This is a genomic window from Mucilaginibacter sp. L196, from assembly GCF_009765905.1.
In the GTDB taxonomy this organism is placed as follows: Bacteria; Bacteroidota; Bacteroidia; order Sphingobacteriales; family Sphingobacteriaceae; genus Mucilaginibacter.
The window spans coordinates 32,764-88,038 of the sequence record NZ_LMUO01000012.1 but is presented as its reverse complement, the minus strand read 5'-3'; the positions used below and the strand labels follow the sequence as shown (position 1 = coordinate 88,038).

The following is a 55,275-nucleotide window of genomic DNA, read 5'->3' as shown; positions in this document are numbered from 1 at the left end:
TATATAGTCGCAGCACTCCAGGTGCCACTTCATGATCAATTGGGGCGATAATTAATCCCAAATGCCATTCTGCGCTGTAAATATCACCGGCTCACCGCCAGTTACCATAATGGTATGCTCGTGCTGCGCAACAAAACCACCTTTATTGCCGCTTAGCGTCCAGCCATCGGCTTGTGTTTCGGCAATGGTGGAGCGTGTTGAAATAAATGTCTCTATCGCCACCACCGAGTTTTTTTTGAAACGCGAAGTGTTATTCCTGTCGCAGTAGTTGGCTATTTCGTGGGGTTCTTCATGCAAGCTGCGGCCAACACCATGTCCGGTCAGGTTTTTTATTACCGTGTAACCGGCTTTTTTGGCTTCAGTCTCGATCAACCTGCCTATCTCCGATATTCTAACACCACCTTTAATGTTGCTGATCGCCTTCCTCAATATCTCTTTAGATGCTTCTACCAGTTTGCCATGGCCGTGGATGTCTTCGCCCAATACAAACGAGCCCCCATTGTCAGCCCAATAGCCATTTAATTCTGCCGATACATCAATATTTACCAGATCACCTTCTTTTAAGATTTTATCCACCGATGGTATTCCGTGCGCTGTTTCCTCATTAATACTAATACATGTATACCCCGGAAAATCATAGGTTAACTTAGGTGCAGAATGTGCGCCCATCTGTGCCAGCAATTCGCCGCCGTACTCGTCAAGTTCCTTTGTTGAAATGCCCGGTTTGGCAAACTCACGCATCTTTTTTAGCGTGATGGCAACAGCATCGCTTGCATGCTGCACTCCAATTCTTTCGTCTTCGGTAGTTATAGACATTTTTAAGTTTTTATCTGTGGCAAAAATAACAATTAATCCATTTGATACCGTTTATCAACCGTCAGTTTATGAAACAACTTTCCCGTCAATTCAGAGGCTCGGGTCCAATGTGGGATCACTGAAAATATTTTCAAAAACTATAAACCTAAACTTTATTGATAATGCGATTCCAAAGTAATCGGAAAATATTCCGATATTATACTGTAAAGTGATTTCATTCCATAGCCAATGCAAAATGTGATTTATCTTTTTCATTTTGGTTACGAATGTCCTTGATTTGGTTATGATGACCGGTTGGTAAATGGTGACTTTTGATTTGTTAATTCATTAATCAATATTCTTATGAAAGATCAGATCAAGTCATCAACAAATAACAAACCTGTTGCGCTGGTTACCGGTGCCAATCAGGGCGTAGGTTTTCAAATTGCCAAAGCGCTTGCAGCTAATGGTTATATCGTTTATGTCGGCTCGCGTAATCTGAACAACGGGCAAAAAGCCGCTGCTGAGATTGGCGTCACAGCGCATGCGATCCAGCTTGATGTTACCCAGCAATCAACCATCAGTGCGGCGGTGGAACATATCGAGGTAGCATCCGGCCACCTTGACCTGCTGGTAAATAACGCAGCGATAGCCCATGCCGGAAAGCCTGGCCGCACATTGGAGCAAACGATGGAAGCAGGCAAGGCCACCACCGCATCACTTGACGAGGTGCGGGCCGTTTGGGAAACCAACGTGTTTGGGGTTATTGCCGTTACGCAAGCTATGCTACCCTTATTACGCAAATCATCGGCTGCCCGTATTGTCAATATATCAAGCGGATTGGGATCTTTAACGTGGGTAGCTGATCCGGCTTGCTGGGCAAGGGAACATTTCGGCGTTGTTTACGCAGCATCCAAAACGGCGCTTAACGCAGTTACCCTGGCTTTCGCTTTGGAACTTGAAAAAGAAAACATCAAGGTTAATGCAGCAAGTCCCGGCTTTACGGCCACGGCGCTGAATAACTTCCAGGGCACCGATACGGTTGAAGTAGGTTCGCGTGAACCGATCCGGGTGGCGCTGGAAACCGATGGACCGACAGCAACTTTCACGGGCCCGGAAGGTCCTTTTCAATGGTAGTTACTATTTAATTGTTTCCCAAAGTTCAATAACTATGAAATCTAATTTATGACTGGTGGCTGAAACAGTCGCCGGTCTAAATTATTATCTTTAAACATGAAAAGCGAAACGCTGAAAGTCATTAAGCTGGAGTCTATAACGGAAGTACATCGTATGCTGGGTCTTCCGGGCCCTGTTCACCCATTGATTAGCTTAATGGATGCTACAGAAGGACAGATCGACTTGTGCCGGCTGCCACCAAGTTATGTAACTGGGTTCTACAAGATCTCTTTTATTACCAAACTGGGTGGAAAGTTTAAGTATGGCCAGGGTTATTATGATTTTGATGAAGGAAGCTTGTTATTCACGGCACCCAACCAGATTGTGGGCAGTACGGAAAAATATGAGGACAATGCAGGTTATTCGCTAATCATTCATCCGGATTTCCTTCAGGGTTATCCATTAGCCAAAAAGATCAAAAATTACGGGTTCTTCTCTTACGCTGCCAACGAGGCGCTGCATCTGTCCGAACAGGAAAGAGCAACCATCCTGTCAATATATACGATCATTAAGGAGGAACTAAACAGCCGCATAGATGACTTCAGTCAGGAGGTTATCATCGCTCAGATTGAATTGCTGCTGAGTTATGCTAAACGATTTTACAAACGCCAGTTTTTAACCCGGCAGGTGGTCAACAATGAGATGCTTCAGCAACTGGAAGAGCTGTTGAACACTTATTTTAATGGCGAAGAGCCTGGCAATAACGGTATACCGACAGTTCAATACCTGGCAGAAGCTTTGAATTACACACCCAATTATTTAAGTGATATGCTGCGTTCGCTCACCGGGCTGAATGCCCAACAACATATTCATCAGAAGCTGATTGAAAGATCAAAAGAATTACTTTCTACCACGAACCTGACTATCAGTGAAGTGGCCTACAAATTAGGGTTCGGGTATCCGCAGTCTTTCAGCAGACTGTTCAAAATAAAAACAAGAATTTCTCCTATACAATTCAGATCGACATTTAATTGATCACCTGAATGGCTATTTTAAAAATAAGCTTTACTGGGAAAGCTTGCTTCTTCTGTACATTGCGGGAGTCTGCCCTGTTTTTGATTTGAAGATCCGGTTAAAAGCCGATTCCGACTGATAACCGACGCTTGCTGCAATTTCGGATATATTGCTGTTATTCGTCATTAATAGCTTTTGGGCTTGTCTGATACGCCAGTTGGTAAGGTAGCTCAACGGTGTTTCATGCACTAATTTTTTAAACTGATTAAAGAAAACAGAACGTGACATGCCGATTTTCGATGCAAGAGATTCCAGGGTCCAATTGTTTTGGGGTGAGTCCTGCATCAGTTTTAGCGCTTTGCTGATCCTTGTGTCATTTAATGCAGAAAGAAAACCACTGTCGGGCACAGCTTGTTCTAAATATGCCCTTATGATATTGATAAACATAATTTCCGATAGATTTTTTAGCATTATGCTGCTTCCCGGCTTTTCGTTATTGAGTTCTTCCAACATTAATTGTGTAACCTGCTTTAATAAAAGCTGGTTTTCTGTCACATATTGTCTGATATGAATAATTGGCGGCAAGTCCTTTAAAAAAGGATGCAAGGGCTGGTAATCAAATTCAAAATGCCCCGCTATAAGGGTAGTTACATCGCCGCCACTGTTAAAAACAGGGGTTCCCGCCCTGCGGGCTTTAACAAACTCGGGCGACGGCATGCGTAAACTTGTAGATTTATCTGCTATCCAGTGTGCGCTACCATGAGGTACAAATACCAGATCGCCCTCCGCCAATTCTATTATACGGCCATCAGGCGAGCCAATGGTACAACAGCCGCTCACCAGTCGCCAGAATTGCGAATTTTCGTCCTTAACAATATCCAATCCCCATGGGGCTGCAAGTGGAAACTTGCTATAAACAACACTTCTCAGTCTGGTTGCCTCTAATACGGTGCTTAAAGCGTCCATCTTTATAAATTGATACGATTGAGCAAATATATAACACTTTTTAATACTTTAAGTATTTAACAACAAGATAGCTTTGTATGATTAAATAATCAAGAAAAAAAATGACAACTCAGGAATTAGCCAATCACTACTATGATCTTTTTCAACAAAGACAAGTGACAGAAATCTATCAACAGCTTTATAGTGCCGACATTGTTTGTATCGAACCTGAACATGCTTTGGCAATGGGTGTGCCTACCATAACCAAAGGTATTGAAGCGGTTATAGCAAAGTCGAAAGCCAGACAGGAAATTATAGCAGAAGTACATAGCTTCTTCTGCAGCGAACCGGTAGTTGGAGGCAGTTACTTTAGCGTGGCGATGGGTAGGGACATGACCTTAAAAAATGGCCAGAGATTACAGTTGGCAGAAATTGCAGTTTTCGGCGTAAAGGACGATAAGATAATATCCGAAACCTTTTTTTATTAGCGACCAGTAAAACAAATTGAATAATAAACTATTTGCCAAGTGTCGCAAATCTTTAGGGGAGTCGATTCAGCCTATTGTTGGTGTTTTCACCATAGGTATTCGGAAGATTGCATTTCCATTTTTAATTCCCTCCCGTGGGAGGAGGGGTGCGGTTAGGATGTGAAGTGGCAGGGAGGGGTTTAGTCGCCAAATAATCTGTTAAGCCCCACCCTTTCTCGCCCCAAGGCGGAAATCGCACAAGGCTAATGCTTCCTTTTTTTATCTTCCGAACACCCCTGGTGTTTTCACCACACCATTAAATAGAATCAAGTTAATCCCCAAAATCCCACAAACGGCGAAGCCCTCTCGAACGCTAATAAAAACTAACTAACCTGTGAGAAATCAAAGTTCAGGCAACCCGCGTTTGATAGGAGTGGATACCCGCCCCTAAGGCTTGCAGGCGTATGAGCGCATAGCACGGGCCGTAGGTAACGCCCCAATAAAGGGTCATACAACATTTTCACTTTTTAATTAAAAATAATGCAATTTCATGGGTGATATTTCGTGCTTATAATACACATAGTAATAAACACTCATGATAGCAATGAATAACAACAGATTATCAACGGTTAAACTGCGTGAAACTTTCTTCCTGGCCCTTTATAAAAAGGCCTTTCCCGTAGTTGCGCGTTATGTGGCCCGAATGGGGGGCAGCATTGAAGAAGCGCAGGATATTTTTCAGGATGCACTGGTTATATATTACGAAAAAGTTGCGTCAGCACAAGCTGAGATCATTGTAAATGAAAAAGCCTATTTGCTAGGTGTTGCCAAAAAACTATGGCTGCAGCATTATAAGGCCGGGCTTAAGAACCTGCCCTTAAATGATTTTGACATTGAGGTTGTGCCCGATGAACAACCTGCTACCAACAAAATACTGCATTACCTGGAAACTGCAGGTAAAAAATGTATGGAATTGCTTAAGGCATATTATTACGATCATTTGCCTGTTGGCGATGTTGCTACGTTGTTTGGCTACTCGGGTACACATTCGGCAACGGTAGCAAAATATAAATGCCTGGAGAAAGTAAGGGAAACTGTTAAACAAAACTCATTGAACTATGCGGACTTCATTGAATAACATCAAAGCTATCGACGACTATCTTTTGGGTAGCATGCCCCCCGGCGACGCGCTTTTGTTTGAGGCGAATATGTTATTGAACAATGATTTGGTAAACGATATGGAGCATCAGCAAAACACTTATGCAGTTATTAGGCAATACAGTCGCCCAAAGATAAAGGGCGAGATTGGCGCTGTACAAAAAATATTAGCGACCGCGCAGCAACACCGGGGCTTTATGCATCGCATCGCCAACCTGTTTAAAAATCATTAAATTATGGACATCAATCATAACGAATTTAGAAAATACGCGGTTAAGCATCACCGCATCGGCAGCCAGCATGTGGATAGTTACATAGGCCGTGCTGCAAGCATCCCCAAAAACATGACGCCTTACATTATGGAAGAGCGACAGTTGAATGTATCTCAGATGGATGTTTTTTCCCGTCTGATGATGGACCGGATCATATTTTTAGGCGAACCTGTTGGAGACCGAATGGCAAATATAATTCAGGCGCAATTACTTTTTCTGCAATCGGTAGATGCTAAAAAGGATATTCAGCTCTATATCAATTCGCCGGGCGGCGACGTCTATTCGGGCATGGGTATTTATGATACCATGCAATTGATCACACCCGACGTAGGCACCATTTGTATTGGCGTGGCTGCTTCTATGAGCGCCGTTTTACTTTGCGCTGGTAAAGCAGGAAAGCGTGCCGCGTTACAGCATTCGCGTGTAATGATTCACCAGCCTTCAGGAGGGGTGCAAGGCGTTTCAGCAGATATAGAAATCACCGCGCAACAAATAATAAAAGTAAAGCACGATCTGTACAAGATCATAGCCAAACATAGCGGTCAAACTTACGACTGGGTACACAAAGCATCTGACCGTGACTACTGGATGACAGGCCCCGAAGCCAAAGAACAGGGTATGGTAGACGAGGTGTTAGGGGATACAGATTAAATTCGCGTCCATAATTAAAATCAATAAATAACATGGACGAAGAGCAAATGCTTAAAAATCAAGCTTTAATTAAAAAAGCTTATAAAGGATTTAATAATAGAGAAATTGATGCCGTCCTGTCTGTAATGCACCCGGATATTCATTGGCCTAAAGGATTTGAGGGCGGTTACGTGATTGGACATGAAGCCGTTAGAGAATATTGGACAAGACAATGGAGTGAGATAAATCCGAAGGTAGAGCCTGTAACCATTATTGAACGCCCCGATGGAAAGATTGAGGTTGAAGTTTACCAGCTGGTAAAGGATTTACAGGGCAATATTTTATTTGATGGAAAAGTAAAGCACGTGTATGTAATTACTGATGGTTTGTTGCAACAAATGGATATTGAATTAAGCTGATTGGTTATTGATCTATTTGAATTTAGCCTATGGTCGGTGTTCTCACCACAAGTGTTCGGAAGATGAAAAAAGTAAGCATCGGCCTTGTGCGATTCCCGCCTTGGGGCGGGGAAGGGTGGGGTTTAACAGATTATTGGCGACTAAACCCCTCCCTGCCACTTCACATCCCAGCCGCACCCCTCCCTTGGGAGGGAATTAAAAATGGAAATGCAATCTTCCGAACAGATATGGTGTTTTCACCGCACCATTACATCGAATTTATTTAAATCCTATATCGACTTAACAGCATCTTTTAACTCCTGTGCATTAAAATTATCAAGGTTCTTGCCTAACATTATTTTACTGTTATTGTAGCTAAAAACCAATACATCCATTGTATAATCGCGAAAATAAAAACCTTGAAAACCCCAACGGGTGCTTGATCCAACGGTCTCAATTCTTGGATTTTGTATTTGATCAATGTTATAATTCTTAGCTCTGCTAATACCAGCTATTTTTTTATTAACCGTTAATATATTATTGTTAATTGTAAAAGTCGTTTCGCCGGTTAGCATGAACAGCAGATTATATATACAATAAATGGCAATTATGTAAAATGCTAAAATGACTAAAGGAGAATTAAAATTATATGGCGAACCAATACTAAAATGGAATAAAATAAGTCCAATATCTTTTAATTTGAGTGCAAAAACGCAAATGATAAAGATGTTAATCAACGCTAACACATAGTTTAATTTGCTTTTTGTAGTGATTGAGAAATTTGACTTATTAGTAGTGCTCATTTTTGTTGCTTAGGTCTACTAATATAGAAGTAAATATCAATATGTAATTAAGCCCATGGGGCGGTATATTAAAACTTTATCTCTTTCAAAACCTGCTTTTTGATAGTTTTATAAAGTAACTTATGTCCTTTACTATTAGGATGTATACCGTCAGGGGTCAAGAATTGCGCTTTAGATTTATTGAAAGGAGAAAATACATTAACATATGAAATATTAAAATCAGCCGAGAGCTTCTCGATAATACTGTTATATTTTCCAATGTCTTCCGGTTTTCTAAACTTAGGATTTTTTTTGGGCTCAGCATCAACTATTGGGAGAATGTTAATTAATATAACTTTTGCTTTTTTTTGAAGAGCATATTTGATGCATTCCTGCATATTTAATAAAAAGTGTTCTTCCGAAACCGCAGGATTAGCATTTGAAATAGCCAGATCATTTATACCATAAGCAATGGTAACAATAGTCTGATCGTTTTGATCCGTTAATCGTCTGGCATCAAATTCAGTCTTAAATCTATTTTTTAGTCCGTTTGTAGTTTCACCCCCAATGCCCAGATTAAATACACAAACCTCATTGTGCTGTTCTTTCAGAAAATCTTTTATAAAATAAGTCTTAAGTCTGTCGGCCCATCCGCCATGCTTGGCATCATTTTCTCCTCTCGTTATACTATCTCCAAAACATAATAAGTGCGTCATAGTTAGGTGTTATATTTATTTAATAATCTGACATCAGATAACGATGAATTTAGTCCCCTCTGAGTTGCTCGAAGAGGAAATTAGGGGATATAAAATTGAGAAATTACGGTGAGAGTTACAAACCCTCACGATCCGTAGGCTTCAGTTGCAAACTGAAGCCAGTATGGGGGGATATTTTTCATCCTCTTTCCGGCTCGCCGAAGAGAGGGTCGAACAGCGCAGCGTATTCGGGGTGAGTCAATTGTGCGCCAAGTATTAGCGCTATTGCTTTTACTCACCCGGTCTTGGCTTCGCCCGACCACCCTCTCTTTTGCAAGCAAAAAAGAGGGGAGACTTTGTAATGTGGGGCTTTTTGAAAACTTTTGCCTTTTCACTTTTGACTTTTAAATTTATTTACTACATTTGCACCTCTTTTATAAGAAGTAAATAACAATGAAAAAAGATCTGCACCCATCAAATTATAGATTAGTTGTATTTAAGGATATGTCTAACGAGTATTCTTTTATAACTAAATCATGCATCGATACCCGTGAAACTGTAAAATGGGAAGATGGTAACGAATATCCATTAGTGAAATTAGAAATTTCACATATGTCGCATCCGTTCTACACTGGTAAAATGAAATTGGTTGATACCGCTGGTCGTATCGACAAATTCCGTACCCGTTACAACAAGAAATAATTATTTGTTTATAAATAATATAGCGAGTCTCCCGATACATCGGGAGACTTTTTTATTTTTGCGCCATGGCAATTATTCTTTTTGAAGATAACGCGCACCAATCCCTGCTCCCTTTAACCTACACTCGCCCTGTTGCCGACTTACGCATAGGTATTTTTACCATTGCCGAAAAGTGGGCTAAGCATTTAAAAACCGACTTCTCGTTTCATACCCGTGCCTATTTGCAGGGTAAGTTCCCCATAAAAATTACGGCTGATAATATATTTATCAACGGCTCATTTTGTCCGGATGCTGATTTAGTGGAAGCGATTGATAAGCTGCGTGTTGGCGATGCTTTGAAATATAAAGATCAGCTAGTGGCAGTTCGTTTAGGCGAATCAGATGCAAAGCATTTTACCACTAACGTTGATTACGGGCAAGCGATCACCTATGAAAATATTGCGGTAACTATAAAATACCCCGAAGATATTTTCAGGAAGAATGATATTGAGCTGCGCAAGGATTTTAAGCTGGTAACCAACGGCCGCACAAGCGCAACTATCAGCAGCACCAATACTATCATTGGGAATGATTTTTTTGCCGAAGATGATGTTAAAACCGAATGCAATACCTTCAGCACCCTAAACGGGCCGATCTATTTAGGAAAGAACACCGAGATTTGGGAAGGAACCAATATTCGTGGTGCATTCGCCATTTGTGGCGATTCACAGGTGAAAATGGGTAGCAAAATTTATGGTGCAACCACCATCGGCCCATATTGCCGTGTTGGGGGCGAGGTGAATAATGCTGTTATCTGGGGATATTCAAACAAAGGGCACGAGGGCTATTTAGGTAACTCGGTGTTAGGCGAATGGTGCAATATCGGTGCCGATAGCAATAATTCCAATCTGAAAAATAATTACGCCGAAGTGAAGCTATGGGATTATACCACTCAAAGCTACCGCAAAACCGGTCTGCAATTTTGCGGTATGATTATGGCCGACCATGTTAAGTGCGGCATTAATACCATGTTTAATACCGGTACTGTTATTGGTGTGGGATCAAACGTGTTTGGCGCGGGTTTTCCGCCTAATAACGTCCCTGATTTTGCCTGGGGTGGGGCTCAGTATGGTTTTGAGGAGTATTCCCTGCACAAAATGCTGGAAACCACTGCCAAGGTATTTGAACGCAGAGATCACCGTGAATTTAATAACGATGAGCAAAACATCCTGAAAGAAGTATTTAAACTGACCAAAGCATATAGAGAACTTTACATTTAGAAATTATTACACAACACAAGATGAGAAAAAAAATAGTTGCCGGAAACTGGAAAATGAACCTTGATTATAACGAGGGATTAGCCTTATTTTCAGAAATAACCAATATGGTTAAGGACGAAATTACCGGTAAACAGCAAGCGGTGGTTTGCAGTCCGTTTATACACTTGCACAGCTTGGTGCAAATGGCAAAAGGTTATGATAAGGTTTCTGTTGGCGCGCAAAATGCACACCAGGCAGAATCAGGTGCTTACACAGGCGAAGTATCGGCTAAAATGTTAAAATCAGTAGGTGTGGAGTATGTGATCTTAGGTCACTCCGAGCGTCGCCAGTATTTTGGCGAAACCAACGAATTATTAGCTAAAAAAACGGATACAGCTTTAGCAAACGATTTAAAACCAATTTTTTGTATAGGTGAAACCTTGCAAGAGCGCGAAAGCAATGTGCATTTCCAGGTGATCAAAGATCAACTGATTGAAGGTGTATTCCATTTAGATGCTGCTAACTTTGCAAAGTTAGTTATCGCTTATGAGCCTGTTTGGGCCATCGGTACAGGTGTAACTGCATCAAGCGATCAGGCACAGGAAATTCACGCATTTATCCGTAAGGAAATAGCTGCAAAATACAACCAGCAAGTAGCTGATGATACCACTATTTTATACGGTGGTAGCTGCAACCCTAAAAATGCTCCCGAATTATTTGCCCAGGCAGATATTGATGGTGGATTGATAGGTGGTGCATCATTAAAATCGAGAGATTTTGTTGATATATTAAGAGTATTTAACGCATAGATTTGAGACACGAGATGTGAGAAAGGAGACGAAAAACTATCTCACATCTTATTTTGTTAATGTGAGATATTAGGCTAACTTTTATCTCATGTCTCATATCTAAAATCTCATATCTAAAAAGTGAAAGTATTTCTTCCTCCATTTGCCGGTTTTGTAGTATTCGCTGTAATAGTGTTGCTGCAATCCATTGTCTTCCCCATTCATTTGGGCGACATGGGCAAGGGGAATTTACATGCTTTCATGGCTTGTTTTTACTACTGCTGGCCTTTATATTTCATCACTGCTTTGCTAACCCAATATGTAATTGTATTGCCGATATGGGAGGCCGCGCATTCGTGGTCGATGGTGGGGAAGGATGCAGCTGTTACGGCCACCGCTTTATTATGCGGTATTTTTGCCGGCGGTATCGCTTACATCATTTGGGATAAGCAAACAGGCATTTACCATTTGGCCGGTATGGCAATATTAATGTTATTGATCCAGCTAACGTATTGGGTCATCAATTTTTTTATGTTGGGGTTGATAGTTGGCGGGAAAATAAAATTGAAGCATAAGCCAGCTACCGCTATTGAATAATATCTACCTAAAATGAATTACTACGAATTACTTTTTACCCTCATAGTTACAGAGGATTATCAGCAGGATATGCTGATAAATAGCCTTGGCGAAGTGGGATTTGATACTTTTGAGGAACTGGAATTTGGCTTTAAAGCCTATATTCCTGTAGATGATTTTAATGAGGCTAAGCTTATAGAGGCATTAATGCCTTACCGGGATATATTCACCTTCAGCTATGAAATTGCGTTGATCCCCCAAAAAAACTGGAATGAGGTATGGGAAAGTAACTTTGAGCCGATAAATATTCAGGATAAGATTTTTGTACGGGCGACCTTCCATCAACCCAAGCCCGAGATTGAATATGAGATCGTTATCGACCCTAAAATGGCTTTTGGCACCGGGCATCATCAAACAACATCAATGATGTTGGAATTGATGATGGAGAACGAATTCTCTGGTAAGAATGTGCTTGATATGGGCTGTGGTACCGGTATTTTGGCTATCATGGCATCAAAATTAGGCGCGGCTAAAGTTACTGCCATTGATTACGACGTTGTTTGTTTTGAAAGTACGCTGGAAAACGCGCAATTGAATAATATTGATAATATTACCGCCATCTGCGGATCAAAAGAAGTGATACCTGATGAGCAATATGATATCATATTAGCCAATATTAACCGCAATATATTACTCGACCAGATACAGCGTTACAACGAGGTTTTAAAGCCCGAAGGGGAACTGTATTTAAGCGGTTTTTATGAACAGCCAGATCTGGATATTATTATGGATGAGGCGCGTAAATATGGCTTAAAATACATCATTCATAAAAATGATAGCGATTGGGTTGCCGCCAAATTTATTAAGTAACTTTTTGGCAACTTAATACGTACAAGGTGTCGTAATTTAGTGATAATGAAGTAGTAAGAAATGGATTATTAGAATTATTTTCAATAATTTATTAGGTTATTAAAAAATAATCATAACTTTATTAACTATAGCGCAACCTACCCATAATTTAATTTTTATATGAAAACACTTGGTAAAAAAATAAGGTTACTTCGTCATCAAAAAGGCTGGAGCCAGGAAGATGTTGCGAAGCGTTTAGACATCTCAATACCAGCGTTTTCAAAAATTGAAACCGGAATAACCGATATTAATTTATCACGCCTTGAGCAGATAGCTACTTTGTTTGAAATGGGAGTTGTGCAACTACTTACCTTTAATGAAACCGAACAGGATCAAAAATTTATTACTGAGCTTGAAAACGTACATAAACGTTTAAACGATCGTGAAAACGAGGTTATTGAATTACAGAAAAAAGTTATTGAGCTTTTTGAAGAATTAAGGCACAGACGAGAAATAGCGTAGTTATTTAACTATATCGAAAAAAGAGTTTAGTTATACTAGGCTCTTTTTTTATGCGAAAATGTTTAAAAACGATTGAATGTTATTTTATATAAAAAAAAATCGTCATTGCATAACGTGCGTAAAGGCTGTCATACTGAGCGTAGTCGAAGTATGTGAGCAGGCCTTTAAGCGCGTCCTTCGACTACGCTCAGGATGACAGCCACCGCACGATAGTAAATATTCTCGTACGCCGCTCTGTAAGTCGGGGATTGCCAAGGAATCGCAAGACGATTATTTATCAATTTTAAACAGCTTCTTAGAAAATGTAACGCATTGTTAAATGCTTTTTGCCAAATACACTACCCATAGCTGCATGCAGCGCGATCATTTTTTCATTAAAATCGCCTACCCATGATAGTTCCATTTCTTCGTATTGGCTTAATGGTAACACATATTCACCAAGTTTTATAAACAATGCCGATTCCAGGCCATGGTTTTGGAATTTTTGTTTGGTGCCCATTACAATAGCCCGCATCCGGTTAACGCCCCGCCATTTCAGGTATAAAAAGGTGAGTTTACCTTTTAGGTCGAGTTTGCCTTTCAATGGTTTTATCATCGGGTTGGCATCAGGCAACACAATATTGAAAGATGCCGGTTCGCCGTTAAAGTAGGCAAACCATATCAGGTTTTCATCCATCAAAGGCTTCATCTTCCTGAAGCTTTCTAATATGGTAGCATGCGTTATCGGTACAAAGTTTTCAAAGCCTTTCCACGCATCGTTATAAATCTCAATAAAATCAGCCGCGAACTGTTCAATTTCACTTGCTTTAAGATGCTTAAACGTGTACCCTGGTTTTTGTATCACCCAGTTAGCTATCCTTCTAAATCTTTCGGGGAAAGGCTTAAGCACATTCAGATAATTGGTGATCTGTTCGTATTGGGTTTTAAAACCGTAGTTTTCAAAAAATGCCTTGTAATATTCCGGGTTATAATTCATCCCGTAGGACGGGGGCGAGGTAAAACCTTCGCTCAATAAACCCCAAAATGTGTCGTTTTCACCAAAGTTGATGGGGCCGTCCATGGCTTGCATGCCATTTTCTTTTAACCAGGCTTTGGCAGTGTCAAACAACAAAAAGGCAGTTTTTTCATCATCAATACACTCAAAAAAACCTACGCCTCCGGTTGGTTGCTCATAATTGTAAGCTTTTTCGTTGTTAATAAACGCGGCTATCCGGCCAATCAGCTGCCCGTTCTCGCTGGTAAGTACCCAGCGAATACATTTGCCATGATTATAAAAACTATTTTTACCCGGGTCGAATATAGCCTCAACATCATTATCAAGCGGGCATACCCAAATGTCGTCATTTTGATAAATTACCCTTGCTACATCTAAAAATGCTTTTTTTGCTACCTTATCCTTAACCTCGGTTATAACCATTTTGTATTATAAATGCCCAAATATAAAAAAAGCATCCAGAGGCATGTTCTGAATGCTTTACTAAAAATATATATAAATGTTTTAAAAATCGTCGTCCTCGTCGAATTCTTCAAAGCTTTCGTAACCACCAATTTCATCAAGCGGCATATCAAAGTCTTCGTCATCCTCATCATCAATAATCCTCTTCTTAGCTTTCGGATCAACAGATCCCGGAGCAGCTTTCTTCGCGCCTGCGCTTTTTGAATCCGGCTTTTTCTTTGAAGGTTTTTTTGGCGTTCCCATTGTCGAATTTTTAGTTTAAAACTTAATTCTATGTAAATTTAAATCAAATAAAATTGCCTATTAACAAATAGCGACTTATTTATTAGTAAAAATAATTAAAATCCATTTTTATTAAAAATATCTTTAAAATTATTCTGTGGCCTCGCCAATGGAACTTTCTTCCGCTGTAAGTTCTTTTATATGAGGCAAATCATTCATGCTATTTATACCAAAATAATCCATAAACAGGCTGCTTGTACCATAAAGTATCGGTTTGCCAACCGCTTCAGATTTGCCTACAATGGCTATTAATTCCTTTTCTAGCAGCTTTTGTATCGAGTAATCACAGTTCACACCACGTATCTGTTCAACATCTGTTTTGGTGGTTGGCTGCCGGTAAGCAATTACCGCGAGTGTTTCCAGGGCTGCCTGGCTCAGTTTCTTTTTTGAGCGTTGCGATTGCAGCAGATTAATAACCGGATGAAAAGGTTTTTTGGTGAGAAATTGGTAACCATTATTTACTTTAACCAACTCAATTGCCAAATTTTCATCCTGGTATTTTTCTATTATAGTGATGATGCTCTGATTTATTTGTTCAATGCTGATATCCTCTTCCAGCGCTGCTTGTAAGCAATAAGCTATCTCCTCAACCCGCAAACTTTGCTCAGATGAGAATATAAGCGCTTCAATATAAAGGTCTGTGTTTAACATTTTTAACTATAAATTTAAGTTGTATTCCCTGAGGTTGTAATCAATAACCTGAAAGTAAAAAACCGCATACGTTTATTAGGCGTATCTACCTGTATAAACTTATAAAATTAATCATCTATTATGAAAACGGAAACAGATTTAACTAATGTTAATGTAAATATGGCCCGTAGGTCGTTTTTACGTTATGCGGGCGTAGGAGTGGCAGGGGTAGGCTTACTATCAGTTGCATCCTCATGCCATAAAGACCATAATGTTGTGCCTACAGCGGGTGTAACTGATGTAGGCAGCGGTGATACCGGTATATTAAATTTCGCCTACGCGCTGGAACAATTAGAAGCTGCATTTTATTTACAAGTGGTTGCTACCCCCTACACCGGCATTCCATCAATCGAATTAACGTATTTAACTGATATACGTGATCATGAAGTATGTCACCGTGAATTTTTTAAAGCGGCATTAGGCACCAGTGCCATAAAAGGATTAACCCCTGATTTTAGCGCTATTGACTTCACAAGCAGAACAGCGGTATTAGGAGCTGCCAAAGTTTTTGAAGATTTAGGTGTAACTGCTTATGATGGTATTGCTTATAACATCCAGAATGCTGCTTATTTATCCATTGCGGGTAGCATCGTTTCGGTAGAAGCAAGACATGCGGCCTTGATCGGAAACTTAATAACCCAGGGTAACTTCGTGTCGTCAGATCAGGTTGATGCCAACGGTTTAAACATCAGCAATAAACCAAGCGCGGTGTTAGTAGGAGCCAACACTTATTTGAAGACTAAAGTTTCAGCTAACAGTTTCAGTTAATCACCTTTAACAATTACAATCATGAATTTATTTAGTATAGTAGAAGAAATAGAGAAAATTGACCCGGAATTTAATGACCGGATCAGCCCTCGTCGCGACGCGATAAAAAATATTACGAGCTTTGGTTCTAAGGTAGCTATTGCTGCGGTTCCATTTGCTTTAGGCAATTTATTCAAAAAAGCCTATGGTCAATCAGCATCAGCAAGTGTAATTAGTGTATTAAACTTTGCTTTAACACTTGAAATATTAGAAGCGACATTTTACAACGATGGGATGGCCGCTTCAGGATTAGTAACTGATACCTCTTATATCTCTCAAATTCAGTCTGACGAAAACAAACACGTTACGTTTTTAACAAGCGCAATTAATGCCGCAGGTGGTACCCCGGTTACCGCGTCTGATTTTGTGTATTTAGATTATACCGGTGGTGCTGGTTCACAGGCTGGCCCATTCACTGGTGTTTTTACCAACTATCAAACATTTTTAGCTGTTGCCGAAACATTTGAAGATACAGGCGTACGCGCATACAAAGGCCAGGCCCCTAATTTATTGGGTAACCAAACTTATTTAACTGCAGCACTTGATATACACGCTGTAGAAGCAAGGCACGCATCAGCCATCCGTTATTTACGTATGACCAAATATGGTGCAACTGTATTGCCATGGATTACCAGTGCTGCATCAGGAAGTGTTGATACTTCAGGCGCTGCAAGTAATGATACCGGTGTTGCGGCAGTAAATGCAAACTACGGTGGTGCTACTCCAGAAAATACAAGTGTACAAGGTGGCGTTAACATCCTTAATTTACCTAGTGCAACAAGTAGTACAACAACAGTTGCTGCTGCAACGGCGGCGTTTGATGAACCGTTAACAATGAGTGAAGTACTTGCTATATTAGTGCCAGCATTTACAAAACCAAAAAGTTAATTAGTAAGTTAATAAAACAAAAAACGCCATGTATTATTTACATGGCGTTTTTTATTGGGTTTATATTTCTAATAATTAATAACCTGCTCTTCAATTTGTACAGGTACATCGCGCCATTCATATTTTTGGTTGCGTAGCTGTGGTTCAAAACCTGCTTCGGCTATTGAGTCCTGTATGCCTTTGGCAGTGAATCGATGTGGCGCACCTGCTGCCGATACTACATTTTCTTCGATCATGATCGATCCAAAATCATTTGCACCTGCCTGTAAGCATATTTGGGCAACTTGTTTACCTACAGTAAGCCATGATGCCTGTATGTTTTTGATATTAGGCAGCATTATGCGGCTTAACGCAATCATGCGGATGTATTCATCGCCTGTTACATTATTCGTAATGCCGCGCACTTTACGCAACAGCGTGCCATCATCCTGGAAAGGCCATGGTATAAATGCCACAAAGCCATAATGGCCTTCAGGTTTTTCGGACTGAACTTCGCGTATCCAAACTAAATGCTCAAAACGCTCTTCAATAGTTTCTACGTGGCCAAACATCATGGTGGCTGAACTTGGTAAATTAAGCTGATGTGCCGCACGCATAACATCTAACCATTCCTTGCCACCACATTTTCCTTTCGAAATCAGTCTGCGTACACGGTCGTTCAATATCTCAGCACCCGCGCCGGGTAACGAATCCAAGCCGGATTCTTTCATCGCCCTTAATACATCAATATGGCTCATGTTTTCCAGTTTCGCTACGTGAGCAATCTCCGGTGGGCCTAGTGAGTGTAATTTTAGGGTTGGATATAATTCTTTTAACTGTTTAAATAAGTCGGTATAAAAAGATAAACCTAAATCAGGGTGGTGACCGCCTTGTAATAACAACTGGTCGCCGCCATAACGGAAAGTTTCTTCGATCTTCTTTTTATAGGTTTCAATATCGGTAATGTAACTATCCTCGTGCCCCGGGCGACGGAAGAAATTGCAAAACTTACAGTTGGCTATACAAACGTTGGTAGTGTTTACATTACGATCTATCTGCCAGGTAACCTTGCCGTGCGGAACCTGCTTTTTACGCAGTTCGTTGGCCACGTACATCAAATCAGGAGTAGATGCATTATTATACAAAAAAACACCCTCTTCCTGGCTCAGGAAATCAAATTGTAAAGCGCGCTGTAACAGATCGGCTGTATTCATATACAAATATAGATAAAAAGTGATTAGAGAATACAGGTTAGAGATTAGCTAACATTGGGCTGACATTTTCCTGTACATATAGAAAACCAAACCAAGCGTCATTGCGAGGTACGAAGCAATCTATATGCTATACAGAGAACCGTAAGGGCGACCTGCCTATGTAGAGATTGCTTCGTTCCTCGCAATGACGATAGTTTATGATAAATTATTCTACCACCAACCCCTTATCCAATCTTAAAACCTTCGTCACACTATCCGGTATCTCATGCTGATAATGAGTTACGTAAATCAGCGTCACATCACTCATGTCGCAAATTGTATTTACTATCTGCTTAAAGTTTAGTTGCTGATGCTCATCCATTCCCTGGCAAGGCTCATCAAATATCAATAGGTCAGGGTTTTTAATAAGTGCTCTGGCCAATAAACATAAACGTTGCGCGCTGGCCGGGATGTTTTTTAATAGTGTACGTGCATATTTATCGATCTCTAAAGCCTGCATCCATGCTAAAGCAGTATCAGCCTTAACTTTCTGACTTGGCCTAAATAATCCCAAAGTATCATAATAACCCGATTCAATCACCTGCAAGCAACTGTTATCTGTCGGGAAGTATTGATGAAGCTCCGGCGATACAAAACCTATTTTCTTCTTAATATCCCAGATACTTTCTCCGCTGCCGCGCTTTACATCAAACAAAACAATATCATTGGCATAAGCTTGTGGGTTATCGCCATTAACCAAACTTAACAAGGTCGATTTTCCGGCACCATTCGGCCCTAGCAATGCCCATCGCTCGCCAGGCAACACTTGCCAGTTTACTTTATCCAGAATAACTTTTTCGCCATATTTTATATGCACATCATTCATTTTTACCATGTAGGCATAGGCCGACTTTTCAGTATTGTTAAGCAAGCTTTTCAACTTTTCCGCATCTACATTGGTTTTTGCCTCGTCTTTAAACAGCTCCGGATTAAAGTCAGCCTTTGCTATAGTCTGAACTATTTCCCCATCCTCCAAAACGGCAATGTGGGTTATCGCATCAGGTATCTCTCTTGGTGATGTCGCAATAATCACCGAAATTCCGGAGTTGGTTATCTCGGTCAGTATCGTATTAAATAACTGGCGCGTCTGCACATCAAGGCCGGTTAATGGGGTATCCAGTAATAACAAAACCGGGTTTTTGATCAACGCTGCCGCAATCAATAGCCGCTTGGTTTCGCCGTTGGATAGTTTGATGAGCTGTTTGCTTCGTAGTGGCTCTAACCTTAATGTTTCAATAACCTTATCAAAGGTCCAATAGTTGTTACCACCGTCAACATGTTTTATATCATTCAGATATTCTTCAACAGTTTGCGCGTCTTCCGAGTCCGACGAATTATATCGCTGCTGATAATAAAATTCAGTAGTGTTGGATAGATTCCTGAAATGATGTTTCGACTCCACCAAAGCAATCAGTTTATGATGTGTTAAAGTAGGATCATGATTGGGGTGGTGTGCTAAAAACTCTTCAAAAAAGGTATAATTTACCTCACCTCCGGTAACATTAAACCTGCCGGTAATAGTTTGTAATAGTGCGCTTTTACCAGAGCCGCTTTTACCAATCAAAGCCCAGTTTTCACCCTTATTTATATGGAATGACAGGTTTTTAAATATATGATTGTTTAAATAACGTACGCTGGCGTGCTGTATAGATAGTATGGTAGTGCTCATGATAGATAAGTAGGCGGTAAAAATACTTATCTGTTTTATAAACAGGTATAATTATTGTAGTAATTTATGAAATTCAATCACATAAACTTTTTATCATGAGAAAATTAAACTTGTTATTGATTGCTATGGTTGTAATGAGCATGAGCAGTTGCGCCCTTATTGGCGGTATTTTTAAGGCAGGGGCTATAGTGGGTATTCTCGCGGTGTTTATTGTTATCGCGATTATTATCTGGATAATATCGCTGTTCAGGGGCAGGTCATAAAACATTGCCGCCACAACTATATTTCAAAAAAAAGTATTAACTAAAAAAGCCCTGCTAGCAGGGCTTTTTGTTGTACTAGGAAATAATTATTTCTTAGCAGTTGTGTCTTTAGTCATTTTAGCTGAATCAGCTTTCATTTTACCAGTGTCAGCTTTCATTTTAGATGAATCAGCCATTTTAGTTGAATCTGCTGCTTTAGCTGAATCAGCCATTTTAGTAGAATCAGCTGAAGCTGAAGAAGATTTGCTTTTGCAAGCTGCGAAAGAACAAGCGATAGCTAAAGCTAATACGCTAACTTTGATTGAATTTTTCATGTTAATTTTTTTTAAGTGATTAATAGTTTTGCTGATTAATACCTGAAATGACAAAAGGTAACCCATGTTTTTGAAAAAAAATCATGGATTACCTTTTTAAATTATAAAAAAACTAATAATCAGGGTGTTATTATTTCTTTTTGGTTTCTGTTGTTTTAGTAACAGTTTTAATGGTAGTGTCTTTATGGGTACTATCGTTTTTAATAGTAGTATCGTTTTTAAGGGTATCCTTCGTGATTTTTGTTGAGTCTACCTTAGTGCTGTCGCCAGCTGAACCGCTTTTGTGGCCACCGCAAGCAGCTACCGAAATTGAAACTACCAGGGCTAATGCCGCGATTTTAAATGAGTTTTTCATGGTTATGTTTTTATAGATTTATAATCTTAATACAATAATGTATGAAAAGTAACCCATCTGCCTGAATAAATATCTGAAATACAGCTAAATGAGTAATCGGGCAGAATGATTTGCATTACTCTGCCCGATTAAATAATTACATTTTTTTAGTTGTGTCCTTTTTAGTGGTATCAACTTTTACAGTGTCTTTTTTAGTGCTGTCAACAGTTGTTTTTGAAGTTGAATCAACTTTTACAGTAGTTGAATCAACACCTGAAGTTGCTTTTTTTGAACCGCAAGCAGCAAATGTTAATACAGCTGCAGCTACTAATGTTGTTTTGATAATGTTTTTCATGATGTTTATTTTTAAGTGTTACTTTGCATTAATGCCCGTTTTTCAAAAAGGTAACCTTATTTTAATAAATTAGTTTTTTTTGAAAAACAGGGTTACCATTTCATATAAATTGTATTAAGTAGTAATATCAGGTGAATAAAGAATTAAAAGATTCAATACCAACGGATAGTGAGGTTATATTAGGCATACTTAATAACTCGGAAAGTGTTTTAAAGCGCATGTATGTGGCTTACTTTCCGATGATTTTACAGCTAATAATAAATAATAACGGCACCGCTGATGATGCCAAGGATATTTACCAGGAGGCCGTTATTATATTATATAACAAAATTAAGGCTGGGGATTTTGAGCTGAGCAGTAAGCTTAAAACCTTTATTTATTCAATCTGCCGACGGCTTTGGCTTAAAAGGCTGAGCCACATGAGCAGGTTTGGAGGGGATATAAGGGATTTTCAGGAGCATATGCATGTTGAAGATGAAGTTGAAAAACAGAACGACATGGATATACAGTTTAGTAAAATGGAGAGTGCGCTCCAATTATTAGGCGAACCCTGTAAAACCATAATGGAGGATTTTTATATCCATAACCTAAGCATGCAGGATATATGCGAAAGGTTTGGTTATACCAATGCTGATAATGCGAAAACGCAAAAATATAAATGTTTGCAAAGGTTGAAGAAGTTGTTTTTTCAGCAGAAATAAGAGAGGCGAAAATGAACGAGTATAAATTACAGGAAGAAATTGAACGGTATCTGAACGGCGAAATGAGCCCGGAAGAGCTAAAGCAGTTTGAATTGCTCCGTAAGGAAAATACTGCTATTGATACCAAGGTTAACGAACACCAGGATTTCACCAAACTGTTAAAGCAGTACAGCGACCGCCTGGCATTGGAAAACCGCCTGAATGCTATTCATGACGAAATTGATGTGCATACCCTGGCCGATGAGCTGATGGTTCATCCATCATGGGTGGTACAGTTGTGGCGTAATCACCATTCAAAAATATCAGTAGCGGCATCGGTTGCTATATTTGCTATTTTGAGTGTAATGTTCTTAACCGGTAAAATGACTAACCAGGATTCGCAATACATACAGTTACGCCGCGAAGTAGGAAACCTTAAGAATAAAACTGATAAAATAAACCAAAAGCTTTCACAAAATGGCAGGGCCAATAGGTCTGCCAATGCCGAAAGGTTTAGCGGTACCGGTTTTGCCATTACCTCAAACGGATTAATAGCTACCAATTACCACGTAATTAATGGCGCGGATTCTGTCTATGTGCAAAATGCCGCCGGGAAATCATTTAAAGCGAAAGTTTTATACACCGAGCCTCAAAATGATATTGCTATCTTAAAAATTGTTGATACTTCGTTCAGAAATTTGGGTGCTATCCCTTATACCATTAAAAAAGCTGAGAGCGATTTGGCTGAAAGCGTTTACACCTATGGCTATCCGCAGGATGCGCCACATTTTGATGAAGGTAGGGTAACATCGGCTGTTGGTTTAAATGGCGACAGTTTAGATTACCAGATCTCTATCGCGATCAATCCCGGTAACAGTGGTAGCCCGCTAATGGATAGCAGAGGAAACGTTGTAGGTATTATACAGGGAAAACAAACTCAGCTGGAAGGCGTGCACTTCGCGGTAAAATCAAGCTATTTGCTGAGTGCGATCCACAACATCCCCGCCGATTCATTAACTAGAAAGATCAACCTGAATACTAAAAATACTTTAGCGGGATTAACCAGGGTTCAGCAAGTTAAAAAGTTGAACAACTATGTGTTCATCGTTAAGGTTTATCAATAAGAGCCCTATAAATTCACAATATATATAAACGAGAAAGGCTTCCAAACGGATGCCTTTTTTGTTGAGATGATTATCTTATCTATCTACTTCGCCTAGTACAAAATCTATTGAGCCCACAATCGCTATCAGATCGGCAATCATAACGCCTTTGGATATTTCGGGCAATACCGATAAATTACTAAAGCTCGGTCCCCGCGATTTTACACGTGTCGGTATCTCCGACTTCCCATCCGCCATAAAATAAAAGCCTAATTCGCCTTTGGCGCCTTCGCAACGCACGTAATAATCCTGCGCTTTTGGTATTATTTTACGTGGCATTTTAGCGCGCGGATCAAACTCTGGCGTACGTTTTAATTCTTTTTGTAAACGATCCAGGCATTGTTCAACCATTTTTAGTGATTGTTCTATCTCATCAATCCGCACTTTGTACCTGTCCCAGCAATCACCAACGGTACCCATTAGGCCCGTACCTACCGGAATATCAAATTCCAATTCAGGATATATAGAATAACCATCAATCCGGCGCAAATCCCATTTTAAACCCGAGCCACGCAGCATAGGGCCCGAGCATCCATAGTTTATAGCCACGTCCAGCGGCAACACGCCCACATTAGCCGTGCGACTAATAAATACCTGGTTGTCGGTTAAAAGCTCGTTCAGCTCAATCATTTTGGGCTTAAAGTAGTCGACAAATTCTCGGCAGCGTTCTTCAAAGCCAACCGGCAGGTCGTAAAACAACCCACCAACCCAAATATAGTTGTACAACATACGCGAGCCCGAAGCCCACTCCAGCATGCCCATAATATGCTCACGATCCCTGAAACACCACAAGAATGGCGTAAAAGCCCCTATATCAATGCCATAAGTACCAATAGCTATCAGGTGTGATGCAATGCGGTTCAACTCGCAAACCAGCACGCGGATATATTCAATACGTTTAGGAATGTCCTTATCAATCCCCATCATCCGCTCAACACCCATTACAAAGGCGTGGCTGTTATTCATAGATGCCAGGTAGTCCATCCTGTCGGTGAACGGGATAGTCTGCTGATAGGTCAGCGATTCTGCATGTTTCTCAAAACAACGGTGCAAATAACCAAGGTGGGGGATAACCTCCTTAACAATTTCGCCATCAGTAATTAACTCCAACCGCAAAACACCATGCGTCGACGGATGCTGAGGCCCCATATTCAGCACCATATCTTCAACAGCAGCATTGGCTATTTTTTCGTAATATCGTTGTAATGCTTCGTTCAATGTAAATCTTATTTTATCCGCTTCGTCATTGCGAGGAACGAAGCAATCTTTAAGCTGTACAGAGCGGCTCTTCAAGTCGGGGATTGCCACGCTATCGCTCGCAATGACGCTTTTGCTAATCTATTTTTTATTTATGTTTTGTCATTCTGAGCGGAGCGAAGAGTCTTCTTCGATTTGCATAGCGGACTTTGCTCTTGTAGAAGATTCTTCGCTCCGCTCAGAATGACAATGGTTTAATCTATCTTAATTCCCTTATAATACTCCGCGTTTTTATAATCTTTTCTCAACGGAAAACCTTCCCAATCATCCGGCATTAAAATACGCCTTAAGTCTGGGTGACCCTCAAAAAATATCCCCAGCATATCATAGGCCTCACGCTCATGCCAATCGGCCGAACGGTAAACAGAAACAATACTTGGAAACGATGGTAAATCGGCTAAATCCCGGCTATTTTCCTTGCTGATTTTTAAAGTCAGTTGTGTTTTGTAGGGGATTGATGCCAAATGATAAACAACGCCAAAACGGTTGGTTTCAGTCCCATAATCAACGCCACTCAAGCATGAAAGAAAATCAAAATAACTGTCGGGGTTATTGCGCAGCTCCAAACAAACATCAGCGATACGGTCCGCATCAATAAGTAGTGCAGACTGTAAGCCGCCAGTCTCTTCGCCAACAATTACGTCAGCGCCAAACTTAGCGGCCAATAATGCTTTAATACCCTCAAAACTCATGGTGCCAAACGAACTTTTTTCCAGTTTTTGTTGTCGATCTTTTTGTAAACGATGCGATCGTGCAGGCGGCTGCTGCGGCCTTGCCAAAACTCAACATAACGTGGCTTTAATACATATCCACCCCAAAAAGATGGTTTTGGTATTTCTTTATCATCACCGTACTCTTCAACCAGTTCTTCCCATTTCTTTTCCACAACATCACGACTTGGTATTTCCTGACTTTGTGGCGAAGCAACAGCCCCTAACTGGCTATTGCGCGGGCGAAGTTTAAAATATTTCTCAGAGTCTTCTTTGCTTAATTTCTCAATAGTTCCTTCAATCCGAACCTGTCTTTCCAGCGATCCCCAAAAGAAAGTCAATGCACCTAAAGGATTTTTAGTGATCTCTTTTCCCTTACGGCTTAAATAGTTGGTATAAAACACAAATCCAGATGGATCAAATCCCTTTAATAATACTACCCTGGCTGATGGGCGGCCGTCGTAAGTCGCTGTTGCCAGGGTCATGGCATTGGGCTCATGTTCTTGTGCTTCCACGGCTTCGTTAAACCATTTTTCAAATTGTTTAATTGGGTCGCCTTTGGTTGTATCTTCTGATAATGAGGCGGCACTGTAGTCCAGTCTCATGTTTTGTAACTCGTTTTGGTCCATTAATGCAAACTTACTAATTAAATGAACCGTATATATGTTATATAATTCATTTTTTGGTAAATGAACTTATTTTTACGATGATTGTTGTAACATTATAATTATACAAATATGCTTAGTTCAATATCAGCCGCGGTTGGGCATTTATTAATATCAGAGCCATTTATGATGGACCCTAATTTTAAGCGCTCTGTTATTATCCTGACGGAATACTCCGAATCAGGAGCGGTAGGCTTTGTATTGAACCACCAGAGTGAATATTTATTGGGTGATATTTTGCCTGATACTTCTTATTCTGAGATGCCGGTATATGTTGGCGGCCCGGTAGGAAAAAACACCCTGCACTTTATCCATAGCCGCCCGGATCTGATCCCTAACGGTATAGAAATTTGGGACGGGGTATTTTGGGGTGGTGATTTTGAAGTGGTAAAAGACCTGATATCACAATATCAACTGAAAGAAAGTGAGATCAAATTTTTCACCGGCTATTCCGGCTGGACAATCGGCCAGTTAGATGCCGAACTGCGCGAAAACGTATGGATCGTATCAGATAAATTCAGCCTGGATACAATTTTTACCCATGATGAAAATACACTATGGCGTGATGTGGTGATCAGCCTGGGCACACGCTACGCACATATTGCTAATTTTCCCGAAAATCCAGCGCTTAATTAATGAGCGATTGAGTGGGTTAGTGATTGAGTGAATATTAGATTTTTAACTAGTCTCTAATCTCCAGCCTCTAATCTTCTAAAGAAGCCGCCGACTCTTCAACTTTCCGTTTCAACTCTTCTTTGTAAGCGATCAGGTTTTGAACAATCGTTTCGTCACCGGTAGAAAGTATCTGCGCAGCTAAAATACCTGCATTTTTCGCGGCATTTAATGCTACGGTAGCAACCGGGATACCATTAGGCATTTGCAGGATAGATAATATTGAATCCCAGCCATCAATAGAATTACTCGATTTAACAGGAACACCAATTACCGGCAAATGCGTTAACGAAGCCACCATACCCGGTAAATGTGCGGCACCACCGGCACCTGCGATGATCACTTTCAAACCACGGTCAGCGGCTGCACGGGCATAGCTGAACATACGGTCAGGTGTACGATGGGCTGATATTACGGTAATTTCGTAATCAACGCCCAGTTCCTTTAAAACATCAGCAGCATCCTGCATAATATGCAAGTCGGATTTACTGCCCATTATTATTCCTATTTTTGGTTGGTTCATCATCAGCCCCCTCTAAATCTCCCCCGGTAGGGGAGACTTTAATTAAAAAATTTTTAAGCCCTCCCTACCGGGGAGGGTTGGGTAGGGCTTATTAGCTTACCACTTTCAATGTCTCCTGCACAAACTTCGCCTTTTCAATAGCCTTTTCCCTATCGCTATCAACAATAGTCACATGCCCCATTTTGCGGAAAGGTTTTGTTAGCGCCTTGCCATATAAATGTACATACACGCCTGCGCATTTTAATATTTTTTCGATGCCTTTATAAACTGCAGGGCCTTCATATCCGATTTCGCCTAAAACGTTTACCATAATGGCGTTATTCAGGCAGGCGGTATCGCCTAAGGGCTGGTTAAATATCGCGCGTAAATGCTGCTCAAATTGTGATACCACATTACCCTCAATACTCTGATGCCCGCTGTTATGCGGACGGGGGGCCAACTCATTTACCAATATCTTGCCATTCTTATCCAAAAACATCTCAACCGCCAGTATGCCTACTATCTTCAGTGTCTCAGCGATCTTTTTAGCAATATTTTCCGCTTCCTGATGAACTTCAAAGGGGAGGGTAGAGGGTTGGATAAGGAATTCCACCAAATTAACTTCGGGGTTAAACTCCATCTCCACCATCGGGAAGGTTTTTACTTCGCCATTCTCATTACGGGCAACTATTACGGCAATCTCTTTTTCAAAATCTATCAAGCGCTCAATCAGGCTTGGTTCAGTAAAAGCTTTATCAAGGTAAGATTCATTTACAACCTTGTAAACGCCTCGGCCATCATAACCATCCCTACGCAATTTTTGTATGTAGGGGAATGGAATAGGGCTTTCTTTTAATTCTTCGGGCGATGAAATGATCTTAAAATCTGCTGTCGGGATACCGTTTTCTTTAAAAAACTGCTTTTGCAGGCCTTTGTCCTGTATCAGTCTGATGATGCGCGATTGCGGATATACCAGCACGCCTTCTTTTTCCAGCTGTTCCATGGCTTCAACATTTACCTTTTCAATCTCGATGGTAAGCATATCAACCTTTTTGCCAAACTTGTAAACGGTTTCATAATCGCTCAATGAACCGACTACAAATTCATCGCACAATTTTTTGCATGGTGCTTCGCGATCCGGGTCAAGCACCTTTATGGTAACATTATAATTTATAGCCTGTTGTATCAGCATACGACCTAATTGGCCGCCGCCCAAAATGCCGAGTTTTAAGTCTCCGTAAAATGTTTTCATTTATAATGCAAGTTTACCCTAAATCTTTCAAAAAGCCTAAATCAATGTAATGCAAAGCAGCTTATACAATTTTTTTGATCGATGTGAAGTAAAGAATGGAGTGAACTAATATAAATATCAACCCTGTTTCTAAATAAAACAACCTGTTAATCGGCCCCAAGTGCATCAAAGAAGCGGTGATCAGGAAAACAACAGGCCCTGCAAAATACAACATTATTCGCATCGGTAGGCTGTTGCGGATGTGGGGCAGTGAAAAAAACAATACCGGCAGCACCATTAGCAATAATATAATGTTTAATAAAAATACGCCGGAAGCAATCATCTGCAGCATGGTTTTATAATCGTACCCTGTATTTTTTTGTGTTACCGAATAGTAAATGCAGGTGATGGCGATGTTTAGTATGGTTGATATAATGAACGTTGTGAAAAGCGTTTTGAGCAATTTTTTTGTCATGAGAAATATTATTTGCACTGCAAAGGTAAACGTAGTTATGGGAAAGTCATAATGCGCTTACGATGATGAGTTAGTAATGACGATTATGTCAGAGTAGTCTGCAAAAAGATACCTTTGTCTCAGTAAGACAATGAAGATTTTGATCAGAGATAAATATAATTTTAATTACTTTGGTGCATGGAAGTTTCAAATGTTGTAACCATACCCTCATTTTTGGGAAGCAAGGTAGCCAAGAAGCTTACTTTTACAGATCAGGGTATTAAAATTGAAACTGCCGGGCCTACTGTTATTATTCCGACTGAAAACATTAACGCGTTTCGATATAAGGTGGGATTGATGTATGGTTATTGGTTTGCTTTTGGACGCCAATATATTATTGAAACAAAAGATTTTCAAAACAAAATATTTGAGATCAAGCTAACCAGCATTTACGGCATAAAGCGGAAGGCATATTACGAGGCATGGTCTAAAATATATCAACTGCTTTGGAAATACTATTTTACCAGCACGTTAAATTACTATGCCGAGCTTTATAAGATCAGCCAGGTTTTTGAAATTGCGGGTGTAACCTTTGATACCGATGGTATAAGTTGGGACAAGAAAAATAAATTGCTATGGAATGAAATAGCTATCAGTAATTACCGCACCTATTTCATGATATATAATGCCAATAACATTAAGCAAACCAAAAGTTGCAGCTTCGCAAACGATTGGAATGCCTCAATTTTACAGCAGATTATAAAAGCCGTTGTTAAGCAACAGAAAGAAATAGCCGGAATTCAACAATAATAGATATCCATTTGTCATTCTGAGGAACGAAGAATCTTCTTCGATTTGCATAGCGGACTTTGCACAGTTAGAAGATTCTTCGCTACGCTTAGAATGACAATATTATATTAACCTTTCACCGCCTTCAACCACGCTTGGGCCATCAAACTTGCACCTGCTGGAGTAGGATGCACCCCATCAAGAGACCAATAAGTTGCCGGGGCTAATTTCAAAGCTTCATCCATCACGCTTTGGTATGGGATAAAAGCCGCGCCAAATTCATCCGCCATTTCACGGGCTACCTGGCGATAACCATCAAAAGCCGGGTACCACGAATCATTAACCGCTTTTACATTTTTCATCGCAAAAGCCTCGGCTATAATTAATTTTACGCCGGGTAAAGCCTGTTGGGTGCGCTCTAATAGTTTTTTATAGTCTGTTCTGTAGGTATCCAGCGTGCCTTTATAGCCTGATGTAATGGTGTGCCAGTAATCATTCACGCCCACCATAATGCTTAGTACGTTTGGTTTTATGGCAATGGTATCTGTATCCCATCTGTCAGCTAATTGAAACACCTTGTTGCCGCTTACTCCTTTATTATAGATCTTTAAGTTCTTGCTTGCATATTCTCTCAGCATATCAGCAGCTGTTAACAGCACATATCCCGAACCCAATGAACCAAAATCATTAGGCATGCTTTTGTTTTTATCGCGCCCCCAATCGGTGATGGAATCTCCCTGGAAAAGCACAATGTCATTTTCATTAATTATAGCCTTTTTGCTGTTCTCTTTAGCATAGGCTGATGAAATAATATCAGGGATAGCCAATGCGGCTATGGTGCCAATGGCGGCATTTTTAACAAAGTTTCGGCGGTTATTTTTTAGTATCATGGTAGGTGTTATAGTTTATTTCGCTAACGCAGATGCGCCACGAATTGGTATCGCTAATATAATTATTCTTTCCATTGGTGGTGCGTAATTACAAAATACAAAAATAAAAGGCAAAAAAAGTATCACTCTTAGGGCTATGAACCATCATCCATGAACTATGAACCTCCGGAAAAACCACTAACTTCGCGGCATGTATTTTTTGCTTAAACCCATACTATTTAAGTTCGACCCTGAGAAGGTACATTATTTTGTAACCCGTAACCTAAAACGCTTTAATCGTTTTCCCGGCGGCGCTGCCCTGAGCAGGGCTATATGGGCGCTTAATGACCCGCGTTTAGAAAAGGAAGTTTTTGGATTGAAATTCAAAAATCCTGTTGGTTTAGCCGCAGGCTTTGACAAAAATGCCGATGTGATCAGCGAAATGGCAAACCTCGGCTTCGGCTTTATTGAGGTGGGGACAGTTACACCTTTACCGCAGGACGGTAACCCGAAACCTCGCATGTTCAGGCTACCTGCCGATGGTGGTTTGATTAATCGAATGGGTTTTAACAATATGGGGATGGATGTAGTTGCCGAACATATCGCAGCCTATCGTAAAAATACCCCTGCATCGCAAAAAGGAATTCTCATCGGTGGTAACATCGGCAAAAATAAAATCACCCCTAACGAAGACGCGGTAAACGATTACATCAAATGCTTCGACAGGTTGTTTGATCTGGTAGATTATTTTGTGGTGAATGTAAGCTCGCCCAATACGCCAGGCTTACGCGAGTTGCAAGAGAAAGAGCCGCTAATGAATTTATTAAGCACCTTACAACAGCGCAATTCCAAAAACGACATCAGCAGGCCAATCTTGCTGAAAATAGCCCCTGATTTAACGGATACCCAGCTGGATGATATTGTTGAGATCGTACAGCGAAGCGGTATAGTGGGTGTTATCGCTACAAACACAACTATTAGTCGCGAGAATTTAGTTTCCCCCGATAACTTGAAAACCGAAACAGGGGGCCTAAGTGGTAACCCAGTAACCAAGCGCTCAACAGAAGTAATTAAATATTTATCTGAAAAATCAAAAGGCTCATTCCCGATAATAGGGGTAGGGGGCATACACTCACCCGAAGATGCTTTAGAAAAATTAGCAGCAGGTGCTTCACTCGTACAGCTTTATACCGGCTTTATTTATGAAGGCCCGGGATTGATAAGCAGGATCAACAAAGCGATATTGAATAAATAGTTTTCTTAAAGATTTGTCATTCTGAGCGATAGCGAAGAATCTTCTAACTGTGCAAAGTCCGCTATGCAAATCGAAGAAGATTCTTCGCTACGCTCAGAATGACAATAAGGAAAGGAAGAAATATCCAAAATACAAAACGCAAAAAATCCTGCCGGTTATTACCAGCAGGATTTAATTCCTTATATAAAATGCTAAATTATTTACCAGCAGCTATTAACAAAGCAGCATTGTTTTTAGCAATTTGGCTATGTTTTGGCTCTGCAGAGCGGCTTCCCGGCTCAAGGTTTGTAGCATTCTTTAAAAACTGAACTTCTAAACGTGAAGTAGTTTTGTTTTTTCTATCTTTTCTTTTTAAACGTGTAACGCCCATGATCTTGTATTTTTAATGTTTTTTACCTTGAGGTCGGGAGCGGATTCGAACCGCTGTAAAAGGTTTTGCAGACCTCTGCCTAGCCACTCGGCCACCCGACCTTTTTTTCAAGGCTGCAAAAATAGCAATAATTATTTGGCTGCCAAGTTTTATTTATAGGAATTCCTTTTTATTTCTGAACAAAATATAGCCGTAGCTATCCCCACGTTTAATGATTCGGCATTACCGCCACGGGGTATAGTAACCGCCTTTTGTACCAGCTTAATAATTTCTGGTCGCAGGCCATTACCCTCATTGCCCATAATTATCAGGCCTTCAGTACCGAAATCAGTTTTGTATATGTTGGATCCATCCAATAACGCCCCGAACAAAGGCATGTTTACACTTTCTAAAAATTCAGCCAACTCAACATAATAAATATTAACATGCGCCAGCGAGCCCATGGTTGCCTGCACCACTTTGGGGTTATAAACATCTACAGTATCGGTAGAACATACGATATGCTGTATACCAAACCAGTCTGCCGTGCGTATAATAGTGCCCATATTGCCCGGATCTTGTATTCCGTCAAGGGCGATAGCGAATTTTCCCTTCAAGGCTGTGGTATTTAAAATGGGCAGGGCCGGTATCTTTACTAATGCGATTACCTCCTGTGGCGACTTTAATGAACTTATTTTCTCTAAATCGTTTAATGAAATCTCACTAAAGTTTATTTTTCCCGATAATTTCAGCAATTTTGGGTCAATTGCAGTTGTATGATAAATAGCTTCGATTTGATATGAAGAATTTGCAAATTCGGTAACAGATTTGTTACCTTCGACCAAAAACAGGCCGTGCTCAATGCGAAACTTTTTTTGTTGTAAAGATTTTAATAAACTGATAGTTGATTTTGAAAGCATTTTTCACCAGGTATAATTTTCGCCTTACAATATTAAGCATATTCCTGGTTTTTACGCTTTCAAACTGCAACCTTACCCGCAGATTAAAGCCCGACCAGGCATTGGTGCGTAAAATCACCATTAAAGGCATGGATAAGGAATTTGCGCTAAATGCGGTTAATTATGTAGATAAGGAACAGCAACCCAATAATGTTATCAACCTACAGATCTATTACCTATTCAGCAAAAACGGCAAAAAAGATATAGGTGAACCACCTGCTATATTAGATAGCGCATTAGTTGAGTTTTCAAGGGTCCAGATAGAAAAGTATATCCAGAATAAAGGTTATCTTAAAGCCAGGGTTACTGATTCCATACACATAAAAAAGAAAAAGGCTGAGCTGATATTTACTACCGTTGAGGGGCCAATGTTCCGCATCAGGAATTTTAAAGATAGTATTGCCGACCCAAAAGTGGCCGACCTGGTTAAAAGGTCGCCTGAGGTATTTGCCAATGTAGGCCCTGGTAAGCGTTTTGATACAGATAGCTTATCTGCCGATAGAGATGCCTTTTATTTGGTGATGAAACGTAATGGCTATTATGATTTTTATCGCCAATACATGAGCTTTAATAATGATTCTACCTACAATAAAGGTGTGGTAGATGTAACAATGATTATAGGTAATCCTGCAGGTAAATCGGCACACCCTATTTATAAGATCAATAACACGCTGATAACTATCGCGGCAACTAATGGTAAAACCGTAGGCAAGGCCGATACCATACGGGTTGATTCCCAGTTCAGGTTTGTTGATTTTTCGCATAAATTTAAACCGCATGCTGTTACCGACTACATTTTTCAGAAAAAAGGTCAATTATATAATATCGATAACCAAACACTAACCACTACGCGGCTGTCAGAATTAAACGTTTTTAAGAATGTACCCAATCCAACTTATACTAAACTGCCAGATAGTAGTAACAGGCTGGATACCAAGATAGATATTGTGCCACTGAAAAAGATGTCGGATCGCGTGGAAGGGGAGTTCTTATTTAACGCCGGGCAATATGGCTACAATATTGGCAATACCTTCACCAGCAGAAATATTTTTAAGAGTGCGGCTATATTACAAATAAAGCTTAACGAGAGTATTTTATTTAATACCGGCGCTAATGCTGCGGCTAACGGTGCAATTGAAAATCAGGATTTTAGCTCAGGTGTAAGCCTGATCTTCCCCGGGATTATATCCCCATTTAATTTTGCCAAACCAGGTAAGTATGGTGTGCCGCATACTACTTTTTCAACTAATTATTCGCTGTTCTACCAAAGTCAATTGGTTAAACGCCAAAGTTTTATAAACTCTATTACCTATGATTTTTTTGAAACGCCGGATAAAGAACATATTATAACACCAATTTCTGTTGAGTTTTCAAAAGGTACTATTGATCCCAGAGCTGATTCGTTATTATTAAAGCAAAACAGGGAATCGTATGTCTTTCTTATTGGTCGTACCATTTTTACTACGGGCAGCCAATACAGCTATATATTAAATGCTAATAAACTTAATACCTACAGGGATTTTGTTTATTTCAGGGGCAATGTTGATGTTGGAGGTAACACACTGGCACTTGTAAGTAAGTTGTTAAATACACCTAAAGACACATTAGGCGAACGTACCTTATTTGGTTATACTTTTGCCCAATACAGCAAGGCCGAAGTTGACTTGCGGTTTTACAAAAGTTTAGGGGGTGAAAGGCAATTGATATTTAGGGTTGATGCAGGGCTTGGCTTACCTTATGGTAACAGTAATCAATTAATATTTGAGAAAAACTTTTACGCGGGCGGGTCAAATGATATGCGGGCTTGGCTGCCGCGTACGCTTGGCCCTGGTCAATTTAACAGGGCAAGCTATGGCGTAGGTGCCGTGGCCGACAGTACAAGGGAAAAGTTGGAGTATCTGGATCAATTTGGCGAAATAAAAATCGTTTCCAATTTAGAATACAGGTATAAATTATCTGATAACTTTTTCGGTTGTATATTAAGAGGTGCATTATTTATGGATGCCGGAAACGTATGGACGCTTCATAACATTGCTGAAGATCCTGGCAATCCGTTAAGCTCAACTGTAGAAAATCCAAACGGGCAATTTAAACTTAATACGCTGTTACAATCTACCGCGGTAGATATTGGTACAGGATTAAGGTTTGATCTTGGCTTTTTCGTTTTCAGGCTCGATGCCGCTCTTAAATTTAAAGACCCCGAATTTAATGGTTCAGATCAATGGGTGTTAATTAATCATTTTAATGAACTGTTTCATAGCGGCAGTTTTAAAAATAATTACGCGATTACCAATTTTCCGAATACCTACAGCTTTTTACAGTTGAACTTTGGTATAGGGATGCCTTTTTAGTTAGAGATTAGTTTCTGAAAAGTTTTAGAAAGTATCCCCCTTGTTGGTGCCTACAACATAACTGTTCGGAAGATTTAGAATAGTGTCATGTCAGCGTAGTCGAAGCATGAGCGTAAAGGCCTTTGCCCACATGCTTCGACTACGCTCAGCATGACACCCTTTTTTTATTCCCCCTCCTCCTTTGTTAGTGCCCTCACCAACAAAGGAGGAAAGTTTTAGAAGATACGCTTTAACCCATCAAAAATGCTTTGAAAGAATATTGGGATACTCAGGTTATTGTGATAGTTAAAGTAAACGAATATGCAAAAAATAACTATCGCGATAATGATAAACCTTTTGAACATATAGGCCAGTAAAACAAGCCCTAAAGGTATTATCAGTAGCCACATCCAGCTAATATGTATGGGCACTAATTTACTTTCGCTTTTGTAAACGTAGTAAAGTGATGATAGGGTAGGGCCGCCATTTTCATCCACATGGCGGGCATATAAAAAAGTTGAACGATCAATCTTGTGTTTGTAAAAAGCAACGCCGCTGGTAAATTTCAGGGTATCCTCAAAACCGTTTATCGTGAATACAAAATCACCGTTAACATTATCCTGTGTATTGTTAAGCGAGTCAGTTGCAACCAATGATACCTGGTTTTGCTCGTAAGGGTTTTCTGTTATGTTAAAGTGTTTAATGCTAACGGTAAGGGCATCGGCAAACGTAAAAGTGCTTGCAGATATAATCAGGCAAAAAAGTAAAATCAGTTTCTTCATTTATATTTTGGTTGTGATATGCTCAATAAAAGTACAATTTTTTGTTAGCGGTTAAGTAAATAAATATTAAGCCTCAACAGACTATCAACCAAATTTATAAATTTAAGTTTCACTACAAATTCAAAGCCTTGCCATTCTGAGCATCGCGAAGAATGACAAGCAATTTTCCCGCCCTCTTTCGCTGTGTAACAAAGAGAACTTACTTTATTTCGAATTCGTAACTCCCTGATGTAATTTTGTATTGTTGGTTTTGCTGTATTAAGGTGCCGTGTAAATAAACCTTTTTATTTGCAGGGAAAGTAATGGTTGCAGTTGAATTTGCAGGTATGATGACTGTATAATTTACTGTATTACCTGCTCGTTTCCATGAAGAAGTTATTTGGCCATAAGGGCCTGTATGGGTTGCTTCGAAGTGGCTGATACCCGCTACAAAATTTGGAGAAAGTATTACATTTTTAAAGCCGGGTTGGGTTTCATCAATCTTGATACCTGCGATACCTTTATACATCCATGCCCCTATCTCGCCGAACATGATGTGGTTTAATGAGATGTCTCTTTTGGCGTTGATGTTCCAGTTCTCGTACAAAGTAGTAGCACCATTTACGATCCACCAACCCCATGATGGCGCGGTATCCTGCGATGCTAACCTGTAAGCAGTTTGCGCTTGTCCGTTATCACTTAATGCGCCTAAAATTGCTTTTGCACCCAATATTCCCATATCAATGTGAAAATTATTGGCGGCAACCGAATCGGCTAAATTGGCGGCTACTTTGTTTTTTAAGTTATCGGGTACAATACCCCAATAAAGCGGCACTGCTTGTTCTGTTTGGTTTCCTTTAGCGTAGATACCTGTTTCAGGGTTAAGGTATTTAGCGTTTATAGCATTCTTAATTTTTTTAGCTAATGCGGAATAGGTTACATAATCATCTTTTTTACCGAATAGTTTAGCCGTTTTTGCCAGGATGTTTACATCGGTATAATAATAAACGGATGAAGTTAACTCAACCGGCGTGGTTGATTTAACGGGAGCCCAATCGCCAAGTCCCCAAGTGGTTAAGCCGGTTGGGTATAGGTAGTTGATGTGATCTACGTAGCGTTTGATGTTGCTGTAGTTATCGCTCAATATTTTGGTGTCGCCATAAAATAAATAAACATTCCATGGGATGATAGCGATGGTGCTCGTCCAATCCGGGCCATTAGCCCACTCGTAACCCCAGCCATCAGTAGGGATTATGGCAGGTAATACACCGTTTGGCTGTTGCTCGTCGCGATGATCGGCAAGCCATTTTTCGTAGATGGTAATGCTATCGAAATTGTACATACCGGTTTCGCTGGCTATCTGGGCATCGCCTGTCCAGCCATTCTTTTCACGTTGAGGGCAATCAGTCGGGTAACCCTGTAAGTTTGATAAGTAAGATGCGTTTGTAGCCGCCCATATTTTGTTGATCAGATCGCTTGAAGAATTGATGCTGCCTACTGGTGCTACATCACTATGCATAAAATAGCCAACCAAGCTTTCTTTAGTCAGTTTGATGGGCTTGTTACTGCTTACCTCTACATACTGAAAACCTTTGTAATTAAAATGCGGCATAAAGGTTTCTTCGCCCTTACCGTTTAGTTTGTAAATATCTGTACCGTAAGGATCGCGCGCCCACGTTAAGGAATCAAGGAAGTAGTCGATATTTGATTGATCAGGGTAACCATTCTTGTAAAGACGCTCGGCGTGGATAAGTTTTACAACAGTGTTTGAATCGCCATTTAAAGTGATTTGGCTTACACCTGCTATGTTTCTGCCTAAATCAAATACGTAGGTAGAATCATTGATCTTGTTCATGCTTTTCGCGGCGATCTTGTCGACATTGCGGATGGGCTGCATGGCTTGTGATACAATATTTGCTGATGGTGCCTGACGATTGGTTATACTGCCCCATTTACTATCATCATAATCAGGCATGTCCCAGCCTGTTTTTTCTAAACGGGCATCGTAATGTTCGCCTGTGTAAATGCTGTTGAAGATGATGGGGCCTGTAGATGTTTTCCAACTTTTATCAGAGGCAATAGTTTCTACAGAACCATCGGTATAAGTAACGCGAATATCCATACAAAATGTTGGCCTTGCGCGCCAGGGGGCACGTTCGTAATCCCAAACACCCTTGGATTGGAAGTTATACCAGCCATTCCCTAAGATTACCCCGATTACATTTTTCCCATTTTGCAGTTGGTTGGTAACATCATAGGTTACATACAGGTTTCGACGGTCGAACCGGGTATACATAGGATCAAGGCGGTGATTGCCGATTTTTTTGCCGTTGATATAAAGTTCATATAATCCTGCTACAGCAATGTAAGCTCTTGCCGATTTGATTTGTTTTTTGGGTTGAAAGGCTTTGCGATAATATGCCGCGGGTTTGGTGTGGATGTTATTATCGTCGCTTATCCAGGTGCCTTTCCAGTTTTGCATGCCCATCATGCCGGTTTCAAAACTGGCTATTAGAGCTGGCTTAGTTGGTTTGCCATTTTTATCCCATAAGCAAACAGTCCAGTAATATTTGGTGAAAGGGTGTAATGCTTGGCCCTGGTAGCTAACCAGATTTTTAGCTGAATTGATTTTTGCAGTTTGCCAAACATTACCTTTTCCACTTTTCACTTCGAGTGAATCTGTCCCGACAAAAATTTGATAAGCTGATTGAATAGCTCCAGCCCTGTCATCTTTTAATTGCCAAATAAATCGAGGACTGGTGGCATCGATACCAATTGGGTTTGTGAGATACTCACATTTCAAATCTGTAGGTTGGGTAGACTGAGCAAAAGTATTGAACGATAATAGTGTTAAAACAGACAGGTAAAACAGAGATAATTTCATAGTATAAATGGTAGTTTGCTAAATCCTTTGACCATACTGAGCATCAAAGACTAAACGCTGCCACCAAATATGAGAAATAAAAATAAAAAAAGTGCTGACATTGTTTTGTCAGTAGTAGAATTGACTCACCCGGCTACGCTGCGCTGGTCGACCTCTCTATCGCTGCGCGACAAAGAGGTGAAAGATTTTTTTGCTCTCTTTTCGCCTGCGGAAGAGAGGGCGGGTTGAGCGGCTGAGCGAAAACTAGGTGAGTCATTGCGCAAATGCAAATCGACGATTGACTCACCCGGTCTTTGCTTCGCTTGACCACCCTCTCTTCGCCTGCGGCGGAAAGAGGGTTTGAAAAGGTATTATTTAGTATTCCACTTGAAGTTTTTGATGCCGATAACCGCAAATACAAGCGTGTAACCTAAAGTTACCAGTAGTGCGTTGGTGGTATCCATAGTCCACGAACCGGGAACCATGCCTGCTGCCATGATGGTTTTAACTGTGCCATATGGCGACCATTGGGTCATTTGTTCAACCTGTTTGCCTAGCATCCCCATACCACCGAACATGCCTACTATTACAAATGTGAAATAGACTAATCTTGATGTGGAGTTTACCGTTTCCGGGTTTTTGATGAGGCCAACAATAACTTGTCCGAGTGCAAGGTAAACTGCGCCACCTACAATGGCAGTAAGATAGGTAAGTGCATAGCCTGTTGGTGTTAAGGTTATCTTGTCATAATCATAACCGACAACAAAAATGGCTGTGGTTACTAAAGCGATCATACTTAACTGCACAAATATGCGGCTCATCATAATTGTCCAGTTGGGTGCAGGGGCAACGCGCAGGCGTTGAAAAATGCCTTTATCCCTGTCGCGGGCTATGGAATTGGTGTAGCCCATTAGGCCTATGGCTATTAGTCCATAAGTTAAGCTGTTTGATAAGGCGAATGCTGCCCCCATCTTTGCTACAAGGTCTTTCCATGATACTAATATCACTATCGGTACAAGAAAAACCATTACTACTGCCCGGCGGTTACGCCATAGCGTTGTAAAATCAGCCTTTAGTAAAGCTGCGAGTACAGTGGATGTTTTGGGTATGATAGTTTCTTCCATGTTGTTTAATTTTTATGCGCGTACTTCTTTACCGGTTAATGCGATGAATACATCTTCGAGCGTTACCCTGCCTTTGCGGGATACTGCTATCACTTCGGGGTCGTTTTTATGTTTTTCGATGAGTGCCTGTGGGGTATCTATGGTAATCACTTTGCCATGATCGATGATACCGATACGGTCGCATACTGATTCAGCTTCTTCCATCGAGTGGGTGGTTAATACCACGGCGTGCCCACGCTCACGAATGGCTTCGATGCGCTCCCAAAGCTGGCGGCGGGATTGCGGGTCGAGGCCGGTGGTAGGTTCATCTAATAAAACCAACCTTGGATTATGGATGGTTGAAATTACCAGCGAAACCCGCTGCTGCTGCCCGCCCGAAAGCTGCCCGAAACGTTTGCCTGCGGCATCCTCCAGACTGATGTCTTTCAGTATCGCTGTTAACTTTTCATTGGTCAATTTAACGCCGTATATCCCTGCAAATAGCTGTAATATTTCACTCACCTTTAATTCGGGCTGAAAGCTGGTTGACTGCAGTTGTACACCCATTGCCGCACGGGCGTATAATGGTTTTTCTTTGGCATTATGGCCATCAACAATAACGGTACCCGATTGATATTCTATTAAACCCTCGATTGCGCTTAGTGTGCTGGTTTTACCTGCGCCATTCGGGCCGAGCAACCCAAATATTTCACCTTTACGAACATCAAAAGACACCTCCTTAACTGCTTTGAATATACCGTATTGTACACAGAGGTCACTTACCTTTAAAATACTTTCTGATTGATTATTATCCATTTAGAATGCTTTTGTGTTTAGATACCGTGATAACCATAATATTACAGTTCAATAATAATTAAAATTTAAATGCTTTAACGGGCTCATAAATCTTCATTATTTGTCTATTTTGGCAGCCACAAATTTTTTAGATACAGCATGACGTATTGTTTAGGCATAAAGGTTAAAGAAGGTTTATTGGCACTGGCCGATACCCGCATTACCTCCGGAACGGATACCACCGTAAAAAAGAAAATATCGATAGAGCAAAAAGATGGTTTTTCTCTTTTCATCATGACCAGCGGGTTAAGATCAACAAGGGATAAAGCAATAGTATATTTTAAGGAATTACTTGAAACTACCGAATATAATAAGTTATACAAAGCGGTAAATGCTTTCGGTGAGCAAGTTAAACGGGTAGCATCAGAAGACAAAGCATCGTTGGAAAAGGCCGGTTTCAACTTTGATTTGAACACCATAATTGGCGGGCAGTTGAAGGATGATGATGAGCATAAGCTTTTCCTGTTATATCCCGAAGGTAACTGGGTTGAATTAGGACAAGGCGCTCCATATGTAATCATTGGTAACTCAGGCCATGGTAAAGCGATATTGAACCGTACACTGAATGAGGATTCGAGTTTGAAACTCGCTTTAAAAACCGGTTTTCTATCTTTTGACTCGACCCGGGTGAGTTCAAATAATGTTGATTTCCCGATTGATGTTGCACTATATAAGAAAGACAGCTTTCACATTGTGGAGCAGCGTTATGAGAAAAAGGACCTGGAAAACATATCAATACAGTGGGCCGAGGAATTGAAGGCTGCATTGGAGCATATATCCGAGGACTGGATGGATGTCGCGTTTAACAAACTGGCTAAAGAAACTACTTAAAAGGAAAATTATAAAATGAAATTTGATGTGTTCACCGAAATGCAATATACTGCCAACTCGCCGGGCACATTAATTTTAAATATTCATGCTTTACGCAGCACCCCAAATCAAATAGTGCTGAAGGAAGTATTCAGCATTGAGCCCTATATTAAGGTTGAAGAATTGATTTTGGGCAATACCGAAAATCGCTTAGTTCGCTTTGAAATATTGGAGCCGGGTAACATCAAATTGACTTACAATGCTACGGTTGATAATAGCTATACCATAACCGATCATTCGCAAAAAGAAGAAATATTGGTTTCGCATATGGATAGTAACGTACTATCCTATTTGTACCCCAGCCGTTACTGCCAGTCGGATAAATTATATCGTTTAGCGAATAACCTGTTTGGGCATATTAATCATCAATTTGACCAGGTGATAGCACTTACCGGCTGGATCAATAAAAATGTACAATACATGAGCGGGTTTTCAAACGCGCAAACCTCCGCTTATGATACCGTTACCCAGCAGGCAGGTGTATGCCGGGATTTCGCACATTTAGGTATCGCGCTTTGCCGTGCTTTAACCATACCCGCCCGTTACTTTACCGGTTATGCATATCATTTAAAGCCTGCTGATTTTCATGCTTGTTTTGAAGCTTATTTAGGTGGTGAGTGGGTTTTGTTTGATGCTACTCATTTGGTGCCGCTTAACGGTCTTGTTAAAATTGCAACCGGGCGTGATGCCGCGGATACGGCTATTGCCAATATCTTCGGTGATATTATTTTTACTACCATGCAGGTTACCTGCGAGCTGGCTGAAAATGAAAACTTTGTGCCTTTCTTTTATGAGGATTCGGCTTATCAGGGGTTGTCGTATAAATAGCATCTCGCATATTTTACTCACCCAACCAGCGCAGCGTTGTCGGGGGTGAGTTCATTAATGCATTTAATCAATGCTAAAACATCCGCTTAAATAAGTTTAAATTTCTAAATTTGGCGTTCATACGTTTTCACAATTCTATTTTTAAGATAATGAGCAAAGGGGTTATAAGTAAAGAGGAAGATTACTCGCAATGGTATAATGATCTGGTGATAAAAGCTGACATGGCCGAATATTCGCCGGTTCGTGGTTGCATGATCATTAAGCCTTACGGCTATTCTATTTGGGAGAAGATGCAGGCTGTTTTGGATAAGATGTTCAAAGACACCGGCCACAGTAACGCCTATTTTCCGCTGCTTATACCAAAATCATTTTTCTCAAAAGAGGCAAGTCACGTACAAGGTTTTGCTAAGGAATGTGCCGTAGTAACCCACTATCGCCTAAAAGACGATGGTGAGGGCAATATCATTGTTGATGAAGATGCCAAACTGGAAGAAGAGCTGATTATCCGCCCAACATCCGAAACTATCATCTGGAACACTTACCGTGGCTGGATCCAATCCTACCGCGATTTGCCTATCTTGGTTAATCAATGGGCCAACGTAATGCGCTGGGAAATGCGTACCCGTTTATTTCTGCGTACCAGCGAATTTTTATGGCAGGAGGGGCACACCGCCCACGCTACATCTGACGAAGCTATAGCCGAAACAGAACAAATGCTGGAAGTATACGCTGAATTTGCCGAAAACTGGATGGCGTTACCGGTTGTAAAAGGTCGTAAAACCCCAAATGAGCGTTTTGCAGGTGCCTTGGATACGTATTGCATTGAAGCATTAATGCAGGATGGCAAAGCCCTACAGGCAGGCACATCCCACTTTTTAGGGCAGAATTTTGCCAAAGCATTTGATGTGAAATTTACTGGCAAGGATAACAAGCTGGATTATGTTTGGGCAACCTCATGGGGAGTTTCAACCCGTTTGATCGGTGCGCTTATCATGGCTCACTCTGATGATGCAGGCTTGGTATTGCCACCAAAATTAGCGCCTATACAGGTTGTAATTGTGCCTATTTACAAGCACGATGAAGAACTGGAAAACATAACAACCTTTGTTAATGCCCTTACCAAAGAGCTAAAAGCAAAAGACATCTCTGTTAAGTTTGATAAACGCGATACCCATCGCCCGGGTGCAAAATTCGCTGAATATGAATTAAAAGGTGTACCGGTACGTGTTGCCATTGGCAGCCGCGATATGCAAAACGGTACAGTTGAACTGGCTCGTCGCGATACCAAAACCAAAGAAACCGTTAATCAGGAAGGCTTAGCAGCACATATTGAAGCATTGTTAGAGGATATTCAAACCAACATCTACCAAAAAGCATCAACATTCCGTACTGAAAATACTACCGAAGTTGATACCTACGAGGAATTTAAACGCCTGTTAGATGAAAAACCGGGATTCCTTTCAGCCCACTGGGATGGTACGCCGGAAACAGAGCAAAAGATAAAAGATGAAACTAAAGCAACAATCCGTTGCATACCTTTGAACAACAAACAGGAAGAAGGCAAATGTATCCTAACCGGTAAGCCATCAACCCAAAGAGTACTGTTCGCAAGGGCGTACTAACCCCCCAGCCCCCTGAAGGGGGAGCTTTTGAAAAGCAACGGGGAGGGTAGGGTGTTAAATAAAATATAAACAAGATGCTATACAGCATCACTAATCAAAAAGTTCCCCCTTTAGGGGGCGGAGGGGATTATGAAATTCGCAACTAAAGCAATACACGCAGGGCAGGAGCCCGATCCATCAACCGGCGCGGTTATGACGCCGATATACCAAACATCTACCTACTGGCAAAAATCACCGGGCGATAACCAGGGTTACGAATATTCCCGTGGTACAAATCCAACCCGTAATGCTTTAGAGAATTGCCTGGCTGCATTAGAAAATGCCAAATATGGGTTAGCTTTTTCAAGCGGAATGGGTGCTACCGATGCCGTTATGAAACTATTGGCACCGGGTGATGAGGTAATCACAGGTAATGATTTATACGGTGGTTCATATCGCATTTTTACTAAGATTTACGCCAACTACGGTATCAAATTTCATTTTATTGATTTGGCTGATCCGGAATTGATCAACCAATACGTGAATGAAAATACCAAGCTGATCTGGATCGAGACGCCAACCAACCCAACCATGCGTATTGTGGATATTGAGGCGGTGGCTAAAATATCCAAAGCAAAAAAACTTAAATTGGTAGTTGATAATACCTTCGCTTCGCCATACCTGCAAAACCCGATTGATTTGGGTGCGGATATTGTGATGCATTCGGTTACCAAATATATCGGCGGTCACTCCGATGTAGTAATGGGGGCTTTAATGCTGAACGACGACGATACCTACAAGAAACTATGGTTCATCTATAACGCCTGCGGAGCTACTCCGGGTCCTATGGATAGCTTTTTGGTATTGCGTGGCATAAAAACGCTGCACTTGCGTATGAAAGCGCATTGCGAAAATGGTAGGATTATCGCCGAATTTTTAAAAACGCATCCTAAAGTCGAAAAGATATACTGGCCGGGCTTTACCGATCATCCTAATCACGACGTTGCCAAAAAGCAAATGAAGGATTTTGGTGGTATGATCTCCATTGTATTAAAAGGTGCTGATCTAAAAGAAACATTCCGCGTAGCATCATCATTCAAAGTATTCACCCTTGCCGAATCATTAGGCGGTGTGGAATCACTGATCAACCACCCCGTAAGCATGACCCATGGTTCCATCCCCAAACCAGAACGCGACAAAGCTGGTGTAGTTGATAACCTGTTACGCCTGAGCGTAGGAGTAGAGGATGTGGAAGATTTATTAGAGGATTTGAAGCAAGCGTTAGCTTAGTACAGAGTATCAAGTAGCTAGTATCAAGTAAACACTCTTGTCTTGCTACTTGCTACTAGCTACTCGATACTAAATAAATGATAGAAAATCTCAAAGCTTTCCTCGACTCCAAAGTTATTCAATACAATCAGCCTGATTTCATCAAGAACGATCCGGTTTCTATCCCGCACCTGTTCACCAAAAAACAGGACATCGAGATTATGGGTTTCTGGGCGGCCATATTAGCCTGGGGACAGCGTGTTACCATCATCAACAAATGCAAGGAGTTGATTAACCTGATGGATGGCGCACCTTACGATTTTATCATCAATCATCAGGATACCGACCTTAAAAAACTGCTGCATTTTAAACATCGTACTTTTAATGATGTTGATACCTTATATTTCATAGCCTTTTTTCGCTATCACTATGAAAATCATGATTCATTAGAGTCTGCGTTCATACCCCCCAACCCCCTGAAGGGGGAGCAAGAGGCAAATACTCCTCCTTCAGGGAGTTGGAGGGTTGAGTCGGCATTAAATCATTTTCGTTCCTATTTCTTTTCACTACCTGATTTTCCACATCGCACCAAAAAACATGTATCCTCGCCATCGCAAAAATCAACTTGCAAAAGGTTAAACATGTTTCTGCGTTGGATGGTACGCAAAGATGATTGTGGTGTGGATTTCGGCATATGGAACCAACTAAAGCCATCCGACCTCATCATGCCCTGCGACCTGCATGTAGACCGTGTAGCCCGCAAACTCAACCTCATCACCCGCAAACAAACCGATTGGCAAACCGCTATCGAACTAACCCAACGCCTCCACGAGTTTGACCCAACAGACCCGGTAAAATATGACTTTGCCTTATTTGGATTAGGGATAGAAGAGAAGTTTTAACCCTATTGTCATTTCGACGAGGTACGAGGAGAAATCTTCTACGAGCAGTAGAAGATTATTATCTTTATAAATAGTTAAGATAATAATGGAATCAGATAATGACCTTTCCCGCTTCCTATCCGGCAAATCCGAACAAACCCTATCGCTCTTCAATTACTTCATTAGCGAATACCAAAAGCTTGCCCCGGTAACCATTCATCCCGCCAAAACCATGATCGGTATTGCCAATTCGCACCGCAGAATTGCATGGATAACTCAATTAGGTAAAAACTTTATACATGTAGTATTCCCATTTAAACAAGAATACCCCGATAACCTATGCTTCCAAAAAATAGCGCAGGTACCCGGCGACAGTCAACAGTTTAATCACCATTTTAGGATGTATAATGCAGAAGATGTAAATGTGGAAGTGATGAAATTTATGCGGATGGCATTTGAGGATAGGTAAACCTCCGAGCGTCAATTGCGAGCGATAGCGTGGCAATCCCCGACTATACAAATCCGCTCTGCAAAGTTTGGGATTGCTACTTCATTACACTCCTTACAGCAATGACGGTTATATTTACGCTTCTTCCTTAAAATAAACCTTATAAAAATTCATTGCCCTGCCATCATCAAATCCTTTCTCAATCAGCTCTTTATCGCCATGAATATAAATATGGAAGTTCTTATCCAGCTTTAGCACACTTTTATAATCTCTTGCCTGTTTTTTTACCGCGTTGTTCGAGATCTCAAACGTATCCGCAATTGGCGAATCAAACTCCTGCTCATATTGGCTCTTAAAGTTTTTGAATGATTCAATAGCTTTCTCGTTGCCAATCACCTCACCGGCGAACTCGTCCATATCAAAGGTTTCCTTCTCCTTAAAATATTTCATAGACCGGTTCAGCAAGTCAATCTTATCAGCCTTGCTCATCTCAAACTCATCATCCAGTTTTTGGGTTACAAAGTTTTTGTAGATGCCTAAAGTATTGCTGGTTTGGTTAAAACTATCGTTACGGATCTTTAACTGCAGAAAATCATCCTTCCAATAAACCGCTGCTTCCTGGCTAGTGTTGCTCTTATCAATAACTACCACTTTATAGCCGTTTTCTTTTTCAATGTTGAAAATCAAAACACCCTTATCCAGTTTATTAATGTTGATAGCATTCTCCTCGTAATCTACATTAAAGCCACCGTCTTGCGGGTAGACTTTTAGGTAAGTTTCCTTATTCTCCGATTTAAATATACCGATAGCATCCAGCGGGTTACCCTCAATTTGTACCTTCTTAAAATAAACCACGTACAACTCACCGGTTTTTATATTTGGGTGATTAGATACCTTATGCAAATATTTAGTGATTTGTTCCGATACTTCATGGAATTTCTCCTTATCCTCAAATAGCTGTGTGGCAAAATGATGCAGCTCGTTTAAATGCAGTTCACCACTGCTGTGCATCAGGTGATAAACCTCGTTCGCTTTTTCAAAAGGCTTTAAAAAATACTGCATCAGCAGGGTAGTGATCACCTCATCTTTAAGCTCCAATGGCTTGTTGGATAAAGCATAAAATTCATTATGCGAAGGATTACCAACGTGATGAACAGAAATAGTATCGAGCGAAGCTTCAAAAAAAGTTACCATATTAGGTGCGAATTTAGCCTTTTTTGCCCGATGCCCACCGATTTATACTTACAAAATTATGGCAGTAACATTGCGCTTAAATCACGACTTTTGCAATAGCTCATGGATGATGGTTCATAGTTCATGGCTACTATCAACTATGAACCATGAACTATGACCAACACAGAAGAAACCATTGTTGCCCTTGCCACCCCCTCCGGAAGCGGAGCCATTGGTGTTATACGTTTATCCGGCCCAGCGGCTATTACCATTGCGCAAAGCGTTTTTAAAGGCAAGGATCTAACCAAGCAGGAATCGCATACCATCCATTTTGGCAGCATTGCGGATGACGACCTGGTTTTGGATGAAGTTTTAGTTTCTTTATTTGTTGCTCCGCGGTCATATACCCGAGAGAATGTAGTGGAGATTTCCTGCCACGGATCAGCATATATTATTGAGTCGATCATTAAACTGTTGATCAAAAAAGGCGCTAGGTCTGCAAAGGCGGGAGAGTTTACCCTGCGCGCATTTCTAAACGGACAAATGGACCTTTCTCAGGCTGAAGCAGTTGCCGATCTGATCGCATCAAACTCCAAAGCTTCGCAACAGGTGGCACTGAATCAGTTACGAGGCGGTTTCAGCAACCAATTAAAGATGTTGCGTGAGCAATTGGTCAACTTTGCTTCTCTGGTTGAGTTGGAACTGGATTTCGCAGAAGAAGATGTTGAATTTGCCAATCGCGATCAGCTTAAAAAATTAACTCATGATATTACCCGGATTATCGGCTCCTTAATTCAATCATTTGAATTGGGTAACGCCATTAAAATGGGCGTAAATACGGTAATAGCAGGCCGTCCAAATGCTGGTAAATCAACCCTGCTAAATGCCTTGTTAAATGAGGAAAGAGCTATTGTAAGTCACTTGCCGGGTACTACACGCGATACGATAGAGGAGGTGTTAAACATCCATGGCATCAATTTTAGATTGATAGACACAGCCGGTATCCGCGAAGCGACAGATGCTATTGAACAAATAGGTGTACAGCGCACAATGGAAAAGATCAGCCAATCGGCGCTATTGGTTTATGTGTACGATGCCCAACAAATTAGTTTAGCTGAACTTAATCAAGACCTGGAAAGTCTGCAAAAACCGGGCGTAGTAATGTTGGTGGTTGCTAATAAAATTGATCTTTTATCTCAGGAAGAGATTGATAATCTGCTCCATAGTCAGCAAGCGGTTGTTATCTCCGCCAAAGAGAAATTCCATATCGACGATCTTAAAAATAAAATCTACCATACCGCGATAAAAGACAAACTGACGGGTAACGAAACGCTGGTAACTAACATCCGCCACCTCGAAGCCCTTCAAAAGACCGAAGAGTCATTAATAAAGGTATTAAACGGTATCGACAGTAATATAACCTCAGACTTTTTAGCCACCGACATTAAACAAGCGCTGCACTATCTTGGCGAGATAACCGGGACAGTTACAACGGATGATTTGTTGGAAAATATATTCAGTAAGTTCTGCATTGGCAAATAGGAGTGTTTTTTTATTTTCAAATAGTGCCTTTTTATGCTTTTAAAGGCACTTTTCTTTCTTTTGATAGGTTTTTGGTTTCCTTTTTGTAAACGTATTTTAGGCTCGGATTCGCCTCCAATCTTCAATTCATTAACAAATAAATTACAGAGGTTTGAGTATTTAAAATTGTTCGTCTATAATGAACCCTCTAATAAAATTGAGCGGATACATAACAAGGAAACCATCCAATTAGTGGAATGGATGAGGCTGAAACGCCAACTCGATGTGCAGAATAAGAGGTTTGGTTTCTTATCCGATTCCAGCAGGAGAGGTAGTTTTCTCAATTTTTTCAAAAAACACACTGCAAAGCGTCAAAAGGGAGACTCAGACAATATGGCTATGGCCTTTCGTTATTTTGAAAGGTTTGTTAGCAAAGGGTTAAAGTTTTGCGATTTGAACGAAACGATATGTGAAGGTTTCCGATCATATCTTTTGAGTAGTCCTGGAATCAGCTTCAGGGAAAAATTAATTACAAGAAACACTGCAGCTAACTATTTCGCGAAATTTCGTTCTGCATTAAAAGAGGCCTTCAGTAAGGGACTACGCACAGAAGATCTTTATTCATTGGTCAAACCTATAAAAGTCAACGAAACACATAAGGAACGTTTGGAATTAGCAGAACTTCAAACGTTAATATCGACGCCAATCGGATCTGATGTAATGAAACGTGCGGCTATTTTTTCTGTTTTGACCGGCCTTAGATTTTCTGATGTAAAAGCGCTGAAGTGGTTGGAGCTTAGAGGATAGTCAGGTAAGTATTATTTACAGTATCGCCAACAAAAAACAATGGTGGCCGAATATATGCTAATATCTGATGATGCTGCTAAGTTATAGAAAAGACGGCGATGGAGTAGTTTTCAAAAATTTAGCTTACTCATCGATCAGGGTTTTCCTGGTAAAGTGGCTCGCAAAGGCAGGTATAAATAAAAATATAACTTTCCATTGTTTCAGACATACTTACGCAACTTTACAACTTGAGTTTGGAACGGATGTTTACACTGTTTCTAAGATGCTTGGTCATAAACACATTAAAACTACCCAGGTTTATGCAAAAGTAGTGGACAGAAAAAAAATCAAACTGTAAATAAGATTAACATTGGCAGGCTGAATATGGCTGAATAAATTTCAGTATCATTAATAAAGGGTCGGTTTGATCCGGCCTCTTTTACTAACTAAGGTTTGACGCGCGTTTAAAATCATTATTTGCATGGCATGGTCAATGTCCGCGGAATCTCCACTTTGTAGTTAAAATAGCGGGATTCATTATATTTTTGACAATGGGTTTGGGTAATTATCACTTTGATCTTCTGCAACATTATCCAGGCATTTAAAATCCTTTTCAATTAATAAGTATAATGGGCCATTGCTGTTTTCAAACCCGATGCGATCTGTAGTCGTCCATTCATTAGCCATATAGGCAGGTATATATAACACAATTTTTTGATCGTTAAAATCAGCTGTTAGTTCGTTCTCTTGGTAGCGTTGCAGGGCATATATTAGTTTTTGAGTTCCAAAATAAATTGTTTCCTCAATATAGCCATCTTTTGAAAAATGTTCAATATCTGATTTGGTGAGGCGGTAACGTAATGAATTGCCTTTAATACGGATCTTCATAAATCTGTTATGTTTTTTGAATGAAAATTCACCACCTCGCCAATAATTATTAAAGCAGGGTAAGTTAAGCTGCCCGCTGCCGCCATTTCGGGCAAGCTTTCAACGGTGCCGGTGGCTATCTTTTGATTAGGTAGAGAGGCATGCTGAATTATTGCTGCGGGCATGGTGCCTTTCCCTTGTTCTATATAGGTTGCTGCAATTACCGCCAGTTGTTTCATCCCCATGTAAATAACAACCGTTGCATTACTTTGCATGGCAAGTTTTAGGTCTGATGAAAGTGTGCCATCCTTTTTGGTGCCGGTTATCATCCATATCCCTTCGCTCACATCACGGTGGGTAAGCGGAATATCTTCAAAACCAGATGCCTGCATACTGGTGATGCCCGGTATAAAGTGGGTTTTAATTCCATGCTCCCTTGCATAAATAATCTCCTCAAACCCCCTACCGAAAATAAAGGGGTCGCCACCCTTTAACCTTACCACCTTGCCTTTTGTAAATGCAAAATGTTTAATCATTTCGTGGATGGTTTCCTGCGGGGTATAGCTGCCATAAGGTTGTTTACCAACGTAAACCAATTCACAACCATCCTTTGCAAAGTTTAAAAGCTCCTTATTGGCTAAATTATCATACAATATCACATCAGCTTCCTTTAAAACCCGGTATCCCTTCATCGTAATGAGCTCAGGATCGCCCGGGCCTGCACCTAAAACAAATAATTCAGGAAATATTTTACTGTTATCCATTATTGTTGATTTTTTTTACTAAAAAATGGCTTTTAAATTTCATAAATTTTAGTCAGTGTCGATTATTGAATCTATTTCATCAAATTTAATCTTATAAAATGATTTATATCATAAAATATTAGCAAAAAATTAGTTTAAAATTCAATAAATATTACTAAAATCATAAAAATAACAAAAAATTGCAATATTTATCAATCAAAAACTTGATATATATTATATAATTGAGTACTATTGTTATATAAACGCGTTTTGGTCGCAACAGGAATGCGTTTATCGTGATTAATTGCTTTAACATTTAAAATAACTGGATATGTCTCAACCAACAATTGTCGTAGTTGGAAATGGAATGGTAGGGTATAAGTTTTGTGAAAAACTGGTATCAAGATCAAATCAATTCAACATTATTGTTTTCGGTGAAGAACCCCGCATAGCTTATGACAGGGTGCATCTAAGCGAATACTTTAATGGCAAGTCTGCCGATGATCTGTCGCTTTCCTCTTCATCCTGGTATCCTGATAACGGAATTTCTCTTCATTTGGATGATCCTATACAGGAAATTAACCGCATTGACAAAACTGTGCACTCTTTAAAAGGAGCTGTAATAAAATACGATTATTTGGTATTGGCAACGGGCTCGTCTCCTTTCGTGCCCAATATAGCGGGTATTGAAAAAAATGGTGTATTTGTTTATCGCACCATTGAAGATCTGGACTTGATTAGGGATTATGCTGCTAATGCAAAAGTTGGCGCCGTGGTGGGTGGTGGCTTATTGGGACTGGAGGCCGCGAAAGCATTAATAGGTCTCGGTATTAAAGAAACCCATGTTATTGAATTTGCTCCGCGCTTAATGCCAAGGCAGATTGACTCTGCAGGTAGTGCTATGCTGCAATCAAAGTTAAAGCAATTTGGGTTGAGCATTCATCTGAACAAAAGTACATCTGAGATTGCGGGTGATGATAAAATAGAATTCCTGAAATTTAATGATGATACATCGCTAACGGTTGATATGCTTGTTATATCAGCAGGTATACGCCCTCGCGATGAGTTGGCAAAGCTTGCAGGTTTGCAAACAAGCAGCCGCGGTGGTGTTATAGTTAACGAAAAAATGCAAACCAGCGATGAGTGTATCTTCGCTATAGGTGAATGCGCGCTTTATAATAGCATGATATATGGTCTGGTTGCCCCAGGTTACGAAATGGCCGGCATTGTAGTAACCTATTTAACCGGTGGCGATAAATCTTTCCACGGTTATGATATGAGCACTAAGCTAAAGCTAATTGGTGTAGATGTAGCAAGCTTTGGCGATGCCTTTGTTACCGAGCCCGAATGCCGGACAATCGTATTTGAGGATACTCATAAAGGCATATACAAGCGTATTAATATCAGTAACGATGGTAAATATTTATTAGGCGGCATTTTAGTTGGCGAAGCAGAGGCTTACAATATGTTGCTGCAAACGGTTAATAACAAAATACTGCTTCCGCCTAATCCCGAAGATTTGATATTGGGATCGCGAGGTAGTGAAGTTGCTGAAGGTGCAGAGGTTATGAGTTTGCCTGACGACGCGTTAATATGTTCATGCGAGGCGGTAAGTAAACTGGCAATATGTTCGGCAGTTAATGAAGGTGCATCGGGTATTGATGATTTAAAGAAATGTACCAAAGCCGGAACGGGCTGTGGTGGCTGTGTACCGCTGGTTAAAGACCTGATAGCCGGTACCATGAAAGCTAATGGCCAGTACGTTAAAAACGTAATATGCGAGCATTTTGACTATTCGCGGCAGGAGCTGTTTGATATGGTGAAAATAAACAAGTTGAAAAATTACGACCTGGTATTGGACCACTTTGGAAAGGGTGACGGTTGCGAGGTGTGTAAACCGGTAGTAGCTAGTATTCTCTCCAGCTTATGGAATGACGTAATTGTAAAACAGGATACTATACAGGATAGTAACGACAGGTACCTGGCCAATATTCAAAAAGGAGGCACTTATTCAGTTGTTCCCCGTATTCCGGGTGGTGAAATTACCCCGGATAAACTAATTGTTATCGGGCAGGTTGCAAAAAGATATGGTCTTTATACTAAAATAACAGGAGGTCAGCGTATTGATATGTTTGGCGCCCATGTAAATGATTTACCAGCAATTTGGGCAGAATTAATTGACGCGGGTTTTGAAAGCGGACATGCATACGGCAAATCATTGCGTACAGTTAAAAGCTGCGTGGGTAGCACCTGGTGCCGGTATGGTTTGCATGATAGTGTTTCATTTGCTATCGAAATTGAAGAGCGTTATAAAGGTGTAAGATCGCCGCATAAGCTAAAGGGCGGTGTTAGTGGCTGTGTTCGTGAATGTGCAGAAGCGCAGGCAAAGGATTTTGGCATCATCGCCACCGAAAAAGGATGGAATTTATATGTATGCGGTAATGGTGGATCGAAGCCACAGCATGCGCAACTGTTAGCTACGGATATTGATAGCGCAACCTGTATAAAATATTTAGATAGGTTCCTGATGTTTTATATTAAAACAGCTGATCCGCTGACCCGGACCGCTACCTGGTTAAATAAAATGGATGGCGGTATCGCTTATCTAAAAAATGTGATCATCAACAATAGTCTCGGTATAAATGAGCAGTTGGAAGAAGAAATGCAGGAGTTGGTTAATACCTACCATTGTGAATGGAAGGAGGTGGTGGAAAATGATGAATTGCGTAAACGCTTTGTTCATTTTATTAATGCACCCGAGGAGAAAGATCCTGCAATAAAATTTGAACCGATGCGTGAACAGATAAAAGCTAAATGGTAAAGCGGATTTTTTAATTACAAATTACAGAAATTAAACAAGATTCATATGGAAACGATGACAGATATTGAATGGGTGTTGGCTTGCTATGCAGATGACGTACCTGCCAATGGCGGGGCATGCGTAAAACATGGCAATGAGCAAATAGCGATATACAACTTCGCCCGTCGTAGTGAATGGTATGCTACGCAAAATCTTTGTCCGCATAAACAGCAGATGGTTTTATCGCGCGGGATGATTGGTAGCGAAGGTGATAGTTGCGAACCTAAGGTAGCTTGCCCTTTTCATAAAAAAACCTTTTCGCTATTAAGTGGTGAGTGTTTGAGTGGCGAGGAATTTCAAATAAAAACCTATCCTGTACGGGTTGAAGACGGTAAGGTGTATATTGGTATAGTGGAGTAGTTTTATTTTCTAAACTTCGTCGTCGGCGGTTAGTAATAGTAACTTCTCTTTATCTATAACTTTTATGTATTTGTCATGAGCGGCTACTATGTTTTCATTCAGCAGTTCGGTTATCACCCTGAATACGGTCTCATAGGTGGCGCCGATGAAAGATGCCAGGTCCTGCCGGGATAATCTGATATTAATAAAACCATCTTCTTTTAGCCCAAACTGCTTCTCCAAATATATTAAGGCCTGCGCTACGCGGCCTTTAACCGGCATGTGGGCAAGGTTACGCATCTTGTTTTCTGATTCCTGTAAATCTTTTACAAAAAACATCATCAATTGGTACGTAAATTCATTGTTTACCTTTAAGCTTGCCTCA

The 55,275-nt window shown here is 40.5% G+C and carries 63 protein-coding genes and 1 tRNA gene; 34 read left to right on the top strand and 30 right to left on the bottom strand.

What is annotated here, in order from left to right; translation table 11 throughout:
• Positions 1-51: 51 nt before the first annotated feature.
• On the bottom strand, positions 52-816 hold the full coding sequence (gene map, locus GSQ74_RS10410) for a type I methionyl aminopeptidase (protein ID WP_158992925.1): 765 nt from the start codon (positions 814-816) through the stop codon (positions 52-54).
• A gap of 342 nt (positions 817-1,158) precedes the next feature.
• On the opposite strand from map, the gene GSQ74_RS10405 reads away from it, so the two are divergent.
• Together GSQ74_RS10405 and GSQ74_RS10400 are read left to right on the top strand one after the other, a co-directional pair.
• Complete coding sequence (locus GSQ74_RS10405) at positions 1,159-1,932, top strand: SDR family NAD(P)-dependent oxidoreductase (RefSeq protein ID WP_158992923.1); 774 nt, start codon at positions 1,159-1,161, stop codon at positions 1,930-1,932.
• 96 nt (positions 1,933-2,028) lie between these two features.
• The gene (locus GSQ74_RS10400) at positions 2,029-2,946 is read left to right on the top strand and encodes an AraC family transcriptional regulator (protein ID WP_158992921.1); all 918 of its coding nucleotides are present in this window, start codon (positions 2,029-2,031) and stop codon (positions 2,944-2,946) included.
• 30 nt (positions 2,947-2,976) lie between these two features.
• Here the strand turns inward: GSQ74_RS10400 and GSQ74_RS10395 are convergent, their stop codons facing one another.
• A complete protein-coding gene (locus GSQ74_RS10395; protein WP_158992919.1) occupies positions 2,977-3,891 on the bottom strand; it encodes an AraC family transcriptional regulator in 915 nt (304 codons plus the stop codon).
• 101 nt (positions 3,892-3,992) lie between these two features.
• Here GSQ74_RS10395 and GSQ74_RS10390 point away from each other — a divergent pair, with 101 nt between their 5' ends.
• From GSQ74_RS10390 to GSQ74_RS10370, 5 genes are all read left to right on the top strand, one after another.
• Positions 3,993-4,358, top strand: coding sequence for a SnoaL-like domain-containing protein (locus GSQ74_RS10390; protein ID WP_158992917.1), 366 nt, complete (start codon positions 3,993-3,995; stop codon positions 4,356-4,358).
• Between the two features lie 583 nt (positions 4,359-4,941).
• Complete coding sequence (locus tag GSQ74_RS10385; RefSeq protein ID WP_158992915.1) at positions 4,942-5,475, top strand: RNA polymerase sigma factor; 534 nt, start codon at positions 4,942-4,944, stop codon at positions 5,473-5,475.
• Complete coding sequence (locus tag GSQ74_RS10380; RefSeq protein ID WP_158992913.1) at positions 5,456-5,728, top strand: hypothetical protein; 273 nt, start codon at positions 5,456-5,458, stop codon at positions 5,726-5,728. Before GSQ74_RS10385 ends, GSQ74_RS10380 begins: the two co-directional genes overlap by 20 nt.
• Positions 5,729-5,731: 3 nt before the next feature.
• Positions 5,732-6,418, top strand: coding sequence for an ATP-dependent Clp protease proteolytic subunit (locus tag GSQ74_RS10375; protein ID WP_158992911.1), 687 nt, complete (start codon positions 5,732-5,734; stop codon positions 6,416-6,418).
• A 32-nt stretch (positions 6,419-6,450) separates the two neighbouring features.
• The gene (locus GSQ74_RS10370; protein WP_254060859.1) at positions 6,451-6,816 is read left to right on the top strand and encodes a nuclear transport factor 2 family protein; all 366 of its coding nucleotides are present in this window, start codon (positions 6,451-6,453) and stop codon (positions 6,814-6,816) included.
• Positions 6,817-7,085: 269 nt separating this feature from the next.
• Here the strand turns inward: GSQ74_RS10370 and GSQ74_RS10365 are convergent, their stop codons facing one another.
• The gene (locus GSQ74_RS10365; RefSeq protein WP_158992909.1) at positions 7,086-7,598 is read right to left on the bottom strand and encodes a hypothetical protein; all 513 of its coding nucleotides are present in this window, start codon (positions 7,596-7,598) and stop codon (positions 7,086-7,088) included.
• Between the two features lie 68 nt (positions 7,599-7,666).
• On the bottom strand, positions 7,667-8,293 hold the full coding sequence (locus GSQ74_RS10360; protein ID WP_158992907.1) for an SGNH/GDSL hydrolase family protein: 627 nt from the start codon (positions 8,291-8,293) through the stop codon (positions 7,667-7,669).
• A gap of 432 nt (positions 8,294-8,725) precedes the next feature.
• Between GSQ74_RS10360 and GSQ74_RS10355 the strand changes: the two genes are divergently transcribed.
• From GSQ74_RS10355 to GSQ74_RS10330, 6 genes are all read left to right on the top strand, one after another.
• A complete protein-coding gene (locus GSQ74_RS10355) occupies positions 8,726-8,974 on the top strand; it encodes a type B 50S ribosomal protein L31 (RefSeq protein ID WP_158992905.1) in 249 nt (82 codons plus the stop codon).
• Positions 8,975-9,039: 65 nt separating this feature from the next.
• Positions 9,040-10,233 carry a putative sugar nucleotidyl transferase gene (locus GSQ74_RS10350; protein ID WP_158992903.1) on the top strand — a complete coding sequence of 398 codons (1,194 nt, stop codon included), beginning with the start codon at positions 9,040-9,042 and terminating at the stop codon, positions 10,231-10,233.
• 20 nt (positions 10,234-10,253) lie between these two features.
• Positions 10,254-11,021: a triose-phosphate isomerase gene (tpiA, locus tag GSQ74_RS10345; protein WP_158992901.1), complete on the top strand. Its 768-nt coding sequence runs from the start codon at positions 10,254-10,256 to the stop codon at positions 11,019-11,021.
• Positions 11,022-11,141: 120 nt separating this feature from the next.
• Entirely contained in the window at positions 11,142-11,597 is a 456-nt protein-coding gene (locus tag GSQ74_RS10340) for a hypothetical protein (RefSeq protein WP_158992899.1), read from the top strand.
• 12 nt (positions 11,598-11,609) lie between these two features.
• A complete protein-coding gene (gene prmA, locus GSQ74_RS10335; protein WP_158992897.1) occupies positions 11,610-12,446 on the top strand; it encodes a 50S ribosomal protein L11 methyltransferase in 837 nt (278 codons plus the stop codon).
• Positions 12,447-12,605: 159 nt separating this feature from the next.
• Complete coding sequence (locus GSQ74_RS10330; protein WP_158992895.1) at positions 12,606-12,947, top strand: helix-turn-helix domain-containing protein; 342 nt, start codon at positions 12,606-12,608, stop codon at positions 12,945-12,947.
• 295 nt (positions 12,948-13,242) lie between these two features.
• Here GSQ74_RS10330 and GSQ74_RS10325 read toward each other — a convergent pair whose 3' ends face one another.
• From GSQ74_RS10325 to scpB, 3 genes are all read right to left on the bottom strand, one after another.
• Positions 13,243-14,364, bottom strand: coding sequence for a GNAT family N-acetyltransferase (locus GSQ74_RS10325; protein ID WP_158992893.1), 1,122 nt, complete (start codon positions 14,362-14,364; stop codon positions 13,243-13,245).
• Positions 14,365-14,445: 81 nt separating this feature from the next.
• Positions 14,446-14,646, bottom strand: coding sequence for a hypothetical protein (locus GSQ74_RS10320; RefSeq protein WP_158992891.1), 201 nt, complete (start codon positions 14,644-14,646; stop codon positions 14,446-14,448).
• Positions 14,647-14,775: 129 nt separating this feature from the next.
• Entirely contained in the window at positions 14,776-15,336 is a 561-nt protein-coding gene (gene scpB, locus GSQ74_RS10315; protein WP_158992889.1) for an SMC-Scp complex subunit ScpB, read from the bottom strand.
• Positions 15,337-15,456: 120 nt separating this feature from the next.
• Between scpB and GSQ74_RS10310 the strand changes: the two genes are divergently transcribed.
• Positions 15,457-16,143: a ferritin-like domain-containing protein gene (locus GSQ74_RS10310; protein ID WP_158992887.1), complete on the top strand. Its 687-nt coding sequence runs from the start codon at positions 15,457-15,459 to the stop codon at positions 16,141-16,143.
• Positions 16,144-16,164: 21 nt separating this feature from the next.
• Complete coding sequence (locus GSQ74_RS10305; protein WP_158992885.1) at positions 16,165-17,070, top strand: ferritin-like domain-containing protein; 906 nt, start codon at positions 16,165-16,167, stop codon at positions 17,068-17,070.
• Between the two features lie 68 nt (positions 17,071-17,138).
• Here the strand turns inward: GSQ74_RS10305 and mqnC are convergent, their stop codons facing one another.
• On the bottom strand, positions 17,139-18,263 hold the full coding sequence (gene mqnC, locus GSQ74_RS10300; protein WP_158992883.1) for a cyclic dehypoxanthinyl futalosine synthase: 1,125 nt from the start codon (positions 18,261-18,263) through the stop codon (positions 17,139-17,141).
• 205 nt (positions 18,264-18,468) lie between these two features.
• The gene (locus GSQ74_RS10295) at positions 18,469-19,971 is read right to left on the bottom strand and encodes an ATP-binding cassette domain-containing protein (protein WP_158992881.1); all 1,503 of its coding nucleotides are present in this window, start codon (positions 19,969-19,971) and stop codon (positions 18,469-18,471) included.
• Positions 19,972-20,066: 95 nt separating this feature from the next.
• Here GSQ74_RS10295 and GSQ74_RS10290 point away from each other — a divergent pair, with 95 nt between their 5' ends.
• Positions 20,067-20,234, top strand: a complete 168-nt coding sequence (locus GSQ74_RS10290; RefSeq protein ID WP_158992879.1) for a phosphatidate cytidylyltransferase — start codon at positions 20,067-20,069, stop codon at positions 20,232-20,234.
• A gap of 86 nt (positions 20,235-20,320) precedes the next feature.
• Here the strand turns inward: GSQ74_RS10290 and GSQ74_RS10285 are convergent, their stop codons facing one another.
• From GSQ74_RS10285 to GSQ74_RS10275, 3 genes are all read right to left on the bottom strand, one after another.
• On the bottom strand, positions 20,321-20,548 hold the full coding sequence (locus GSQ74_RS10285; protein WP_158992877.1) for a hypothetical protein: 228 nt from the start codon (positions 20,546-20,548) through the stop codon (positions 20,321-20,323).
• A 130-nt stretch (positions 20,549-20,678) separates the two neighbouring features.
• Positions 20,679-20,903 carry a hypothetical protein gene (locus GSQ74_RS10280; protein ID WP_158992875.1) on the bottom strand — a complete coding sequence of 75 codons (225 nt, stop codon included), beginning with the start codon at positions 20,901-20,903 and terminating at the stop codon, positions 20,679-20,681.
• Positions 20,904-21,039: 136 nt separating this feature from the next.
• Positions 21,040-21,237, bottom strand: a complete 198-nt coding sequence (locus GSQ74_RS10275) for a hypothetical protein (RefSeq protein WP_158992873.1) — start codon at positions 21,235-21,237, stop codon at positions 21,040-21,042.
• Between the two features lie 131 nt (positions 21,238-21,368).
• Between GSQ74_RS10275 and GSQ74_RS10270 the strand changes: the two genes are divergently transcribed.
• Both GSQ74_RS10270 and GSQ74_RS10265 read left to right on the top strand, forming a co-directional pair.
• Complete coding sequence (locus tag GSQ74_RS10270; RefSeq protein WP_254060858.1) at positions 21,369-21,938, top strand: RNA polymerase sigma factor; 570 nt, start codon at positions 21,369-21,371, stop codon at positions 21,936-21,938.
• Positions 21,896-23,041, top strand: coding sequence for a S1C family serine protease (locus tag GSQ74_RS10265; protein WP_254060857.1), 1,146 nt, complete (start codon positions 21,896-21,898; stop codon positions 23,039-23,041). Before GSQ74_RS10270 ends, GSQ74_RS10265 begins: the two co-directional genes overlap by 43 nt.
• A 75-nt stretch (positions 23,042-23,116) precedes the next feature.
• Here GSQ74_RS10265 and GSQ74_RS10260 read toward each other — a convergent pair whose 3' ends face one another.
• The 3 genes from GSQ74_RS10260 to pdxH form a co-directional block, all read right to left on the bottom strand.
• Positions 23,117-24,241 (bottom strand): NADH-quinone oxidoreductase subunit D, encoded by a 1,125-nt coding sequence (locus tag GSQ74_RS10260; protein WP_254060864.1) that lies wholly within the window; start codon positions 24,239-24,241, stop codon positions 23,117-23,119.
• A gap of 290 nt (positions 24,242-24,531) precedes the next feature.
• The gene (locus tag GSQ74_RS10255) at positions 24,532-25,029 is read right to left on the bottom strand and encodes an NADH-quinone oxidoreductase subunit C (protein ID WP_158992871.1); all 498 of its coding nucleotides are present in this window, start codon (positions 25,027-25,029) and stop codon (positions 24,532-24,534) included.
• Complete coding sequence (gene pdxH, locus GSQ74_RS10250; RefSeq protein WP_254060856.1) at positions 25,026-25,652, bottom strand: pyridoxamine 5'-phosphate oxidase; 627 nt, start codon at positions 25,650-25,652, stop codon at positions 25,026-25,028. Before pdxH ends, GSQ74_RS10255 begins: the two co-directional genes overlap by 4 nt.
• Positions 25,653-25,784: 132 nt before the next feature.
• On the opposite strand from pdxH, the gene GSQ74_RS10245 reads away from it, so the two are divergent.
• Positions 25,785-26,348 carry a YqgE/AlgH family protein gene (locus GSQ74_RS10245; protein ID WP_158992867.1) on the top strand — a complete coding sequence of 188 codons (564 nt, stop codon included), beginning with the start codon at positions 25,785-25,787 and terminating at the stop codon, positions 26,346-26,348.
• A 67-nt stretch (positions 26,349-26,415) separates the two neighbouring features.
• Here GSQ74_RS10245 and purE read toward each other — a convergent pair whose 3' ends face one another.
• From purE to GSQ74_RS10230, 3 genes are all read right to left on the bottom strand, one after another.
• Positions 26,416-26,907, bottom strand: a complete 492-nt coding sequence (gene purE / locus GSQ74_RS10240; RefSeq protein WP_158993137.1) for a 5-(carboxyamino)imidazole ribonucleotide mutase — start codon at positions 26,905-26,907, stop codon at positions 26,416-26,418.
• A 91-nt stretch (positions 26,908-26,998) separates the two neighbouring features.
• A complete protein-coding gene (locus GSQ74_RS10235; protein ID WP_158992865.1) occupies positions 26,999-28,138 on the bottom strand; it encodes a 5-(carboxyamino)imidazole ribonucleotide synthase in 1,140 nt (379 codons plus the stop codon).
• Positions 28,139-28,199: 61 nt separating this feature from the next.
• Positions 28,200-28,592, bottom strand: coding sequence for a hypothetical protein (locus tag GSQ74_RS10230; RefSeq protein ID WP_158992863.1), 393 nt, complete (start codon positions 28,590-28,592; stop codon positions 28,200-28,202).
• A 177-nt stretch (positions 28,593-28,769) separates the two neighbouring features.
• On the opposite strand from GSQ74_RS10230, the gene GSQ74_RS10225 reads away from it, so the two are divergent.
• Positions 28,770-29,381 carry a hypothetical protein gene (locus tag GSQ74_RS10225; protein WP_158992861.1) on the top strand — a complete coding sequence of 204 codons (612 nt, stop codon included), beginning with the start codon at positions 28,770-28,772 and terminating at the stop codon, positions 29,379-29,381.
• A 107-nt stretch (positions 29,382-29,488) separates the two neighbouring features.
• On the opposite strand, the gene GSQ74_RS10220 is transcribed toward GSQ74_RS10225, so the two are convergent.
• Positions 29,489-30,250: an SGNH/GDSL hydrolase family protein gene (locus GSQ74_RS10220; protein WP_158992859.1), complete on the bottom strand. Its 762-nt coding sequence runs from the start codon at positions 30,248-30,250 to the stop codon at positions 29,489-29,491.
• A gap of 190 nt (positions 30,251-30,440) precedes the next feature.
• On the opposite strand from GSQ74_RS10220, the gene GSQ74_RS10215 reads away from it, so the two are divergent.
• On the top strand, positions 30,441-31,484 hold the full coding sequence (locus GSQ74_RS10215; RefSeq protein WP_158992857.1) for a quinone-dependent dihydroorotate dehydrogenase: 1,044 nt from the start codon (positions 30,441-30,443) through the stop codon (positions 31,482-31,484).
• Between the two features lie 196 nt (positions 31,485-31,680).
• Here the strand turns inward: GSQ74_RS10215 and GSQ74_RS10210 are convergent, their stop codons facing one another.
• The 3 genes from GSQ74_RS10210 to GSQ74_RS10200 all read right to left on the bottom strand — a co-directional run bounded on the left by GSQ74_RS10210 (position 31,681) and on the right by GSQ74_RS10200 (position 32,753).
• The gene (locus GSQ74_RS10210; protein ID WP_158992855.1) at positions 31,681-31,854 is read right to left on the bottom strand and encodes a spore protein; all 174 of its coding nucleotides are present in this window, start codon (positions 31,852-31,854) and stop codon (positions 31,681-31,683) included.
• Positions 31,855-31,884: 30 nt separating this feature from the next.
• Positions 31,885-31,955 (bottom strand) — tRNA-Cys (locus GSQ74_RS10205).
• 48 nt (positions 31,956-32,003) lie between these two features.
• Positions 32,004-32,753, bottom strand: coding sequence for an RNA methyltransferase (locus tag GSQ74_RS10200; protein WP_158992853.1), 750 nt, complete (start codon positions 32,751-32,753; stop codon positions 32,004-32,006).
• Between GSQ74_RS10200 and GSQ74_RS10195 the strand changes: the two genes are divergently transcribed.
• Positions 32,744-35,143: a BamA/TamA family outer membrane protein gene (locus GSQ74_RS10195; protein ID WP_158992851.1), complete on the top strand. Its 2,400-nt coding sequence runs from the start codon at positions 32,744-32,746 to the stop codon at positions 35,141-35,143. The two genes, GSQ74_RS10200 and GSQ74_RS10195, sit on opposite strands and share 10 nt — an antisense overlap.
• 215 nt (positions 35,144-35,358) lie before the next feature.
• Here GSQ74_RS10195 and GSQ74_RS10190 read toward each other — a convergent pair whose 3' ends face one another.
• Positions 35,359-35,904: a hypothetical protein gene (locus GSQ74_RS10190; protein WP_158992849.1), complete on the bottom strand. Its 546-nt coding sequence runs from the start codon at positions 35,902-35,904 to the stop codon at positions 35,359-35,361.
• 199 nt (positions 35,905-36,103) lie between these two features.
• On the bottom strand, positions 36,104-38,767 hold the full coding sequence (locus GSQ74_RS10185; protein ID WP_158992847.1) for an alpha-L-rhamnosidase: 2,664 nt from the start codon (positions 38,765-38,767) through the stop codon (positions 36,104-36,106).
• Positions 38,768-38,836: 69 nt separating this feature from the next.
• Here GSQ74_RS10185 and GSQ74_RS10180 point away from each other — a divergent pair, with 69 nt between their 5' ends.
• A complete protein-coding gene (locus tag GSQ74_RS10180) occupies positions 38,837-38,995 on the top strand; it encodes a hypothetical protein (RefSeq protein ID WP_158992845.1) in 159 nt (52 codons plus the stop codon).
• A 122-nt stretch (positions 38,996-39,117) separates the two neighbouring features.
• Here GSQ74_RS10180 and GSQ74_RS10175 read toward each other — a convergent pair whose 3' ends face one another.
• Together GSQ74_RS10175 and GSQ74_RS10170 are read right to left on the bottom strand one after the other, a co-directional pair.
• Positions 39,118-39,870: an ABC transporter permease gene (locus tag GSQ74_RS10175; protein WP_158992843.1), complete on the bottom strand. Its 753-nt coding sequence runs from the start codon at positions 39,868-39,870 to the stop codon at positions 39,118-39,120.
• Between the two features lie 12 nt (positions 39,871-39,882).
• Positions 39,883-40,665, bottom strand: coding sequence for an ABC transporter ATP-binding protein (locus GSQ74_RS10170; protein WP_158992841.1), 783 nt, complete (start codon positions 40,663-40,665; stop codon positions 39,883-39,885).
• A gap of 138 nt (positions 40,666-40,803) precedes the next feature.
• Here GSQ74_RS10170 and GSQ74_RS10165 point away from each other — a divergent pair, with 138 nt between their 5' ends.
• From GSQ74_RS10165 to GSQ74_RS10140, 6 genes are all read left to right on the top strand, one after another.
• Positions 40,804-41,535: a peptidase gene (locus GSQ74_RS10165; protein ID WP_158992839.1), complete on the top strand. Its 732-nt coding sequence runs from the start codon at positions 40,804-40,806 to the stop codon at positions 41,533-41,535.
• A gap of 15 nt (positions 41,536-41,550) precedes the next feature.
• Positions 41,551-42,402 carry a transglutaminase family protein gene (locus GSQ74_RS10160; RefSeq protein ID WP_158992837.1) on the top strand — a complete coding sequence of 284 codons (852 nt, stop codon included), beginning with the start codon at positions 41,551-41,553 and terminating at the stop codon, positions 42,400-42,402.
• 149 nt (positions 42,403-42,551) lie between these two features.
• A complete protein-coding gene (gene proS / locus GSQ74_RS10155) occupies positions 42,552-44,024 on the top strand; it encodes a proline--tRNA ligase (protein WP_158992835.1) in 1,473 nt (490 codons plus the stop codon).
• Between the two features lie 129 nt (positions 44,025-44,153).
• Positions 44,154-45,293, top strand: a complete 1,140-nt coding sequence (locus GSQ74_RS10150; RefSeq protein WP_158992833.1) for a cystathionine gamma-synthase — start codon at positions 44,154-44,156, stop codon at positions 45,291-45,293.
• Positions 45,294-45,370: 77 nt separating this feature from the next.
• On the top strand, positions 45,371-46,174 hold the full coding sequence (locus GSQ74_RS10145; RefSeq protein WP_158992831.1) for a TIGR02757 family protein: 804 nt from the start codon (positions 45,371-45,373) through the stop codon (positions 46,172-46,174).
• Between the two features lie 85 nt (positions 46,175-46,259).
• Complete coding sequence (locus GSQ74_RS10140; protein ID WP_158992829.1) at positions 46,260-46,622, top strand: DUF5655 domain-containing protein; 363 nt, start codon at positions 46,260-46,262, stop codon at positions 46,620-46,622.
• Between the two features lie 114 nt (positions 46,623-46,736).
• Here the strand turns inward: GSQ74_RS10140 and GSQ74_RS10135 are convergent, their stop codons facing one another.
• Positions 46,737-47,795, bottom strand: a complete 1,059-nt coding sequence (locus tag GSQ74_RS10135; protein WP_158992827.1) for a nucleoid-associated protein — start codon at positions 47,793-47,795, stop codon at positions 46,737-46,739.
• 153 nt (positions 47,796-47,948) lie between these two features.
• Between GSQ74_RS10135 and mnmE the strand changes: the two genes are divergently transcribed.
• The 3 genes from mnmE (at position 47,949) to GSQ74_RS10120 (ending at position 50,439) form a co-directional block, all read left to right on the top strand.
• Positions 47,949-49,316: a tRNA uridine-5-carboxymethylaminomethyl(34) synthesis GTPase MnmE gene (gene mnmE / locus GSQ74_RS10130; protein ID WP_158992825.1), complete on the top strand. Its 1,368-nt coding sequence runs from the start codon at positions 47,949-47,951 to the stop codon at positions 49,314-49,316.
• A 33-nt stretch (positions 49,317-49,349) separates the two neighbouring features.
• Complete coding sequence (locus GSQ74_RS10125; RefSeq protein WP_158992823.1) at positions 49,350-50,102, top strand: phage integrase SAM-like domain-containing protein; 753 nt, start codon at positions 49,350-49,352, stop codon at positions 50,100-50,102.
• 67 nt (positions 50,103-50,169) lie between these two features.
• Positions 50,170-50,439, top strand: a complete 270-nt coding sequence (locus tag GSQ74_RS10120; protein WP_158992821.1) for a tyrosine-type recombinase/integrase — start codon at positions 50,170-50,172, stop codon at positions 50,437-50,439.
• 179 nt (positions 50,440-50,618) lie between these two features.
• On the opposite strand, the gene GSQ74_RS10115 is transcribed toward GSQ74_RS10120, so the two are convergent.
• Both GSQ74_RS10115 and cobA read right to left on the bottom strand, forming a co-directional pair.
• The gene (locus GSQ74_RS10115; protein ID WP_158992819.1) at positions 50,619-50,969 is read right to left on the bottom strand and encodes a hypothetical protein; all 351 of its coding nucleotides are present in this window, start codon (positions 50,967-50,969) and stop codon (positions 50,619-50,621) included.
• A complete protein-coding gene (gene cobA / locus GSQ74_RS10110) occupies positions 50,966-51,712 on the bottom strand; it encodes a uroporphyrinogen-III C-methyltransferase (protein WP_158992817.1) in 747 nt (248 codons plus the stop codon). Before cobA ends, GSQ74_RS10115 begins: the two co-directional genes overlap by 4 nt.
• Positions 51,713-52,022: 310 nt before the next feature.
• On the opposite strand from cobA, the gene nirB reads away from it, so the two are divergent.
• Positions 52,023-54,512, top strand: coding sequence for a nitrite reductase large subunit NirB (gene nirB, locus GSQ74_RS10105; RefSeq protein WP_158992815.1), 2,490 nt, complete (start codon positions 52,023-52,025; stop codon positions 54,510-54,512).
• A 45-nt stretch (positions 54,513-54,557) separates the two neighbouring features.
• The gene (gene nirD / locus GSQ74_RS10100; RefSeq protein WP_158992813.1) at positions 54,558-54,911 is read left to right on the top strand and encodes a nitrite reductase small subunit NirD; all 354 of its coding nucleotides are present in this window, start codon (positions 54,558-54,560) and stop codon (positions 54,909-54,911) included.
• Positions 54,912-54,920: 9 nt separating this feature from the next.
• Here nirD and GSQ74_RS10095 read toward each other — a convergent pair.
• Positions 54,921-55,275 (bottom strand): Crp/Fnr family transcriptional regulator (locus GSQ74_RS10095; protein ID WP_216846714.1); only part of this gene is annotated, 355 nt, incomplete at its 5' end.

Excerpts from the sequence above, each read along its gene's own strand:
- map (WP_158992925.1), bottom strand. The coding sequence starts at position 816 with ATGTCTATAACTACCGAAGACGAAAGAATTGGAGTGCAGCATGCAAGC.
- GSQ74_RS10405 (WP_158992923.1), top strand. The coding sequence starts at position 1,159 with ATGAAAGATCAGATCAAGTCATCAACAAATAACAAACCTGTTGCGCTG.
- GSQ74_RS10400 (WP_158992921.1), top strand. The coding sequence starts at position 2,029 with ATGAAAAGCGAAACGCTGAAAGTCATTAAGCTGGAGTCTATAACGGAA.
- GSQ74_RS10395 (WP_158992919.1), bottom strand. The coding sequence starts at position 3,891 with ATGGACGCTTTAAGCACCGTATTAGAGGCAACCAGACTGAGAAGTGTT.
- GSQ74_RS10390 (WP_158992917.1), top strand. The coding sequence starts at position 3,993 with ATGACAACTCAGGAATTAGCCAATCACTACTATGATCTTTTTCAACAA.
- GSQ74_RS10385 (WP_158992915.1), top strand. The coding sequence starts at position 4,942 with ATGAATAACAACAGATTATCAACGGTTAAACTGCGTGAAACTTTCTTC.
- GSQ74_RS10380 (WP_158992913.1), top strand. The coding sequence starts at position 5,456 with ATGCGGACTTCATTGAATAACATCAAAGCTATCGACGACTATCTTTTG.
- GSQ74_RS10375 (WP_158992911.1), top strand. The coding sequence starts at position 5,732 with ATGGACATCAATCATAACGAATTTAGAAAATACGCGGTTAAGCATCAC.
- GSQ74_RS10370 (WP_254060859.1), top strand. The coding sequence starts at position 6,451 with ATGGACGAAGAGCAAATGCTTAAAAATCAAGCTTTAATTAAAAAAGCT.
- GSQ74_RS10365 (WP_158992909.1), bottom strand. The coding sequence starts at position 7,598 with ATGAGCACTACTAATAAGTCAAATTTCTCAATCACTACAAAAAGCAAA.
- GSQ74_RS10360 (WP_158992907.1), bottom strand. The coding sequence starts at position 8,293 with ATGACGCACTTATTATGTTTTGGAGATAGTATAACGAGAGGAGAAAAT.
- GSQ74_RS10355 (WP_158992905.1), top strand. The coding sequence starts at position 8,726 with ATGAAAAAAGATCTGCACCCATCAAATTATAGATTAGTTGTATTTAAG.
- GSQ74_RS10350 (WP_158992903.1), top strand. The coding sequence starts at position 9,040 with ATGGCAATTATTCTTTTTGAAGATAACGCGCACCAATCCCTGCTCCCT.
- tpiA (WP_158992901.1), top strand. The coding sequence starts at position 10,254 with ATGAGAAAAAAAATAGTTGCCGGAAACTGGAAAATGAACCTTGATTAT.
- prmA (WP_158992897.1), top strand. The coding sequence starts at position 11,610 with ATGAATTACTACGAATTACTTTTTACCCTCATAGTTACAGAGGATTAT.
- GSQ74_RS10330 (WP_158992895.1), top strand. The coding sequence starts at position 12,606 with ATGAAAACACTTGGTAAAAAAATAAGGTTACTTCGTCATCAAAAAGGC.
- GSQ74_RS10325 (WP_158992893.1), bottom strand. The coding sequence starts at position 14,364 with ATGGTTATAACCGAGGTTAAGGATAAGGTAGCAAAAAAAGCATTTTTA.
- GSQ74_RS10320 (WP_158992891.1), bottom strand. The coding sequence starts at position 14,646 with ATGGGAACGCCAAAAAAACCTTCAAAGAAAAAGCCGGATTCAAAAAGC.
- scpB (WP_158992889.1), bottom strand. The coding sequence starts at position 15,336 with ATGTTAAACACAGACCTTTATATTGAAGCGCTTATATTCTCATCTGAG.
- GSQ74_RS10310 (WP_158992887.1), top strand. The coding sequence starts at position 15,457 with ATGAAAACGGAAACAGATTTAACTAATGTTAATGTAAATATGGCCCGT.
- GSQ74_RS10305 (WP_158992885.1), top strand. The coding sequence starts at position 16,165 with ATGAATTTATTTAGTATAGTAGAAGAAATAGAGAAAATTGACCCGGAA.
- mqnC (WP_158992883.1), bottom strand. The coding sequence starts at position 18,263 with ATGAATACAGCCGATCTGTTACAGCGCGCTTTACAATTTGATTTCCTG.
- GSQ74_RS10295 (WP_158992881.1), bottom strand. The coding sequence starts at position 19,971 with ATGAGCACTACCATACTATCTATACAGCACGCCAGCGTACGTTATTTA.
- GSQ74_RS10290 (WP_158992879.1), top strand. The coding sequence starts at position 20,067 with ATGAGAAAATTAAACTTGTTATTGATTGCTATGGTTGTAATGAGCATG.
- GSQ74_RS10285 (WP_158992877.1), bottom strand. The coding sequence starts at position 20,548 with ATGAAAAATTCAATCAAAGTTAGCGTATTAGCTTTAGCTATCGCTTGT.
- GSQ74_RS10280 (WP_158992875.1), bottom strand. The coding sequence starts at position 20,903 with ATGAAAAACTCATTTAAAATCGCGGCATTAGCCCTGGTAGTTTCAATT.
- GSQ74_RS10275 (WP_158992873.1), bottom strand. The coding sequence starts at position 21,237 with ATGAAAAACATTATCAAAACAACATTAGTAGCTGCAGCTGTATTAACA.
- GSQ74_RS10265 (WP_254060857.1), top strand. The coding sequence starts at position 21,896 with ATGTTTGCAAAGGTTGAAGAAGTTGTTTTTTCAGCAGAAATAAGAGAG.
- GSQ74_RS10260 (WP_254060864.1), bottom strand. The coding sequence starts at position 24,241 with ATGGTGCTGAATATGGGGCCTCAGCATCCGTCGACGCATGGTGTTTTG.
- GSQ74_RS10255 (WP_158992871.1), bottom strand. The coding sequence starts at position 25,029 with ATGAGTTTTGAGGGTATTAAAGCATTATTGGCCGCTAAGTTTGGCGCT.
- pdxH (WP_254060856.1), bottom strand. The coding sequence starts at position 25,652 with ATGAGACTGGACTACAGTGCCGCCTCATTATCAGAAGATACAACCAAA.
- GSQ74_RS10245 (WP_158992867.1), top strand. The coding sequence starts at position 25,785 with ATGCTTAGTTCAATATCAGCCGCGGTTGGGCATTTATTAATATCAGAG.
- purE (WP_158993137.1), bottom strand. The coding sequence starts at position 26,907 with ATGAACCAACCAAAAATAGGAATAATAATGGGCAGTAAATCCGACTTG.
- GSQ74_RS10235 (WP_158992865.1), bottom strand. The coding sequence starts at position 28,138 with ATGAAAACATTTTACGGAGACTTAAAACTCGGCATTTTGGGCGGCGGC.
- GSQ74_RS10230 (WP_158992863.1), bottom strand. The coding sequence starts at position 28,592 with ATGACAAAAAAATTGCTCAAAACGCTTTTCACAACGTTCATTATATCA.
- GSQ74_RS10225 (WP_158992861.1), top strand. The coding sequence starts at position 28,770 with ATGGAAGTTTCAAATGTTGTAACCATACCCTCATTTTTGGGAAGCAAG.
- GSQ74_RS10220 (WP_158992859.1), bottom strand. The coding sequence starts at position 30,250 with ATGATACTAAAAAATAACCGCCGAAACTTTGTTAAAAATGCCGCCATT.
- GSQ74_RS10215 (WP_158992857.1), top strand. The coding sequence starts at position 30,441 with ATGTATTTTTTGCTTAAACCCATACTATTTAAGTTCGACCCTGAGAAG.
- GSQ74_RS10210 (WP_158992855.1), bottom strand. The coding sequence starts at position 31,854 with ATGGGCGTTACACGTTTAAAAAGAAAAGATAGAAAAAACAAAACTACT.
- GSQ74_RS10200 (WP_158992853.1), bottom strand. The coding sequence starts at position 32,753 with ATGCTTTCAAAATCAACTATCAGTTTATTAAAATCTTTACAACAAAAA.
- GSQ74_RS10190 (WP_158992849.1), bottom strand. The coding sequence starts at position 35,904 with ATGAAGAAACTGATTTTACTTTTTTGCCTGATTATATCTGCAAGCACT.
- GSQ74_RS10185 (WP_158992847.1), bottom strand. The coding sequence starts at position 38,767 with ATGAAATTATCTCTGTTTTACCTGTCTGTTTTAACACTATTATCGTTC.
- GSQ74_RS10180 (WP_158992845.1), top strand. The coding sequence starts at position 38,837 with ATGAGAAATAAAAATAAAAAAAGTGCTGACATTGTTTTGTCAGTAGTA.
- GSQ74_RS10175 (WP_158992843.1), bottom strand. The coding sequence starts at position 39,870 with ATGGAAGAAACTATCATACCCAAAACATCCACTGTACTCGCAGCTTTA.
- GSQ74_RS10170 (WP_158992841.1), bottom strand. The coding sequence starts at position 40,665 with ATGGATAATAATCAATCAGAAAGTATTTTAAAGGTAAGTGACCTCTGT.
- GSQ74_RS10165 (WP_158992839.1), top strand. The coding sequence starts at position 40,804 with ATGACGTATTGTTTAGGCATAAAGGTTAAAGAAGGTTTATTGGCACTG.
- GSQ74_RS10160 (WP_158992837.1), top strand. The coding sequence starts at position 41,551 with ATGAAATTTGATGTGTTCACCGAAATGCAATATACTGCCAACTCGCCG.
- proS (WP_158992835.1), top strand. The coding sequence starts at position 42,552 with ATGAGCAAAGGGGTTATAAGTAAAGAGGAAGATTACTCGCAATGGTAT.
- GSQ74_RS10150 (WP_158992833.1), top strand. The coding sequence starts at position 44,154 with ATGAAATTCGCAACTAAAGCAATACACGCAGGGCAGGAGCCCGATCCA.
- GSQ74_RS10145 (WP_158992831.1), top strand. The coding sequence starts at position 45,371 with ATGATAGAAAATCTCAAAGCTTTCCTCGACTCCAAAGTTATTCAATAC.
- GSQ74_RS10140 (WP_158992829.1), top strand. The coding sequence starts at position 46,260 with ATGGAATCAGATAATGACCTTTCCCGCTTCCTATCCGGCAAATCCGAA.
- GSQ74_RS10135 (WP_158992827.1), bottom strand. The coding sequence starts at position 47,795 with ATGGTAACTTTTTTTGAAGCTTCGCTCGATACTATTTCTGTTCATCAC.
- mnmE (WP_158992825.1), top strand. The coding sequence starts at position 47,949 with ATGACCAACACAGAAGAAACCATTGTTGCCCTTGCCACCCCCTCCGGA.
- GSQ74_RS10125 (WP_158992823.1), top strand. The coding sequence starts at position 49,350 with ATGCTTTTAAAGGCACTTTTCTTTCTTTTGATAGGTTTTTGGTTTCCT.
- GSQ74_RS10120 (WP_158992821.1), top strand. The coding sequence starts at position 50,170 with ATGATGCTGCTAAGTTATAGAAAAGACGGCGATGGAGTAGTTTTCAAA.
- GSQ74_RS10115 (WP_158992819.1), bottom strand. The coding sequence starts at position 50,969 with ATGAAGATCCGTATTAAAGGCAATTCATTACGTTACCGCCTCACCAAA.
- cobA (WP_158992817.1), bottom strand. The coding sequence starts at position 51,712 with ATGGATAACAGTAAAATATTTCCTGAATTATTTGTTTTAGGTGCAGGC.
- nirB (WP_158992815.1), top strand. The coding sequence starts at position 52,023 with ATGTCTCAACCAACAATTGTCGTAGTTGGAAATGGAATGGTAGGGTAT.
- nirD (WP_158992813.1), top strand. The coding sequence starts at position 54,558 with ATGGAAACGATGACAGATATTGAATGGGTGTTGGCTTGCTATGCAGAT.